Genomic DNA, 55,991 nt, shown 5'->3' with positions numbered 1-55,991 from the left:
GAAGACAGGAGGTGGAGTAAGAAGGAATCGTCTTAGCGGGTGCAGCGCGAGGCGACCGCGGTGAACAGCACTTACAAAAGGTCGTCATATTGCCTGCTCGTGACATTCGACGACTGCCGAAAGGCCTTACTTCAATTTCTGCATCCACTTCTCCATGATCCGGGAGTCGCCTTCAGACCCCGTCTTGCATTCCAATGCAATAGCCGACGCAAATCATGTGCGATGGCCCTGCCGTTTGCGCGGCCAGGCAAATATCACGCGGCGTTTGAGCCGAATTCCGGCACGGCGTCCTTCAGCACGGTTTTGATGGTGGCAGGATCGTGCCGCTCGATGGCCTGCTCGAGTGCAGCGATCCATTTCTTGAGCGCCTGCATCGGCGGCTCGTTGGGTTTCGCGGCCATAATGCCGGCAACGCCGATATCGACCGGCGGCTCTTCGCTCGCAAACAGGATCTCGTTCAGCCGCTCGCCGGGACGCATTCCGGTGAAAACGATCTCGATGTCGTGGCCCGGCTGCAGGCCGGACAAGCGGATCATCCGCTCGGCCAGATCGACGATCTTCACCGGTTGGCCCATGTTGAGCACATAGACCGAGACCGTCGACCGCTGTGCCGCCAGCGCGTGCGTGGCCGCCGTGATCACGAGATCGCAGGCCTCGCGAATGGTCATGAAATACCTGACCATTTCGGGATGCGTCACGGTCACCGGCCCGCCCGCCTCGATCTGCGCCTTGAATTTCGGCACCACCGAGCCGTTGGAGGCCAGCACATTGCCGAAGCGCACCGAGATCAGCCGCATCCGGTGCGAACCTGCGCTCTGCGCAAGATCGTGATCCAGCGCCTGGCAATACATCTCGGCAAAGCGTTTGGTCAGCCCTAGCATCGAGACCGGCTCGATCGCCTTATCGGTCGAGATCATCACCATCGCTTCGGCGCCCGCGGCGAGCGCAGCATCCGCAACGTTGATTGACCCGAAAATGTTGGTCTTGACGCCCTCGCTCCAGTCGCGCTCGAGGATCGGTACGTGTTTCAACGCCGCCGCATGGAACACCAGGTCCGGCTTGAACTCGATCATCAACTGGCGCACGCGCTCGCGATCGCGAATGTCCGCAATCCGCCCGTCCACGACCGCCTCGGTCTGCTGTGCGGCAAGCGCCTCGGTAATGCCGTAAAGCGCAGGCTCGGAGTTTTCCAGCACCAGCAGGCGCGACGCCCCGAACGTCACGACGCGGTGACAGATTTCCGAACCGATCGAACCGCCGCCGCCGGTGACGATCACCGCCTTTCCCTTCACCAGCGCCTCGAGCCGGGCATAGTCGATGGCCGAGCTCGGCCGCAACAACAGGTCCTCGACCGCCACCGGCGCGAGCCGCGGCGCGTCCCCGCTCTCCAGCGAGGGCAGACGGCTCACAATCAGCCGCAGCCGCTTGGCGCGCATCAGGAAGGTCTCGGGGCGGGCTTCGGCCTCTAGGGCCGAGGGCATCATGACCGCGCGTGCAATCGGTTTGTTGCGCCGGGCGAAGTCGGCCACGACCTCCTCGATATCATCCATGCCGCCGAGCACCGGCACGTTGCGGATCAACTGGCCGCGATCGGCAATCGAGGGGGAGAGAATGCCGATCGGCCAGATCCGTTTGATTGCGCCGCTTTCGATGCCGCGCAGGACGATTTCCGCATCGGCCGCGCGGCCGACCAGCAGCGTCGGTGAAGCGTCCTCGGTCATGGCGTGATGGCGCACCCGCGTGTAGCGGAAGTAGCGGTAGGCAAAGCGCAACGCGCTCAGGAATGAGACCTCGAGGAACCAATAGAGGATGATGGTCACCTTGCCGAGGAAGAAGGTGCCATGCATGTTGGGCGCGACCAGGACGTAGTCCATCACCAACAGAGCGATGGCCAGTACCGTGGCGACGCGCAGGATGTTGAGCGCATCCGGCAGCGAGATGAAGCGCCACTTCGTGGTCGTCAGGTTGAAGAGGTAACAAACGACGACGCCGAGTGCCAAAAAATACGGCAGGATGCGCAGCAGCAGCGGCAGGCGCTCGAAAAACAACTCGCCGCCCTCGAAGCGCAGATAAAACGCGGCAAAGAGCGCGAGCGCGCTTGCCCCCACATCATGGAGGGCGATCCAGAGATTGCGCAAGGTGAGATGCGACAGACGCGTCATTCACGGACCAGTGGCGGGAAAGCGAAGAGCTCTGCGACGGCGCTCCCGTGCTGCTGATAGCCCATCCCGTGCGCGCTGGAAAGCCGCGCGGGCTTCACGAAACACTGCTTGTACCGGCCTTTTCAGGCGCGCGCGCCTTCAACACCATGCCGCCGGCGACGCCAACACCCACCACGTACATCCATCCTTCGTGGAAATCGAAGATATGAGAGTTGAACAGTGAGGTGAAGATGTTCTGCACCACCACGAGAAGCCCGATCCAGTTCGCCACGCCCTCGCCGCGGAACAGAAGCAGGTGCAACAGCCACATCGCGTAGAGGACGACGATGCCGATCACGCCCCATTGCACCGCGACGTATAAGGTTTGATTATGTGGATTACTGACGACTTGCGCGGCCGCAAGGCCCGCAGGTCCGGTCGCGGCCGCCTCGAAAAGCCCACGCGTCGAGCCCGTGCCGTGGCCCATGACCGGTGCCTCAGCAAAGAACTTCAGCGACTTGCGATAGTATTCGAGGCGTTCGCCCATCGAAGTGGGCGTGCCTTGCTCCATGTAGAGCTGGTAGTCGCGCCTGAAGCTGTCGATGGTTGCCTTCAGTTGCGGCGAGGCAAACCAGGCGAGGACAGCGGCCGCGGCCGCCGCACACAGGATCATCAGCGTGGTGCGCCAGCGTAAGTGCAGGACGCCAAATACAGCAACCATGATTGGGATCGTCACCAGCGCCGTGCGCGAGACAATGACAAAGGCCATGTTCGCGATGAAGCTCAATGCGAGAACGCAGAGCAGCAGCGCCGGCACGGTCTTCTTCGCGCGCAACAACATAACGACTGGATAGGCCAGGGCCACCGCGCAAAGCGCGAACTCCTGGCTCTGGTCGATATAGTTCTTCACGAAAATTCCGCGCGAGGCGACGTCCTTGGCCTTGAGCGTCAGGTCGGGAAACACCGCGACGGTCCAGGACGCCATCACCATGACGGTGCAGGACACCAGGAAGGCGATGAAAACCCACAAACCGCGCTCTGAGCGCTCGAAATGATAGAGCAGGAAGGGAAGCACGAGGAGTTTTGCCGTCGGGCCGACGGCGTAAAGCCGCGCCCCCCAAGCGGCGTCCGACCACAACGTTCCCAGCAGCGCCAGCAGGAACAGGGTGATCGGGACCCAGCTGATCGGCCGCTGCACCGTCCGCACGAACGCGCCGGCGTCGAAGAACGGCAACATCGCAATGACAATTACAACGCCGAAAATTCCAACCAGCGACGTCGACCATGGCAACGACAGCGCCAGCAGGATCACGAGGATGTCGACCGTCCTGATCCAGGCTGCCGGATCGCGCAGCCTCGCCTGCAGAGACATTTTCGGATGTTCGGCAATCACCGTCACGCCAGCTCTCCCTTCGCGCGATTGACGAGCGAGGTGGTGGAAAAACCTGGCACGATATCGACCAGCATTACCGTTCCGCCAGCCGCTTCGACGATCTCGTGCCCGACCACCTGCTCGCGGGTATAGTCGCCCCCCTTCACGAGCACGTTGGGCTTGATCTGACTGATCAGCCGAAGTGGCGTGTCCTCGCTAAAGATCGCAACGAGATCAACGGCCTCGAGCGCCGCCAGCACTTCCGCACGGGCCTGCTCACTCTGCAGCGGGCGTCCATCACCCTTCAGGCGGCGTACCGATGCGTCGCTGTTGAGGCCCACGATCAGCCGGTCACAGGCGGCCCGCGCTTCCGTTAGCACCCTGACATGGCCGGGATGCAGTACATCGAAACAGCCATTGGTAAAGCCGATCCGCAAGCCCTGTTTGCGCCATTCCTTAAGCTGCGCAGCGAGCTCGGCCTCCGAGGCGATAAGCTTCTCCTCCGCCGCCAGAAAGGCGTGCGGCAGGATCTTCCGCCGCAACTCAGTGGCGGTCACGCTCGCTGTCCCCTGCTTGCTGACCGCGACGGCCGCGGCGGCATTGGCCATCCGCAAGGCGGTCTCCCAATCCGCCCCCGTCGCCAGCACGGCCGCAAGCACCGCAGCCACCGTATCGCCGGCGCCGGAGACGTCACGAACCCTGACCGGATGCGCCGGCACATGGATGGTCTCGCCCTGGCGCGGCACCAAGGTCATGCCGTGCTCGCTCTGCGTCACCAGGATCGCTTCGCAATCGGCAAGCTGCATCACGTCCCTTGCGGCCAGAGCGATGCTTTCCGCGCTATCCGCCCGGCTGCGGGTGGCTTCCGCAAATTCCTTGCGATTGGGCGTGAGCAGCGTCGCGCCGCGGTAGATCGCGAAATTTGTGCTCTTGGGATCGACGATCACACGTTTACCCAAGTTCCGCGCCGCATCGATGACGTTGCGGATCACGCGCGCGGTGAGAACGCCCTTGGCATAGTCCGAGAGCAGAACGATATCGGCGCGCGCAACGAGCGGCAGCACCGCATCGATCAGTTTCTGCTCGGTTGCGGCGGCGGCGGGCGCCGCCAGTTCCCAGTCGGCACGCAGCATATGGGTGGAAAAATGCTCGGAGACGAAGCGCGCCTTGCGCGTGGTCGGCCGCGCCGGATCAGCGATCAAGACGCTTTCGATGCGCTCCTCCCGGTCAAGCGCTGCCTTCAGTTGCGTCCCCGTCTCATCCTCGCCGATCAGGCCGACGAAAATGCAAGACGCGCCAAGGCTCGCGATGTTGCGCGCGACATTGCCGGCGCCCCCGATATTGGTTTCGCTGCGCTGGACGGCGATCACGGGCGCCGGCGCTTCCGGCGAGATGCGCGATACCTCGCCATAGACGAATTCGTCGAGCATGAGGTCGCCGATGCAGAGCACCGTCTGGCGCGCGATCGCATGCGACAAGGCGTCAAAGTCGAACATCGGGCTCCGTCATGTCTTAGTTTCAGCGGAAACGGTCGGCGGCATCGAGATAGCCCTTCACGTAAAGGCCAACCGCCTCTTCCAGCGCGGTGAAGCCGCCGTTATAGCCGGTCGCACGCAGCCGATCGACCTCGCTCTGCGTGAAGTACTGGTAACTGCCGCGGATCTGCTCGGGCATGTCGATATAGTGGATATTGGGCTCAAGCCCGAGCGCGGCGTAGGCCGACAGCATCAGATCCTTGAAGCTGCGCGCACGCCCGGTACCGACGTTGAATAGGCCGGAAACGGAAGGCGTGGCGAGCAGCCACATCACCACCCGCACCACGTCATCGACATAGATGAAATCGCGCCGCTGGTCGCCGTCAGCGATCCCGTCGCGATGCGATTTGAACAGCTGCACGGGCCGGCCGGCCTTGATGTCGTCAAAACGGCGCGCCAGCACGCTTGCCATCGCCCCCTTGTGATATTCGTTGGGGCCGAAGACGTTGAAGAATTTCAAGCCGACCCATTGCGGCGGCAGCTTCTCGCCTTTCTCCGCGCGCGCCACGACCGCCATGTCGAACAGATGCTTGCTCCAGCCATAGAGGTTCATCGGACGCAGCCGCTTCAGCGCGGCGAGCGAGGGGTCGTCGCGAAAGCCTTGCGCGCCGTCGCCATAGGTCGCGGCGGAGGAGGCATAGATGAACGGCGTCGCGCTCGCGGTGCAGCAGTCCAAGAGCCGCATCGAGAGATTGAAATTGGTCTGGATCACGAGATCACCGTCGACGGCGGTGGTCTCCGAAATCGCGCCGAGATGGATCACCGCATCGAGCCGCCGACCCTTCAGCCACGCGTCGAGCTCGGAGGGCGGCACGAAATAGGCGAGCTGGCGCTTGGCCAGATTGCGCCATTTCCCGTCATGGCCGAGCAGATCGCAAACCGCGACATCCGTGCGGCCGGCGTCGTTGAGTGCTGCTACGACATTTGATCCGATAAAACCGGCGCCGCCGGTCACCAGCAACATTCCATCCCCTGCCTTGACTACGCGGCGAAAGCTTTGCCCCAGTCTCGTCCCGCAGGCAACGTGAGCCTTCAGCGCATGAACCAAAAACTGCAAACCGGGGGTTCCCCGGTGGATTTGTCGCCAACACCGCAGGGCTTGCGCTTTACAACCTGGTGACGGCAAGACTCTGTCCGAGCTTCGGCTTTACCTCGCTCCGCCGAACGGCTACCGAGGCCTTGGATTGTGGCACCTTAAAGAATGAATTTTTATTCACCAGATGCGGAATTGCAGGTGGACCGGGACGACAGCAGCCCGATTCTGATCATTCCCTACATGTGGATCGGCGACTTCGTGCGCGGCCATAGCGTGGTGCGGGTCTTGAAGGAGCGCTGGCCCAACCGGCCGGTGGATATGTTGACCACCTCGCTTTGCGCGCCGCTGCTCGACTACATGCCCGGCGTGCGGCAGGGCGTTGTCTGGAACCTGCCCCGCGGCCGGCTTGCGTTGGCCCAGCAATGGGCCCTGGCGCGCCTTCTGAGGGCGCGGAGCTATCGAACCGTCCTCATCATGCCCCGCACCTGGAAATCGGCCCTGGCGCCCGCGCTGGCAGGCATTCCGGAGCGGGTCGGCTTTGTTGGGGAGGCACGCTTTGGGGTGCTCAACCGCTGGCGCTGGGGCGAAAGGGCCCTGCCCCGCATGATCGACCAACAAGCCGTGCTCGCGCTGCCCGAGGGCGCGCCGCAGCCCTCGGAATGGCCGCTTCCACAGCTTGAGCTTCCCGCCGACGAGGTCGTGCGATGGCGAGAAAAGCACGGTCTGAGCGACGGACCAGCCATCGCACTCGCCCCCGGCTCCGTGGGCTCGGGAAAACGCTGGACCTATTACCCGGAGGCCGCGCGGCTCCTCGCCGCGCACGGGCTCGACGTCTGGGTGGTCGGCGGCCCCGGCGAAAAGGCTGTCGCGGCCGAGATCGTGGCCGCCGGCGGACCAGGAGTTCGTGATCTGACCGGAACAGATTTGCGTAACGGCATCTTGGCCCTGGCGGCGGCGAGCGTCGCGATTTCCAACGATTCCGGCCTGATGCATGTGGCCGCGGCCTTAGGTACACCGACGATGGGCATTTTCGGCCCGACTGATCCCTATCTCTGGGGACCGCTGAACGGGCTCGCGGCCACCATCCAGACCAAGACGGTCGTACCCTGCCAGCCCTGTCACCGGCCGGTCTGCCGGCTGAAACATCATCGCTGCATGCGCGATATCCCTGCCGAGGATGTGGCAGCGATTGCCGAGCAGGTTGTGGCCGAGGTTACGGCCAAGCACACGCGTTGAGATCTGTCCTGCTTGCGCAGCCGCCACGCCACCGGTACCAAGGCGCAACGCCAATTATGGGTACGCCTTGAACGAACGAGCGAAAGATCTGACCGGCATCGGCCAGGCGAGGTTGAGGCCCGCAGCCTTCCTCGACCGCGATGGCGTGATCAATCACGACGACGGCTATATGGGCACGAAGGAGCGGATCCGCTGGATGCCGAACGCGGCCAAAGCGATCCGACGCCTCAACGATGCCGGCTATTTCGTGTTCTTCTTCACCAACCAATCGGGCGTGGCGCGCGGCTTTTTCACCGAAGACGACGTAAAAGTCTTGCACGCCTGGATGTGTAGCGAACTGGCCGCGCAGGGCGCGCAAATCGACGATATCCGCTATTGCCCGCATCACCCCGAAGGTAGTGTCGCCGGCTATCTCGAAGCGCATCCCTGGCGCAAGCCCGCGCCCGGCATGATCCATGATCTGATGGAGCACTGGCCGGTGCGGCACGAGGGCAGTTTTGTGATCGGCGATCGGCCGACCGACATCGAAGCAGCGCAAGCCGCCGGCCTGCCGGGCTTCTTATTCGCGGGCGGCGATCTCGATGCTTTCGTCGCCGACGTGATCGCTCAAACGAGCGTCCGATAAACGCTGGCGATAAGGTCTGCCTCAACGTCGAGACTGAATTTTTGTAAGACGCGCTGCCGCGCGCGCAGCCCCATCGACGTCGCGGATGCAGGATCACGCATCAAGGGCTCCAGCGCCGCCACCAGCGCATCCACATCACCCGGCGGCGTCAGTACACCAGTCATGCCATCCTCGACCACGAGCTGGGCGGCGCCGGCGCGCGAGGCGACCAGCGCCGCGCCCGCCGCCATCGCCTCGATCAGCGTCAATCCAAAGCCTTCGTTGCGCGAGGTGAAGGCGTAGATCGTGAGGCGCTGATACCAGCGCTGCACCTGCCCGATCGGTAATTCGCCCAAGATGACGATGCGCGACTGCAACCCCGCCGCGTCGATGCGCCGTTTCAGGTCATTGGCGAACACCGTCTGCTCCGGCGTGATCGCGCCAACCAGCACGGCGGTGAAATCGGGATAGCGCGGCAACAGCCGGCACATCGCATCAACAAAAATGTCGCTGCCCTTCTGCGCCCGCACCCGGCCGAAGCAGCCGATCGCATAACGCCCGGCCAGTCCGCTCTCCGCGAACGCCGCGGCACGATCCTGCGGCGGCGCATAGATGTCGGTGTCGACGCCATGGGGAATGACGGTCGCCTTGCGCTTCAGATAGGACGCGGAGATATCGCTTGTCGCGATGATCGCGTCCATCTGCGAGATCAGCCAGCGCGTGATCCAGGTGTGATGGCGCTGCGCGGCCGAGGTGAACACGAGCTTTACGCGCCAGCCGAGCGCGCGCAGCAAGACGCCTGCGATCATCTCGTTGTTGCGCCGCGCATGCCAGATCAACGGCCGCTCGCGGCCCCAGAGCTTGAGAAGATCAAGGCCGTCGAGCGGTGCGATGCCGTCGGGACGATTGGAACCGAACCATGCGGCGCGCAGGCGCTTGGCGAGTTTCGGCGCCACCATCCTGTTGGTGGCCGTCACGCCGGAATAGCGCCTATGCAGGTTCGGCACGATGAGTTCGAGATCGGCCAGATCGTTCTTACTCGGCACACAACACTCCGTTTTCGGCTCGCTCTCCTATACGCAACATTAAGCATAGAGGCCAGTTCGCCCCTTTCCGAAACCCCCTCTTCACTGCGATCCGGCTAGCATCCGCGCGCTTTTGGACGATGGGTTTACGGGTTGAGCTAATGACCGTGCTTGTTACCGGCGGGGCCGGCTATGTCGGAAGTCACACCGTTCGCGCGCTGCATGAAGCGAACGAAAACGTGGTCGTGATCGACAATCTCTCCACCGGGTTTTCCGCGCATCTGCCGGAGGGCGTTCCGCTGTTCATTGGAGACGCTGGCGACGAAAACCTCGTCGAGGGCGTGATCGCCCAGCACGAGGTCGATGCCATTATGCATTTCGCGGGCTCCATCGTGGTGCCGGAATCGATGCGCGATCCGCTGCTGTATTATCGCAACAACACCATGACCACGCGCAGCTTGCTCAATGCCGCGGTCAAGCGCGGCATCAAGCGCTTCATCTTCTCATCCACCGCGGCCGTCTATGGCGATCCGGAACAGGTGCCCGTACCCGAGCATGCGCGAACGCGACCCTTGTCGCCTTACGGCTCCTCGAAGCTGATGACCGAGATCATCCTGCATGACGTCGCCTCCGCTTACGACATGAACTATGTCGTGCTGCGTTATTTCAATGTCGCAGGCGCCGATCCGCTGGCGCGCATCGGCCTTGCGACCGTCGGCGCCACGCATCTGCTCAAGATCGCGGTGGAGGCGGCAACTGGACAGCGCCCCAAGATCGACGTATTCGGCACCGATTATCCGACGCCGGATGGAAGCTGCATCCGCGATTTCGTCCATGTCAGCGATCTGGCGCAGGCGCATCGCGCCGCACTCTCTTATCTGCGCGCCGGCGGCGCCTCGGTGACCCTCAATTGCGGCTATGGCCGCGGCTATTCTGTGCTGGAGACCATCGAGGCGGTGCGGCGCGTCTCGGAGCGCAATTTTGCAGTTTCCTATGCGCCGCGAAGGGCCGGCGACGTCATGACCATGGTCGCCGATAGCAGCCGCATCCGCGCCACGCTCGATTGGACGCCGCAATACGACAATATCGAAACCATCGCGGCGCACGCGCTCGCCTGGGAAGAAAGGCTGTTGCGCGAGGCTAGCGGCAACATCCAAGAGGTGGCCTCGGCGTAGAATCACGGCCTGTGCAAGCCCTTAATTGGGCTTGAAAAAGGCGCGTCCAGCGGGCAAGGAAGCCTTGCCGCTAAGCCCCCGTGGGCAGAGTATGCCCTGGCGCGGCCGATTGGGACGTGGATGGCCGAATTTCCGAAGAAAATCACTGACGATCCCTATGGCGCGGCGATTCTGATTCGCCGCCTCGTCATGGAACAGGGGCTGACCTATTGGCGACGCTATCTGATCGCATTTACGCTGATGGCGATCGCGGCCGGCGCCACCGCCGCTGCCACCTATGTCCTCGGCCAGGTGATTAACAAGGCCTATGTGGACAAGAACGTACCGGGGATTGCAATTCTCTCCGGCGTGACGGTCCTGTTGCTGTTCATCAAGGGCGTGGCGACCTACGGCCACACCGTGATCCTGTCCAAGATTAGCAACGCGATCCTCGCCAACAACCAGCGGCGGCTGTTTGCCAAGCTGATGAGCGAGAGCATCGCCTTCTTCTCCGAGCGCCATTCGTCGGAGTTCCTGGCGCGCCTGACGGCCGGCGCCCGATCGATCGCCGACGTCCTGAACATGTTGATCAATTCGGTCGGTCGCGACTTCCTGCTCTTGATCTCCATGGTCGGCGTGATGGTGATGCAGGATCCGCTGCTGTCCTTGATCGGCCTTGTGGCCGTGCCGCCGGCGATGCTGATGCTGCGCAAGCTGGTGAAGCGGATCAAGGGCCTTGCCCACAGCCAGTTCACCGGCACCGCCGACATCCTGGAGACCATGCAGGAGTCGCTGCAGGGCATCCGCACCGTGAAGGCGTTCACGCTGGAAGAAACCATGCAGCGGCGCATCGACGAGAACATCGCAATCGTCGAGCGCAACGCCAACAAAATGGCGCGGGTTTCCAACCGCTCCAACCCGCTGATGGAGATGCTCGGCGGCTTCGCGGTGGCCGGCTGCCTGCTCTATGGCGGCTACAGCGTGGTCGCGCTTGGCGCCACCCCTGGGCAGTTCTTCTCCTTCATGACTGCCTTTCTGATGGCGACCGAGCCCGCCAAGCGCCTGGCGCGGCTCAACATCGATCTGAACAGCCAGCTTGTCGGCGCGCGGATGCTGCTCGAAGTCGTTGACAGCCCCGCGAGCGAGCTTGCCGATGACGACAAGCCGGCCCTCGAGCTCACGAACGCCCGCATCGAATTGCGCGACGTCAGCTTCGCCTATCGCGCGAACGAACTCGTGCTCGACCGCATGAGCTTCATCGCCGAACCCGGCAAGATGACCGCCCTGGTCGGCCCCTCCGGCGGCGGCAAGTCGACAGTGCTGGCACTGCTGTTGCGCTTCTATGAGCCGAGCACGGGCGACATCCTGATCGACGGCCAATCGATCTCCAAGGTCTCGCGGCGCTCGCTGCGGCAGCAGACCGCCTATGTCGGCCAGGACGTCTATCTCTTCCGCGACACCATTCGCGCCAACATCGCCTTCGGCAAGGAAGGCGCGACGCAGAGCGAGATCACCGAGGCGGCGAAGGCGGCCTGCGCGCATGATTTCATCATGAGCTTCCCGCTCGGCTACGACACCCCGGTCGGCGAGCACGGCACACAGCTCTCCGGCGGCCAGCGCCAGCGCATCGCGGTGGCGCGCGCCCTGCTTAAGAACGCACCCATAATCCTGCTGGACGAAGCGACCGCGGCGCTCGACTCCGAGTCCGAAAAGCAGGTGCAGGAGGCGATCGAGCATCTCTGCCGGAACCGCACCACCATCGTCATCGCCCACCGCCTGCACACGATCATGCACGCCGACACCATTCTGGTGGTCGAGGCCGGCGAGATCGTCGAGCGCGGCCGCCATGACGACCTGTTGCGTCGCGGTGGGCGCTACGCCTCCTTCTTCCGCTTGCAGCAACGTGATACAGCCACTCTGGCACCGCTCAGCGCAACCGCGTAAATCACAGGCTTCCTTCCCAAACCCGCCGAGACCCTTTCATGAACGATAGCGCCTTCGTCATCCCGGCCCCGCCGCAAGCCTCGCTGCCCGTCGTGGGCGAGGGAAAGTCCTTTCCCGTGCGCCGCATCTGGTGCGTCGGACGCAACTATGTCGAGCACATCCGCGAGATGGGCAACGACGAGCGCGATCCGCCGTTCTTCTTCGCCAAGCATGCCGACATGCTGGAGCACGACGGCGCCACCATCCCCTATCCGCCGCTGACCAAGGACCTGCATCACGAGGTCGAACTGATCGTGGCGATGAAAAGCGGGGGCCTGAACATCCCCACCGATAAGGCGCTCGACCACGTCTATGGATATGCGGTCGGCATCGACCTGACCCGCCGCGACCTGCAGCTCGCCGCGCGCAAGAAGGAGCGGCCCTGGGAAATCGGCAAGTCCTTCGACCATTCCGCCCCCTGCTCGGCGCTTCAGCCGGCCGCGAAGATCGGTCATCCCTCCAAGGGCAAGATCTGGCTGTCGGTCAACGGTACCGAACGGCAGAAGGGCGACCTCTCCGAGCTGATCTGGAGCGTGCCGGAAATCATCTGGAAGCTGTCGCAGCAGGTGGAGATCGGGGCTGGCGACATCATCATGACCGGCACCCCGGCCGGCGTCGCCGCGCTTCAGCCCGGCGACAGGATCGAATGCGGCGTCGACGGCGTCGGCACGCTGAAGGTGTCGATCGGCGAGCCGGCTTGACCTGATTAAAAGGGGCGCGTGTTTCCCTTTCCCGGCCTGCAGAGAGAGGGTTCAGGTATGGAAGACTCTCCGAGCACTGAGCTCGCGGAGAGTCTACCTCACCCGCATCGCATCTGACGATGCGACGCGACTCTGCCTACAGGCGGGAGAGCTGCGGATGGGAGCTACCTGAACGCGGACACCACGATGAGCCCAACCACGGCAACCATCAGCATCCACTTTCCCGCGTAATAGACCTTGCGGTTCCACTGTTTGATGCGGCGGCTGGCAAGGTGGATCTCGTAGAGCCCGCCGAACACCTTGTTGAGCACGCCGACATGCTCGCCCTCGACGTTCTGGGTGGCGGAAGCCTTGACGACGTGGTGGCTGACCCAGCGGTTGATAGAGGTCAGGAAGCCATACTTCATCGGACGCTCGACATCGCAGAACAGAATGATGCGATTCTGGTCGGTCGCATTCTCGGCGTGGTGGATGAAGGTCTCATCGAACATGAAGGCCTCCCCATCGCGCCAGACGCAGGGTACGCCGTCGACGATGATCCGGCATTTGTCCGAGTTAGGGGTGACCAGCCCCAGGTGATAGCGCAAGGACCCTGCGAAGGGATCGCGATGCGCACCCAGCTTGCCGCCGGGCGGCAGCATCGCAAACATGGCGCCGTGCACGCTCGGGATAGAATTAAGCAGTTCGACCGTCTTCGGACAGAGCTGACGCGCCGAGGGAAGAAAGTCGTCATACCATTTGAGATAAAAGCGTTTCCAGCCGCTCTTGAAGAACGAATAAAAGCCCCAGTCGTTGTTCTTGGCCGCGGCCCGGATGAAGCCCTCGTCGAACAGCCGCACCGCCTCCTCGCGGATCGTCTCCCAATTGTCCGTCAGCTTTGAAAGCTCGGGAAAGTTATCGACCGGAATCACCGGCTCGTTCGGCACGGCCGAGCCCGCATACATCAGCACATTGTAGGGGGCGAGATATGTCGAATGATCGCCTAACTGCCGGGCAAAGCGCAGCCGCTCCTTGCCACGAAAATGCACGTAAATGGTTGAGGCAGCGAGAATGTAAACGCCAATGAGCTGTGGCGCGAGAAGCTGTTTCAGCATGGTCCGTCCCTGCGATCGGCCCCAATTCCCCAATTGCCCGATCATCTCTTTCCGTGAAAGCCGACTCGTGCGGAGCGGCTTACCGGCGAGAACGCCTCCATTACCATAGGGGGGAGACGGATTTCCAGAGACCGAGATCAGGATCGCTTGAACCAGACGGGCGCGCAAAACTGCACGGTCCTGTGCCGAATCCGGCCAGATTTCGTACTGATTCGCATCCTCAGCTACGCGCGAGCGCCTGAAGACCTTTAAAGGTCAGGCGTTTGGGGTCCTTCACGCCTGACAGATAAAGCCGGCGAATAAAGGCGATCGCGGCGTCACGGTCGCAATCGGTCAACACCACCACGGCGTCCACCGCAATTCTCTGGGCTTCCATGGGCTTCCTCATCACTCGAGCAGCCACCCGGCTCCGGAAGCATTAGAGCTTGTCGGTTAATCTCGCGTTAACCGTGCGCCGGGCCTGCTGGATTCAGCTTGAGATCCGAATATGCGAAACGCCGCGTCGCCGCGCTGTGCTGCGTCAAATAGGTCGACGAGCTTGGCACGCTCCGCTGCCCTGACCTTGAGCGGGCCTGCGACGCCGAAGCCACGGCGGGTCGCTTGGAAGTCGATCACGGTGTCGGGCGCAACATTGGCGACATTGGCGTCCGGGCCGAACTCTTCGACCAGGAACTTCTTCATCGCCGCGACATCCAAGGTACGAAGGTCGGCGATGCATGGTCCGGGCAACTCGATCATCGCCCGCCATGTCGACACCGCGGGCGAACGCCTCTCCCGGAAGATCGAAATCTATCGATTCCCGGACGTGAACCAGCACGGCCGGTACGTGGTGGACCACCGCATGCCGCTCAATTCCGGCCGGGATAGTCCGCCCTATCTCTGCGTCACTGCCGAGGACGGCCACAAGGCAAGCCCGATCTGCGTGCTGCCAGGATAGTGCACCGCCTGGTTGGATTATTATTTTACCGCTGCCCGTTTAGAAGAGTTCCGGCTCTGGAACCATCTACATACCCTTGCGGTTGTTTGGCAGACCACATCCCATCCTGCCCAGCACCGTGGTCCGGTACGGCCCCGCTTTCGGAAGCCATCTTTAGGAGCGGGCCGTGCCTCTGGTCACGAAGTGCGTCACTTTCGGTAGCCGGGAGCCAAGAGATATGCCGCTCTATCGCGCGTACCTGATTGAGAACGGACACGTTTGGACGGCCTTCGACCTATGTTGCAGCGACGATGACGACGCAAAGAAGCAAATCGAAGGCCTTTTGGATGAACGGGACATCGAACTGTGGCAGCGAGATCGCAGGGTCGCAGTGCTTCGCGCGCAACGTCGGACGTTGACATAACAGGTCGGTCGGCTTGGCTTAAACGCGCCGCCCGAACGTGGCGAATGCCGCCGCAGCTACCGCACCGAAACCGCGCTCGTTTCCCTCGCGAGGTCGGGGTCAGCCTTATGTCTCGCTGCTTACGCCACGCCGCCTTCAACTTCTTGCGGTTGCCATTGCTCGCGAGGGCCATTGGTTCACTGGTACGGCCGTCATCATCGCTGCGTATGGCGCAAGTCTGCTGCTGGCGGACGGGCTTTTCAGGAAGGTCAAAGCGAAGCTCCCAAAGCTGCATTGGTTTGCAAGGCTCCGGTCGTCGCTCATCGTCGGCTCGATACAGGCCGATGATCCCGCGTCGGAGCGCAAACTAACGAAGCTGGATCGCGCAATGGGTCAAAATCGAAACGGGCTAACCGAAACTGACATCCTTCCACCCGGTGTTTTTTCTACCGTAAAATCGACCTGTTTTTGCGCTGTCGCGTCCTCTACAGTCGTAGACAATTCCCCACTGCAAGTCACAACTCGCTTGTCTTTGCTTTTTGAGTTTGTGCTTATTTCGTCACTCAACCTATATAACGCTCCCTGTCTCGCCGTCTCCCATATTGCTGATTTTTCAGCTTCTGTGCCCGCATTATTGACTCTCGCCTTAACCGAGTTCGAATTCTTGGCCGCGTAGTTGAGAAGCGCATTGTTGCTGTTCTCAGAAATGATCTTAACAACTGAATTGCGCGTATCCGCCGAGTCGCACTCAGGCTGCGTCGCGCCACAACCGTTCAGTAACAGCCAAACAGGAAGACTCCATAAAACGGTGGGTCGCTCCCGAAAACGCCTCATCGAATGCTCACGATGACCTTTTGGCCCTGATACGGCGTCGATCAATTCGGGCCTGGTAGTGTTGATCAGGAGCTAGCTAGAAGCGCGCCGACCCAACACGGAAAAAGTGTTTTCAACTTCGACCGGTAAGGCGCTTAAAATTGAGACTTGTGAGCGTGACCGCGGCTTCAGCTTGCACCTGCCTATCTCGACTGGCCAACATTCGGTGCCTTCCCTAGGTCCCGCGCCATGTCGAGGTGATGCCGCAGCGTAGGCAAGGTCTTGCCCGCAAAGTCCTTAAGTTCCGGATTGTCCCCGCCTTTGGCGTACCGTTCGAATAGCGATACCGCATCCTTATGCGCGCTCACCTGATCGGAGTCGAAATCCGAGCTGAAGTCCTTGCCGTTCGCACTCTTTAGCTTATCCAGCTTGCTCTGGTGCGAGGCGTCGAGCGTGGCCGGAATCTCGGCATTAACTTTCCCGCTGTTGACAAGACTCTTGATGTCATTGGTCGTCTTGGTGTGGTCCGCGATCATCTGCTCGGCGAAGCTCTTCTCCTGTGCGGTCCCCTTCTCTTGAGCGAGCTTGCTCGATTGCAGCTCGAACATATCACTTATCGCCGCTTCCCTGATGAAATCCGCCGTGCTCGGGGCAATGCCGAGCGTCGAATTGACACCCGTCTTCTCGCCGATCGACTGCGCCAGCGCAGGCGCTGCAAAGAGGACGCAAGCCAGTGCGATGAGTGAGCGTTTCATAATGAATTTCCTCAAACTTACCCTCAGGATCAAAGTTCAACTTGGCAGGGAGAGTGTGGTTCCTGGCGCAAAGGACCACATCATCGCACATCGCCGCCCGTGAGCGATGCCGCATGAACATTGGTCAGGAAAGCTGACGCTGCGACATCCTTGGCCATGACATCCTTGGCCATTCGGGGATAGGAGGATGAGAACGCTCTTAAGGCGCAGACGCCCAGCTTGGGACTTGTGCCCGCCGGGAACGCGCCGTCGATGCCACACGATGGGGATGCCGATCAGGGCTCTGATGCCGACTTGCTCGACGGTCCTCGACCGAGATCCTGCCTTTGGCCGCCGTTTCAAGGATCTTCGAGGCGGCACCGGACCGCGCTACGCAAGCGATCTGACGGATCCAGAGTGGGCACTGATTGCTGAAGATGCCGCGCCGGCCGCTGGGACCGAGACATTCGGTGTCGAGCGCATGTTTGCAAGATTCGGCAAATGCCGACGCAGAAACTTTGAGGCCTCCGCCCCCACCGAGTTCGCTTGGCTTCTCGTCGCCGATCTCAGGCTGTTGACTCGCCGCCTCGCCAGGTCCTGAAAAATGCTGCACGCCTTTTGACTCGGACACTTAAGGAGGCGGATCAGCCTTCCCTCGCGGCTCGGCTTGGTTGGATGGCGGCGCTTTCGGCCATCCGCTCCAGCGATTTCAGGTGAGCCAGTCCCGCCACCACCAGTTTATGTTCGTCGGTCTCGCCCGCGGCGACCTGGCCGAAGATGTGCTCGGTCAGCGCCTTGCGTGCCTGGACGAGCTCGGCGTGGTCACGCTCCTTGAACGTTTCATACACCACCATCGCCCGCTCAACAGCGGACGGGGCTACGGTCGTTTCGATCTCGTCGATCATCATCGGGCTCAACGTTACGTGCCGGTCTGCTGTGGCTGTTCAGCGAAATTTCGAGCGCTCTCCGCGCGCCGTAAGCGGCCGCCCTCCTGATAGCCGCACTGCGGACACCTCAATCGGATCTCGACTTGCGGCGCGGTCGCCTTCGGCAGCTTGGCCGCCATGGGCCAGGCGCCGCAGCGGGGACACTTCTCGAGTAAGTTCTCGGTTTCGATCACGCTCAGTCTCCATGGAGTCGGGCTGCGCTTCGCGACGGTATCAAGGTGGTGTTATCTTTGACCGGAAGGCTGCTGCCCCGAGTTTTTGTTGGCTTGGGCCTTGTTCGCTTCGTGATGGCCGATCGCGCAGCCCGCCGCAGCACCGAGCTTGCCGTGGCCGGCCATATGCCCGGCAGCGCCGCCGACGAGCGCGCCCTTGATGCATCCCTTGGCTTCCGCTGCGCCGCATGAGGCGAGCGCGATGGTGGCAACGCAGGCGGACGCGAATATCCATTTCATGACCGATCTCCAGCAGAATGTCGGTAAGTCAATTCGCTTCGGAGACGGTCCGTTCCGCTGGAAGCACACTTTAGCCCGCCCTCTGGGACGCTCTTCGAGCTCGATAAGGCGATAGGGCCGACGGATCCGATCCCTGCCGGCCACGAGCTCCGCACCCGAGACGCGAAGCCGCCAGCCAACCTAGCTGCCGAACTGCGTAGCTTTCGAATGGCGCCGTGATCCGGCCACGAACGTTGGTGGTCGGGCACGGCGGGGAACAGGACGCGAACGCGTATCGGACTGATGCGAGAGGATCCGACGTTGCCGTGATCTCACCGGTTCGACGCAGTTCATTGAAGACAAAGGCGGTTTCCAGGCAGGTGTCCGCCAAGCGGACGTCTTCAGAGAGCGTGCACAAACGCGCAAGAATAAGGTGATTCCGCCGTCCGTACTCCGGTGATCATCCGATATGCGGCCGGGTCATAAAGGTCATAAGCTTATGCTTCTCGGATCGTCGACCTGGCGCGAAGTCCGTACGCGCTCAAGACAGATGCTACTGCAATCTTCGGAGTGTCGAGCTCGCGCTGATAGAGAGTGACAATGTCAACCTATGATCAAAACTCAACATCTTCTGGAGCGGTGGATAGCCGCGCTATCCCGATAGACGCCGGCCTTCGCGACTACATGCTCCGCATCTACAGCTATATGGGTGCGGGCGTCGGTCTGACTGCGCTGGTCGCGTGGCTGACGTATCAGGTGACTGACCCCGCGTTGCTGCAGAAACCGCTGATGTGGGTGTTTGTTTTCGCACCCCTGGTCCTGGTATTCATTATTAGTGCGCGCATCAATACTTTGTCAGTGACCACAGCGCGCTGGCTCTTTTTCGTCTATGCAGCCTTGGTCGGCGTGTCCCTCTCCACATTGTTTCACATCTATACCAGCTCCTCGATCACGCGCGTCTTCTTCATCGCAGCATCAACATTCGGAGCACTCAGCGTCTTCGGCTATACGACCCGCCGTGATCTGAGCGGACTCGGTACGTTCCTGTTTATGGGCTTGATCGGGATCATCATCGCAACTCTGGTCAACCTCTTCGTGCGTTCGAGCGGGCTTGACTGGTTGATCTCGATCATTGGCGTTGGGGTCTTTGCAGGCCTCACGGCCTACGATACGCAGCGACTCAAGGCCATGTACGATATCCGGCATGATGAAACTGCCGGCGGTCGTAAGGCGATCATTGGGGCGTTGTCACTCTATCTCAACTTCCTCAACCTGTTCTTGATGATGCTGCGGCTGATGGGCGGACGACGCTAGACGCGGTCACTCATCAGCCTGGCGGTCCGGCCGCTGCGCCGGCCGGCGCGGCTGCCACACGGGGCGTCGCGCAGGATTTTCTCCGTCGTCTCGTCGAGCGACATCTTCACTACGATGCCGCCGGCGTCCTTGACGTGCTAGATGCGAGATCAATTGATCCTCGCGGTGCTCGCCGCGCCGATGCCGTCCCATAGCTGGCCAGCCCGCAAGGGCCTCCATCCGTGCGGCGCGGCGACTTCTCGCGGGCTGTGCGATTCAATGCTCGAGCTTGCATGGGTGGCAAGCGATGCGATCAATTGAAAAAGAGTTACAACAGGGTACCAGCGTAATTGCGGCGACACGTCCGGGCCGCACGGCGGCAGCATCCAGTCCGGCTCGCGCCTGCGTTCACCAGTAACCGTCGATCTCCAATCACCCACAATCTGGATATTCGTTCGATCCCTTTCGATGAGAAAGGCGTACCTCGGTATAATTCTTGCGCAGCGCTCCGCTGCCTAATTGTCTTCTCGATAGCACCGCGAATCTTCTCCCACCGTTGCACGAAATATCGGTCCATCGGGGCGAGGCGCCGTGCGTTGGGGGAATGACGAGAATGCGTTGGCCCTTCAATTCCGTGCATGGCCTCTTGCCCACCACCTAATCGCCTCGTTGGTTCGCTTCCCGCTGCGCTTGGTCCAACTTGGGCTTGGGATAAAATGGGATCACGCTAGTGGAGTCTGTCCACGCGGCGCGGCGTAACTGCAAAACTTGCTTCGTGCCGACAACACCATACGATCGATTCTGCGGCACATGGCTTTGTAGCAATAACATGCTGCTGCCTCGAGCCGCGGGGTGTCAATCTCGATCAGACCCCGCCGATTGGATCGGATGGCCCGCCGGGAGGACGTCGTGATCGAGGTGGTCGCGAAGCTGGAGCACCCGCCGCGCCATGCTTGAACCGGGTGCAATGACCCAACGCAGTATGCTGGGGGGACTTCTGCCCAGAGAGAGAGAGTGTGTGTGTCAGGTCTGCTCAGGCCCTTGCGGCAGAACTGCAGGCCTATCGAGCGAACAGCCGGAAGTACGGCGGCCGCAGATTGTTGTCCGGCTGCGCGGGCAGATCAACCACGCTCCCTAAGATGGCGCTATCACGGGGGAACGTGCCAGCGTATGGCCGCTTATAGCCGGTGCGTCGTGCCGGATCGCAATGATCCGTCGTGTGTCGATCATTTAATGGCCAGCGAGCAACGGATCTAATGAGCAGTGCCCTCCGTAGCACCCTCAGCCGTGGCATGCCCGGCTTCTGCGAGTTCAGACCGCGCCTCCGCCATCACGTCGGTCGCTTGCTCGCTTAATTCGGCGACAGCGACTCGTCCCTGCTCGTAGGCGATGACGCCGGCCTTGATGAGCGATTTCGCAATGGGCCGCAACATGGGGATGATGACCGGAGCGATTACGGCCACCCCGATCACAAGACCAATGCCAGTAACGATATTGCCGCCTTTGAATGCGTCTTCCAGAATAGCCATCGTACGCTCCTCTGCTCCAGTTCGCTGAATAGCGTTGGGCCGCAATCACGAACCGATTGAAAAGGAAACAGGTTGGAACATTAGCCGAGACGGCTTCAGCCCGCCTTGCGCTTCGATCTTTTGGTTCTCTTCGCGGACTTGGAGGCCCGTGGGGCCGTCGGCTCCCCGGTAGGTCCAGCCTCGGCTACTACATCGCTGGTCCGCTCCTTCCGTTCCGCGAGCGCAGCTGTTCCCCGGCCGCGGGTGATAACTCCTGCTTTGGCAGAAGATCTCGCCAAAGGACGCAATAGCGACATGATCATAGGAGCAATGACGCCCGCGCCGATCGCCACTCCAAGGCTTGTCGCGATATTGCCGCCTTTAAATACGTCTTCCAGAGCACTCATCGAACGCTCCTTCTGGCTTCATCTTATAGGCTCCTTTCACTGCCGTCCACGTGCCGTCTGTCGAGCGTCGGCAGGTACCTATGCGGCAGCGCCTCTGTTCCTTGTCGCATGCCTTTAATGCTGGGCTGAATGGTAAGGCGGTACGCGACGAGCTTGTCACCGTGCTGCCTCTCCATTAAGTCCCGCAGGCCAAGCAGGACATCCCTCTTTCTCATCCGCGATCTCCACGGCCGTTGCGGTCGGAGATCGTCTTTAGCACAGACCAGCTTCGGGAGAGGCTCAAAATGAGGAAACAATTGCGACGTTTGCGAAAGCGCTCTGTGACCAGTGACCTTCGGTCGGGCGATATCATACTGGCAGGCTCTACGACTCCTGCACGGCCGGAGTGGACTTTGCGATTTCGATAGCTTGCGCGCAGCAGCGTCAGGATCGGCGAATGGGCACCATGGCGACAAATTTCATGGTGTGGCGTTATCTGGTTCGTCGGCCGCGCGCAACCTATGTGGAGCATAACGCCGCTGGATAGCGAAATCGGATATTGAGTGGCACTTCGCCGATGGGCACAGGGCCTGACTGACGCGCACTGCGCAACGATAATTTACTTCATTACCTCATCACTGCAGCCGAGGGGTTGAAGCTCACTGCGGTGCGGTCATGATTTCGAGTACATGGCCATCAGGGTCGCGAACATAGTCGCCGTTCCAGTCGTTGAGCTTACTGTCATCGAGGCTCCACGGTGCGCTGCCATGGGCGAGCTTCGCTTCGCGAATGCGGCCGATGATGGCATCGAACTCGACATCGCTGACGTGGAAGACGTAGTGGTGGCTCTCGAATTCCTCGTCGTCGTCGAAAAGGAGCGTGTGTCGTTGATAAGCAGCGGCGCGAAACGGCCTTTCGGATCGGCATGGAGGTCAAAAATGCGCGCGAAAATTGCGCCGCTGCCGTCTTGTCGCGGGCAGGGACGATGGTGTGTTGAGTGCGATCGTCATCGGAAGACCTCTCGCTAACGACTGCCGCACACCTATCGGCATGCTCAAGACAAACCAGACATAGGCCTTGCAGGTGTACGTGAAGGGGCTTCACCGGACTGCGGGATGCCGTCACGGACTAAAGAGTGGATTGGGTCACGAACTGAAAGGCTCAGACGGAGCATTGGCGGTCGGCTTCGCGGCCGAAACCGGACCTGCCAAACGGTGTTTGCGCGCTGGACAGGTTTACCACCCAGCGGTCGCCGTCGCGGCGCCTCGAATTCCAGTGCTGCCTTGCGGGCGTTCTTGTCGGTCGATCTTGGAAGGCGCAGCGCGCTTCGGCTTCGCGCGAAGCTTCTCCGGTCTCCGCTTGCCGCCGAGCAAGTGCGAGGGCAGCTCGGTGTGCTCCCTGAACGGCCCAGTCGATCCGACGGGACGCGGAGAACGATGCCAGGGTGGGCCATCGCTGCGGAGACGACATCGGGATCGTCCGTCTCCTTCGCAACACCTTCGTGAAAGAGGCTTGCCTTGGGCGCCCCAGGCATCCAAGGCGGCCTTCATCGACGGCGCCGCGACCGCCTGATCGAAGAAGCCTAGCGACGTCACGTAGGTTTTCAATTTCCGCGGCATGAGCCAGGCGCTCGAGAAGCTTTGGGCCGCTCAGCGTAGCGTTCGCTGGTGGCTCCCGTCTATCGTCTGTATTTCTCGAGCACCCGCACCCACAGCCGGACGGCGGTGCTTTTTGACCTTGAGCCACGGACGTTCGCGCGCCCGCCCTGCAGGGGGCCGGCGCTTTAAAGGACAGGCGCCGCGGGATCGTGCCATCTGTTGAGGCAGACACGCAGTTGGTTTTGGGGGAGGAAGGCCTCTCAAATGGATCGTGGCGAAGAGCCACCAAGGCCAGGCCGTACCGAAGCTCCACCGATCAATCCAAAGAAGCTCGCCTCAAGATCGGCGCGCATTCCCTGAAATAGAGTTCCGTTCTCGCCGTTCTTGCCGTTGGCGGCGCCTTTCCCGCGCGTAGTCTCCCTCTCGAAGTAAGATATTAGTGACGATTCCATTCACTGGGCTGCACACCTGAGCGGAATGCGATCTCAACATTGACGATCCAGATACAAGAGAAATCACGACTGAAGCGAACCGCCAAAGCTTGCAAAGGATCAGACTGGGCTGCGACTGAATTGAGACCGTGATCCCCGTTGCCCTCCGCCCGCAGCAGCACGAGAGAATAGCCTTGGTGCCGTCGTCCGCGATGCAAAATTCCATCGAGGTGTTCATACGCTGGGTGGAAGCCGAGCGTCGCGCGCGGAGTCACACAGATCTGGTCGTGAGGAACCGAAGCTGGGACAATGGTGCAGACCGAGAGACAGAAACCGTCGATGATCACGGTTTCGCCGGTAGTGCGCAAGCTGTACGAATTTTTCGAGGTAGGTATCGATGCGGCCTCCGTGATCACCCGAGATACAGACGACCGCATGGCTCGCTCCCACGTTCATCAGCAACAGACCCGGCGCGAGCAAACCTGTTACGAATTTCACATCCCTGCCCTCCTGCGAGCCGTGCGTCGTCTGGACAGGCCGGACCTTCAAAAGGCATGCAACGGTCGCACCCTACGTTCAGGGGCGTCAGCGTCGGCATCGGGCAATCTGAAAAAAGTTCACTTCATCCCTTGGCAGACGCAAAGGGCCGGCAAAACGCGATCAATGACCCCACACGTCAAATTGAAAGGTTCGATCAGGCGTTTGGAGGATAGGTGCTAAACCTAAGTATCCTCCTCTCAAACGAATGTAAGGGACTAATGAACGCCTGTGCAATGGTACAGTCCGCCTCTCTGTGATTGGTTGTAGCTCGACGACATCATGCCGTTCGAACTGGGATCGTGGAGGCGAAATGCTGAGCAAAGAATATTTGGACACAGCACGGACTATACTCCGGGCGGCCCAATCGATGACCGACCAACACGTTGCGAGCCAGCTTAAGACGCTTGCTGAGGACTATGAGCGGCTGGCCGAGAAGGCCGCGCGCGCCGACGCGAAGGTACTGGCTCGGTCGGCTGCAAGCGAATCTGAGGACCGGGTGGAATAACAGCACCGCGAAACGTATCTGCAGGTGCAGCATGAGGCGGCGTTGGTTTGGGATCGGCTTTACCCCTCCTGTCCCTACCCCGCGACCATAGCACTAATTTCTGCGTCCGTGCGCCAGTCTGTTCGCGTTTGCCCGCACGATTGGATCAGGACATGTAACGCTCGTTTATGTGCACACAAAATCGGCCGCGTTAAGTCGTCCGCAACACCTCTCAGGCGGCGGAGGAACCATGACATGAACGTCATTATCCAGAAGCTTAATGGCTTGTGGCACCTCATCGTCGGGTCCTGTCAGATCCGAACTCCGTTCTTGGAGACTCAGGATCGGGCGCTGGTCGTTGCGTACGCCCGCCGGGTCTACCCGGGCGCCAAGATCATCGAACGCGGCTAACGGCTAACCGCGTGGTGCGGACGCCGACCGTCGCTCGTGAACGTCCGTTTACGAGGCCGGAGCCGATCCCATTCGCTCAAACCTGCTGAGGGACCGAGTGTGGCCTATCAAGGCTATACCCGGGAAAACCCGACTCCTCTTACGCGTGATCGATGCGTTCGCGTTTGGCGAAGATCTACCGCCCTCGGAAGTTCCGCCGAGAACCCCTACGCGCGTTGGTTTTCATCGAAGAATTTGGCTCCGACGCTCTCGAGGGCGCACGCCTTGGGCTGCGATCAGAAGCCCTGCTGTTACCAATACCCCCAGGGCCGCCAACCGTACCCGTAAGGCCTATAGAAGCGGGCGGCCCCGGGTTCCTGGATTGCTTGCCAAGGGCCGTAATCGTAATAGGGACCATAGCCGAGATATGCCGGATAGTAGCTGGGGTCTGAATAGTCGCCGCCGTAATAAGGACCGCCATAGTATCCGTAAGCGCTGCTCGCAATCGCGCCGCCGATGATGGCGCCAGCCAACGCTCCCGCTCCCCAACCCCAACCTCCTCCAAAACCTCTGTATCCCGAACCGCCGCCGCGCCAGCGGACCCTAATCGAGCTGTCCGCAACCATCGATTTCATCGCAATCACGTTGGTCGGCAATGGAGCTGCATGGAGCGAAGCGACATTGCAGGCCATCAACACTCCGGCGAATGCGCATACGAAAGCCAATCTGAAACCAGGCATGTTTCCCTCCGTCTTTTGGTGCCTTCGACACGGATGCTTCACGGATTCGGAGCATGATCAGTGGCCGCGGCGCTCCCAGCAGAGCAGCCACTCTGGCATCACGTCGAGCGCATGACACAGTCTTATCAGCTCGGTCGGGTACAGCGGCGCGCGACCGCGCTCCCAGCGCACGATCTGCGCCTCACAGTAGCCCGTCAGTGTGGCAAGCTCGCTGCGATCCATGTGGGCGTTGGCCATCGCGCGCGTCAGGCGCTCGCCAATCCGAAGCTGCTTGGCGACGTAGTTCTCCCTGGGCATCGCCGCGCCTTCCTTTCGCACTGTAGACTACACCTAAGTGTTGCGCGGTGCAGCTATTTCCCGCGCCAGCAGGCCCGCGCCACTGGATCCGGCTTGGCGGCGATCAACGGGAAGATGACGTCCGCCTGTCCGATGACGAGCCCAGGTTCATCTGCGCGGCTTACGGCCACCGCGAGGCTGATATGAGCCCGGATGAATCATATCCTGAGGTTCAGCGCAGGTCTTTGGCTGCTTCACCAAGGGACTCCTTTCTGTCGCCCGCCCGCTAGCACAGGCTCAGAAGTGAAATTTCTGTGAACCCTACCTGCGGCAACTATGCCGGGCGAACGGCCCAGCAGTGAGCGGCCGGCGACCTTTTCTTGCAACTGCCGGCGCGTGAGTCCGGTTCTGCTGCGACTCCCAACATTCCGTGCCGTTGGCATATGGTTATCTCATCACCACGGCGGAGGCCATCGCACGCCGGTATCGCGCCATCGTACCGAGAGAGAGTCGCATTCAGCAATCGGGATAGTCTGATTCATGGCCGGCGTCCCCGCGATGAGAATGGGCGCCGAAGTCGAGCGACAAAACGGCGAGCTTTGGCAGCAAGCGACCCACAAAGGTCGGCCGTCTCTAATGCTGCCGCGCAAAGTGGGTCGCTCTGCCGCGAGTGGGTGTTGCATGGCAACCCGAGCCGTCCCATACATCGACCAGCGCTTCGGCCAGAACGTCGATCAGCGCATCGTCGTGATAGCGCGTGGGTGTGATGCGCAGCCGCTCAGTCCCGCGGGGACCTGTCGCATAATTGATCGCCTGGATGTAGATGCTCTGGTCAGTGAGCAGAACGTCGCTCGCTTCCCTGCACTGCTGCGGGTCAGCACGCAAACTCTGATGGACATCCTGGAGGAGCCACAGCGCCAGCGCACGGCGGGCACTTATCGGCACCTTGCCAAGTTGATGGCTGAACTTGGCTGGACTGCAGTTCGCGTGCGGGATTTCACGCGCGGTCGGCTACAAGGCGACGACGAGATCAGGTGCAGCGGATGCATCCAGTCCTATGCGATCCGGATGCCCTCGGAGACTGTCGCCTCGGATGGCAATTTTCATTCGTCCGGCGCAGTCTGGCAGCCGATCTCTTCGATCGCTTCGGTTACTTTCTCGATCGCAACAGGCTTTGCCATGACGGCGTGTCCTCGAAATAGAAACGGAAGCCAACGTGTGCTGTACTCAGTGATCAACAGGATGGGCCGTCGCCGCCTTTGCACTAGACTCGATCGATGCGATAGCAGCGATGTTGATATCGAGAATGGCTAGGTCGTATTCGGCTGTGACCGCATAATCGCTACCTACCAGCCTCGGCTCACGCGATGCCCGAGTTCTTGAAGCATGCCTGACATAGCTTCCCGAAGCTCCAGATCGTCTTCGACCAACAAAATGGATGATCACCGAACGGATCTACCGCAGCGAAAAACGAAAAAACGCCTGTGCAGCCCCGAGAAGCATCTCTCAGCGAGGCTCGCATCTAAAATTTCAGCAAGAATAAGTGGGCATGCAAACGAGGCTGGAAGATACTCATCCAGCGAGGCCGGCGCGCAGTTCAACCGGCGGGTGCGCAATGCTCACGGCCATCGGCGTTATCAGGCAGTAATGCTGCCGCAGTTCGTGTATCTCCGGCCGCAGTTCGTGCATCTCCGGTGCTTAGGCGTCCCATAACTCTTGCGCTGCCTCTTGAACCGACCGCCAATTTTTATGGCCAGCGCTGCCTCAAAGCGGGCTTGCCTAACAGGCTCTTGATAGCGAAGTGGGGTCGGTGATGAAACAGAAAAATCGAATTAAAGATCGGATTAGCGAACGCGAATATCAGGACTGTCTCAAGAGATTGCTTAAGAGTGCCTTCAACGCTCAAGTGCAGCCGCTGATGTCACTTAAGACCGCAACCAAAAAACGGCGAGCGCGGAAAAAGGCCGCCAAAAATTCCGAATTCACAAAATCAAACACGACGCCTTCCGGCTGATGGTACTCTCGGCCGCGCTCTCCTCGCAGGTTGAGATCGATAAGTGGGCTGATAACGCCCACGTTGGTCGAACGTCTGACGGGGGGCCAGGTCGGAAGTGTCCGAGACCGAGATCGCCGCCCTCGTTCAATAGCCGACTGGCCCCGCCTGGCATGTCTAATGCTCATCTTACGATCCGATATTTCCTCGCCCGCTTCTTGCACGCCCCGGCACGTCATCGCCCGGATACAGCGCTCGCATGGCCCCGATCCTCGGCAGCATTGTATCGCCGCCATGCTCAGCCACCAGCATCGGCGCCTCGATCGCCGCGTGCCATTCTGGCGCGCCATGCTCGTGCTTCGGCAGCTTGGTGATATCATTGGCGATATCACGGGCGTACCCGCACCCTCACATTGGCCCCGGCTTAAGGCCGAGGTCGCCGGGCCTAAGGAGACTCACGCAGCCCGTTTTTGGGTTGGGCTCGCTGGCCAGTTCCGGTGTTTTACGGGTGCGTCTTTAAACCATGTGATTTTTCTTCCCCCACGCCGCGTCGCTGACGTCGGCTCCAGCCGGGCCCTTCGCTGCTCCAGCCACCGCCGCAGCTCGGAATCGCGCAGGCCAAGCTCCTTGGCCACAAATCCAATCGAGCGCCCGCTCGACGCTACGAGATCAACCGCTTGCCGCTTGTAGTCGTCCGTAAACGGCCGACGTTGACGTCCTTCCATCCGACACCTCCTGGCTCTTCGAGCCTACAGGTGTCCATCGTTTCGGAGGAGGTTGACTTATTGCAACCGTGATTAGTCTACATAGATAGGTGCCGCGTGCCATTCGGCGCCCATCAAAACAGCGAATGCACCCATGCGTCATGGAGCACAAAGACGAACTAAGAAAATACATAGACGATCTGGATAGTAGAGCGTATTGCTTCGTGACGGGCCTGCCTGACGAAAAAAGCGTTCGCTGCTTCTGCTTCTATGATAATAGGCGGGCAGCGTAGATTCGCGGCGAGGCTAGGACCGCCTTCGGTTCCAACAAGGTCCTACTCACGCGCAGAGTACCGTATCAGAACGATTGCACTGAGGATAAGAGAGTGCGCAAAGCCAAAAAGAAGAGATCAGCACCCAAGCCGTTCACCGCCGCTGACGTCAAGCTGCTGAAACAACATTCGAAATCGCGAACGCCGGTATCGAAGATCTCAAAACAGATGAAACGATCTGTCGGCTCTCTGAGACAGAAGGCATTGAAGCTTGGAATTGGTCTCGGGCATCAGCGATGATCGTGGCTCTTTAGTGCCCGGTGGTATCTTCCAATCAGCCGCCGCAAGAGCTCCACCATCCCGCTCCTATTAAAATCGATGATGGCCTCCTGGTGCTTCATGCCCTTGCCGCCTTTCACGGGACCCAGGTTCCTCAAAAGGCAGTAATGACCATCGCTCATCCGCGCTAAATTGACAGTCCTTGAGGATCTTCAAGGACGCATTGATTCGACTTGGTGCGAGCGGCCCTTGATCACCCTCGCCGTTCATTAAAGCCGCGAAGGTGTTTTTGCTGCAACCGAGGAATTGGGGCCGACTGTCCTATGTTGCCTCCGGTAGGACCGCAAAGAACACGGACGATTGGGGTTGACCTGACAGCTCAAAACACTGAGATATTATGAAATACAACATCATAGCTAAACTGGCGTCTAGCCTAGGCTGGCATTCCTATCTGGCCGTCCATCATCGAGCGGGTTCCTCCGGCCCAAGTGAGATCAAGATTTCTCCGCTTTTGGACCTCGATACCGCGGTAACCGTCGGCAAGAACACTAAGCGGAGGCTCACGCAATGCCGACGAAGGACGGCTTTGATCCGAACCACACTCTGCCTCTTTTTCTCTGTGATCATACTGATGAACACGAGCAACGGGGCACGTCGCGATACTTCAAGGCGAGTATTTTCGCTGTAGCGGCAACGGCGACTGCTGTAGCGATCACCCTATTGCTGGGAAATCCGGCGAGGGTCTTTGCAGACGTCATGGCTTCGCTAACTGACAGTTCGCTCTCACAGCCCGGCACCAATCAAGCAACACCGACAATTCAAAATAGCGCTGACGCTCAAGTCGTTCATTCAAAGGACGATGCTCAGGTTTCTGCGCCGGCTGCAAGCGAGGTACCAACCCATGACGAAATTGCTGCCGCCCCTCAGCCACCCGGCCAGAATCAGACGGGAAGTGATCAGTCATCATCTGAAGCGCTGTTTAGCCAATTCCAGGCTTGGGCGGCCAAGCAAGATACACAGGAACAGAAGCCCGCACAGCCACTAGAGTCCCCACGAGCCCCTCCAGCGCAGGTCGTGGAAAATAACCGTTTGCCTGAGCAGCCCACGCAAAAGCACCGAAAGTCCGCGCAAAATGCGCGGCACGTTCAGAAGCACCGAGCAAGCGTCCATCGCGAGCAAAATGCACGGGTAGAGGCCCGGCCCGCACAAGATGCAGGCGCACAGGAACCGCCCGCTCAGAATGCCCAGGCACCTTCGGTTTTTCAAGGCCTCGGTTGGCATCAATAGACCGAGCCGGCAGCCTGGCGCGCTTGGGCGCGTATGACAGCAGCCGTGTCGACAAAGGAAGATGAGCGGCTGAAGGTCTCGCCGGCCCATCACAGTTTTGATTCATCTTCCGTGTTCGCGGAGCCTTGAACCGATCCCCGCGTTGCCGGCCTCCGTTGTTTAGGGCTGGTCTTGGCAGAAGCTTCCCCTCTCGCGCCACACGGCCGGTGCGTGTCTTGCGCGACGATTCAGTGATATCCCCTCGCACGGCTTTACAAGAACGGACCGATCGATCTCGTTATCCCGATTTTATGGAGCTGAGAACGTATTGGCGCAGAAGTTCAAATTCGAAATCGATAAGATTGAGTTTTCGACGTTTTGCCGCTGTTGATCGAGTGCCAGATCCCTAGGATCGCTGCACGAGTGAGTGAGCCGGAGGCCAACGATGGTCCTGCGTACCGCACGCAGTGAACATCTTCTAAACTATTGATTTTCCTTGCCGTGACGTGCGTTTCCACCACGTTTTGTTGGCAGTCGCTTCACCCAATTCGTTGCGATTTCGTTGCGGCGTTCTCCTTAAAGCAGGAGGGCTGGAGTGGGTGGCCCGTTGGTGTTGTGGCGAAACGTCCGGTTCTGGAAGGCAGAACGCACTAGCCGTAATCCACTGCCGGCCTGTGCATCCGGCGCAAGCACCGTGAACGCGCAGGCAATCAGTAAGTATTCGACGCGCACTTTGGCGTCAGGCATCCTCAAGCGTATCAGAGGCTGCTTTGACGCGTCTCTCAAATTCGGCTTAAAGAATAACACGAATCTTCTCCGCATCTTCCTGCGCAGCCTTCAGTGCATCTGCTATCGCGGTCAGTCGTTCCCAATAGCCATTCCACAAATCCGACCCGACGATTTCAGCCATTTGTCCGGGTGCTATGACGGGCTTCTCAGTTTCCTCAGCGAACGCTATTAGTCGCGCATCCGTTCCTGGAGCGTTCCACGTTCCGAATGGGGCTCGTAGCGCGACGAAGAGCTGCGGCTTCTAATGCTCGCTTACTCACGGCGAGGCTCGTTGTGTTTGGCTGCTGGACTCCTGATACGTCCCTTCCCGCCACAGACCTTGCACGGGGGCGGATAGATTCTGCGACCAGGCCGGGCTGGCTGTATCACGGGCGGAAATCCGGTGCCATTGCAGGCGTGGCATTTTACTTCAAGAGCAACGCGCCTTTTCTTCTTCATGGAGGGAATCCGTTCTAAGTGCGACGAGAACGTCGCAATTTTGCGCTATTACGCCTCTTGCGCTGTGCGGCGGCTTCAGCCTTTCTGACGCACTCACGCAATTCCAATAGCTCGCGATATTCTGCTTCAAGCGGGTCCGGATAAGTCTGCGCGCTTGGCGTTCGAGAATTGGTGCCACGACGGGATGGGTCGCCAGTCATGAGAACAACGCCTGCTTTGAGGCAAGGACGACAGCGGCAAAAGAAAGCTGAACGACGCTGTTGTCGTTGCGAACTCGACTAAAATGCCGAGCAAGCTATCCGCTCGCCGCAATGGCGCAAGGAAAGTCGCGCGTTAAGCTTGATACCTGTGCCAAAGGTTAAATCTGGAACGCTCTTCGGCGGCTCGATAGGCGATAACGGCTGGCGGATCCGATCGCCGGCCGGCCACGAGCTCCGCGTCCGGCGCGACGCCGCCAACCAGATCGCCCAGCTGCCGAACTGCGAATATGGACAGCCTTCGCATGGCGCGGTGATCCGGCCCCTGACGTTGGTGGCCGCGCGCGGCGGCGAACAGGACGCTGATGCGCATCGGCGCCTGATGCCGGCTGTCGCCCACGGCGCGCAACAACGCCAGAAGAAGCATCGGAGGCCCAGCGAGATCCTCAACCATTCAGCGTCAGGCGAAGGCGGCGAGCAATCTTGCTGCGCTGCAAAGACGTGCCCGTGCGCCGGATCAGGTCTATGGCTTCCCACCAACGGATCTGAATGCACTTATGAAGCCGCTAGCGTTTGAAGCCGCTAGCCTTGCCGGTGATCGTAACCACTGATGAGGAGCACTGTGTTTGGATCCGCGCACCGTGGCATGAGGCGCTTCAACGGCCTTATCAGGTGCCCAAGATCGCCGCGAAGGAAGGCGAAGGTCACCGCGTAGAGCATCGCAATTTGGCGGCACGTCCGCTGTTGGAAGCGACACTCACCTAGCTCGCACACCGCAGTCCCGGAAGTAACCCGAGTCTGTAAGGCGTGGGCGGATCAAAATTCGACGCAAGCGGGTGCCAATTCAGCTTGCCGACCCCCTCGAGCAAGCCGTCCATATCGCGGATGCCGGTATCGTCCAGCTCTTGCGGTTGTCGTCCTCACGATCGCAGTCATCCGCTTCAAAGTCGTGGCCGAACCCCTCCCGGCTGATCTGCTGGGAGCAGGATTTTTTCCGGATCGGTCATTCGATCGAAGCTGCCGAGCGATTGCTCGCTGTCACTACCGCCCTCAAATGGCAGCTGTCGTCGTCCTCGAGCTCGGTCATTTCGGATGGCTCTCAAGAAGGCCGGCGTTGAATGAGAATGCCAGCGGCGGAGCTGTGCGGCTGGCCAGGCGAGGGAAGCAACCGAAACAACCAGACCCCCTCTAGTTCTCGGTTTTTACCAACGGTTGTGAGCACTTTGTAACTCAGGGACGCGACATTAAAGCCATCGCGGCTGCGGAACGCCGACAGGCCAGATCGGGTTGAATGGAGTAGTTCAATTTAGAGGAGGTTTTGATGGCAATGGAAGAGCGGGAAACAGTAAACCTGATCGGCAGCGACAAGGTCGAAGGGACTGCCGTGTACGGCGCCGACAATCAGAAGATCGGCTCCATTGAGCGAGTGATGATCGACAAGATCAGCGGCAAGGTCTCTTATGCCGTATTGAACTTCGGCGGGTTCTTTGGCCTCGGAGGAGACCACTATCCACTGCCTTGGCAATCTTTGAAGTACGACACCAGTCTCGGCGGCTACGTTACCGGGCTGACTGAGAGCCAACTTCAGGGAGCTCCCAAGTATAGCAACGACAGCGACTGGAATTGGTCAGATCCCGCAAGAGCACGCGCCGTCGATGACTACTATGGTGTTCCATTGGTGTAAGATCCAGCGGCCTCGGCATCCAATGCCCGGGCCGCTTCGTTTCCAATTGCAATGGGCAAGATTGACGCAGCGCAGTGCCGCCGCGAGGCAGAGGAATGTCGCCAACAGGCACAGAAGGCGATCAATCCCATTGATCGGGAGACTTGGTTAAGGCTCGCCAACGAATGGGATCAGTTGGCGCATCAAGGGAAGAGCGGACGACCTGATCAGGACAGGAACTAGCATTCCAGGCGCAGGGTTGGTGCACGGGCAGCTACGGGAGGATTCGATGATGACGACGGATGCCGCTGACATGACGGAAGCCTCGGGTCTCACGAACGACACCGCACGCATCGAGCACGCCTCGGAAGCGATCAGGGGTATGACTCACGAAATCAAGGACAACTCCCTCCCGCCGCACTCCGAACGGGCCCCGCAGCGCTTCTCCGATCGCTTGCGCCAAATGACGATTGAAGCTCCGCTCCAGTCGCTAGCGGTCGCGTTCTTGCTGGGCGTGCTGGTAGCGCGAAGGCGGTGATTGGTCGCCACCTCGTAGGAACTCGCGCTCGGCCACATACCCCGGCGGGGAGTTAGAACCTGCGGGACCGCCCCTGCGGTTACACAAGCCCATCCGGAGCCACACTAACTCTTCGGTTCGCAGGTAGAGGGAAGGTGCTGTCCTAATTAGGACACTCGCTCGCATAATTTAGGACACATCGATTCGCGACAACGTGCGCGTTTGGTGAGCCATTGGGGAACTCGGCTCGCCGATAAGGGGTGGCATGGTGGATAACGTAGAGCGATCATTCGCCGCTGCGGCGGCGATGAGTTTTGTTGTGCTGGTAGTCGGGATTGTGCTGCTCGCGATAGCTTAGATGCTATGGGCTGCGCGGCGAGGCAATGGCACCATCTCGCGGCAACAAAGCGATGGAGCACCCCACGGCGAAGCAGAACGATCTGAGCAGATGCAAGACGCGACAGTGATCGCCGTGATCGAAATAGGCCAGTCGAGTTGGCTGGTGGCCAGTATTGTGCCGGGACTTGAACGCAATCCGTTGAAGAAGCTCAGGCCGGACCCCGATGCGCTGCTGCAGCTTCAGCATCGTTGGCAGAAGGAAGCGGTGCAGGCTGGACGCGCGATCAAAACGGATCGTCGTCGCCTATGAAGCCGGCCGCGATGGCTTCTGGTTAGCACGCTGGCTGCGCGCGAGAGCGATCGAGGCCTACGTGATCCACCCGTCGAGCGCCCCGGTGTCGCGCGAGCAACCGGCGGGCGAAGAAAGATCGGCTCGACGCTGAGCTGCTCAAACGTTCCTTTCTCGGCTGGCTGCGCCGCGAACCGAAGCATTGCAGCATGGCGGCGATCCCCACCCTCGCGGACGAGGATGCGAAGCGGCCAGGCCGCGAGCGCCAGAGCTTGGTCGGGGAACGCACCCGCCCGGACACGGCCCGATCAGAACGCCCGGCGGATTAGTCCGTTTTGCGGGCGATTTTTCATGTCCGCGGCTAGAAACGAGAGCACGGGACCAAAGCCCCGCGACCTGTTCTGTCACCGGTCCAGCCGCCGAACACCTGAGCGATTGGCACGGCCGTTGCTCAAATCCGGTTGCTGGGGATTTCAGCGTCCCAGTTTGAGACAGGCGCCGCCGGGACAGCACATTTCGAGCCCGGCGGCGTATTTTTTTGGGATCGTCAGCGGCCCAACCAGCGGCCATGGCTCGCCAGCCGCTGCCGGTTGCGCTTCCCATATGATCGGCGCCGCCGCTTCACGCATCGGTCTTCGTGATGGTTGCCGTATTGAACCTTCGTGCTCTGCGCTCGTTGCTCATCCGCTGCGGTCCCTTGAGAGCGCCACCGATCAGCCAATCAAAGTTGACGCGGTATTTATCGAGGAAGTTGGCGAACTCCTCGGTGGGACACAGCTTGATCTCGGGCAACTCCGATAGCGGTATCTGCCACTCAGTGGGCTAGGCAATGTAGCGGGCGGCGGATGCTTTTGGACCTACTCGCGCCGCCCGCCCATAAGCGCCCGTGAGCGGTTTTCCGGCGCGCCGCCAAGCGGCACCAAGGCTGTCGCGGCGCCGACGTCAGGCCGGATTGGCAGGATACGCAAGCACGCATGAAAAAGGCCGCCAACTGAGGCGGCCTTACTCGTTGTGCGGGAGATCCGGTGATATCAGCCACTCGGCTAAATTGGTAATTTCCTTATGTGGGCCTTTCCTGAGCAGACTGTCTCGCTTGTGCCCCGGTGGAAAGGATTTGGCTTCATCGCGCAACTGCTGTGCTTTCAGGTCTAGCCGAGCCTTTAGCGAAGCTTTTTGAATGAACCGCTGCCGCGTCATAACACAATTCCATTGATGGAAACTGGTCCATGATTGACTCCGTTCACAGCGCATTGGTTCAAAGGTACAAAGATATTGGCGCTTGATCGGATTAGCATTTTCGCCGCTGGCGCCTATATCTCAACCATAATTGATGAGTATTCCTATCCATGTCCTGGTTTATCGAATTCGACGAGCCGATCGAGCTCGGCAAAGGCAAGCCGCTGTGCACGCTGCGTGATGCTGCCAACTATATCACCGCGCTGCCCCGAGCCGTTGCAGAGCTTGAACATTGGCAGACTGCAATTGCGTGCCTCATCGCCGCGGCCGAGAAGCGCGGAATCGTGATGAGGGCGCGGATCGCGATGATGCAGGCGCCGCAGGCTGGAAAGCCACAACCAGCGCCGCCGCCGCGATCCTGATGCCCGCGAAGAGCGGCGGCGCGTGTTCCATGGCGACGTGCGGGTCGACTCGATCGGCGGCCGCCCGGCGGGCCAGTGGACGCGGATCAATGGAGCTGGGCCGTTTCGCATAGTCCAGCTTGATCAAGATGCGTTCCAATCACAATGAGCGGGGAGCGAAATGGCTGAAAGAATCGATGTCGAGGTTACCGGTAAATCGCAGTTCGAAGTCGCCTACGAGATGGCGAAATTCATTCTCATCAATATGGAAGGTCGGCAGGTGAAAAGCATAAAGCGGCAAGAGCTCCTGCATTTAGTAGCTGACTGCGTCGAGGCCTTGCGCGGCATCAGGGTCAAGGAGATCATCAGCTAGCCGCCTGCAGTCGCCGCGGAAGAAGCCCGCGAAGAAATACCGGATCGTCGACTGATCACGAACACGTCAGGTGCACCGCTGACTACTTGCCGCCTTGCATCCGTCAGCAATGCGCCCGAATCATCGTCGCAATTAACGGTCCGTCAGATGCCGCGCTGGTCTCTGGCTAACCGCTCCACCGCTACCCACGGCCCCCAGCCCCAGCGGTGGAGCGGGAAGCTGCCATCATGGAAAGATCGCCCGGCACGAATTTTGCGGGTGCCTGTAAACCGCGTGGCCCAGTCATTGTCGCCGGCCTCCTATCAATTGCGATTTCGATGAGTAGCGTGGTCGAACGGCGTCTAGCGATCTTGAAGAAATTCGTGGGCCAAAACATTGGCGCCCCTCAGCTTTCTGATTGTTCGCGTCGGTCCCGCAGCCAGCGCCGAACCCTGGACGAAAGTGAGCCATCGAACGGCAGCAGGTTGGACGCGGCAACTGTGGAAAGCTTGTCCGCGATTTTCAGGAGCGTCAATCGCCAGCCGAGAATGGCTAGCTCATCGAAGACCATTCGAAACGCGCGCGGGGTCCCGATTGTTGGATGAGCCGTTGTATCGCCCAAGCGGGATCGAAATCTCGATCGGTAACTCTCGTCGAGATTAGTTGGGAAGATGGTTTCCCCCACCGCCCGATATAGTTCGCTTTTGAGCGGTCAATTGCAATCTAAGGTTTTCGCGCCCTGCCAGTGGCGGCCACGCGCGGCCGCGGCGCCGCTCGCGCACTCTCAAGCGGAGCCAACATTTCGTGTACAAGCTGCAACGCATAAGGCCGCAGAAAGGCCCTGAGCGCGCCCAAATTGGTTGAGGTCTCGTTAAGAACTGAGGGGCAGGCTTCTCGCCACGGGAACGCAGCGCTGCCCAACTAGCCCCCCTGCCCCGGGCAGCGCGAGCGATGGCCGGCGGCGTGAGGTCCGCCGGCCATTCCCTCGTGTCGCGTGAAGTCAGACTGCGGTAAGGGCAACCTATGACGGCAGCCGAAATGCCCCGCTTTCTCATCAGGGCAGGAAGCGCAAACCAATTGTGATGATCGGGGATTGCGTTCGAGGTGGTCCAGCTGTAGTGCGCAATCGCAAGCTCGTTGGCTTGTCTCGCGAAGTTGCAGAGCGAGCCCTTGCAGACTCGCTCGCCGCTAAGCCTGTACCAAATTCGCCGTGGCTCAATGCGCCGCCCAATTGGCAAATCCTATGCGGCGCGCAAATCGATTACAGCAACGAGCGTGAGGCCAACACCGTCGCCCGAACGTTGATCGGAAAGAGCACGAACGTAGTCGTCCGGATATTTTCCGACGGCCAAGTGCTGCGCGAAATGGAGGCCCACGACCTGCGCGCTTGACTCTCGGAGTAGCGTTCCCCCTTGGCGGAGACTAAAGTTCTAGCCGCTTGCGAAGCCGCTGGAACGCGGCGCATTGTGGTGCATAGGCGCCAAACACCCGAGACAGGCTTTACGGTACTATCGCTACCTCGAAGTCCGCTGCCTGGGCTGCTATGGAAGCCCCTAAGAGCAATCGTTATGGAAGCGACTGATCTCGTCGGCTGATCGCGCGCCACGTTGCGGCAACTGCTGAAAGTGCGACCCGGAGCACGATCACTAGGAGCGTGATCTGGAGCCAGATCATGCCACCTATCTCTCGAAAGACGAATTCGATGCGCGGTTCCCAGGGGGCGGGGATTGCGTCGCCAATGTCCTCAATGCCGCGTTGAAGCAGGCGCTGTGCGCTGTGTGCCAGTCAGGATTAGGACCCACGCTAGGATCACCGTGAACGTGCGAAACGAGTGCGCCTTCACATGATAGCGCCAGCTAGGCTGACGATTGGCGTCGCGAAAAGCCATCGGTTTGTGCAGCAGGGCAAAAATGCCAGTCGCTAACCGAACGAGGCAACGCGATCACAAGTTCCCCTACCAGTAAATCGAAGGGCAAGCGGATTGAACCACATGAGGTTCTGTCGCCAGTGCCGAGCTATGTCCTCAGGCCGCCCGCTTCTTCGTTCGAGGTGCCTTCGCCTTCTTCGGCTTAGCGGGCGCCGCTTCGCTACCAAGGTTGCCGAGGGAGGCTTGCAGTATCTCGCGCTGGGCTGAGAGCCAGTGAACCTCGGCGTTGCCATCGGTACAGCCGCTTTCGATCCAAAGCTGATAGGCACGCTCGCGGATGGACTGTTCCAGATTGCTCATTTCAACATCCCCTCGTTTACCCGGCCCGATCAAGGCTCCGATGATGGCCGCAAATCGCTTAACGGTTGATTAACTAAGCGGGTCGGCGCAGACATCGTAGCGGTTCGGCGGCTCTCTACAATCGGTAGCGCCTTGCCGCCGTGCTCCGTTCGCCCATCATGACCCGCATAGGGACAAAATCACGCGATAGGCTCTAACGTTCGTCGTCGGCATGGCGGCCGAACGGGCCACTGCGGCCCGCCGAGAGGCCGACAAGACGCCTGTGATGCTTGGAACAAGCGGATGCTCGCCTTCGAAGGCCCGCGCAGCCGTCCCCTACGGTCGGCGATGCACTCAACGCTGGCTACGGCTACCTTGAGGTTCGCTGTCTTGGCTGCGATATCGATCAGACAGTGGCGCTTGACGACGTTCGCCGGCCAAAGACGACGGAGCGCTATATGCGCTCTAAAGACTGCTCAGAGGGACGCCGATATCCCTACAAAGGGCAGCCACTTGATTGCGCTTCGGCCTAACAAGATTTCGGGAAGGGATCCGTCATCGACCTGATGGCCGGGGGAACGGTGATTGGGTTTTCGGGAAAGAGACAAATGAGGCGTGTACTCTATCCAACATTTGCGATCCAACGTTTGCGCTGGCGGCGGTATTCGCGATCCCTGTGACGGCACAAAATGATCAGGCCGAGCAATACAACCGAGGAAGCGGCGATTGCAACCGCCATCCCGGTGCGACAGAGGACGAGCGCGCACTACGGTTGGAGATTGAAAGGCTGTTCGATGTCAGGAAGTATACCCGACTTTGGCTTGCTTCATGAAGCGTTTGACCAAGCGCTTCCGCCCAATCAGCCTCCTGATTTCGCCCAGCAGCTTCGCTTTCTCAAGCACAACGAGATCGCCGCAGCCCTCGCACGGAAATTCCGGTTCGTCGTGAAGCCATGGTGTCGCTTTCTGATGCTCAAGATCGGAACCAGCACTGAAAGGATTCACGTCAGCAGCGCCGTAAATTGCCAGCGGGCCGCCCGACAGCGCGCAATGAGGACAGTAGCGGTCAGCGGCTTCGCTGAGTTGCCGTCCAAACTCTTTCCGAAGGGCTTCTCCTTCCCATGTCGTGCCATCACTCTTGATGAGCTTTCTTGCGCGCGCGATAGCATGGCTTTCCGCGGCGTCGTCGCCGAGACGGATCGTCACCTCCAAATGGAAGGGGCATACCGCTATGGCGTGGGTCGTTTCGAGCGCGTAGTGCACGGCGGAGCTCAGATCATCGGCGTAGCTGTTTACGGACATGTCGGCCTCCTCAGACCGAACGGGGCTTGGAGTACCTAGGAGCCCGCGCCCCGTAACCTCAACGGCCTTCGACAGACACGTTGTTCGGCTACGCTGCTTTACTAGCGCGACACGCCGAACGTATTCTTGACGTAGCGCAAAGGAACTCCAAATTGCGCGCTCAAGCACGCGGCTGAATTCTCGCAAAAGGCGTGCCCGGTCTGCGGCAAGCCGATGAAGGCTGTTCCGTCCTCGCCGGAGCCGGTTGCGATCTGATGAAATCTCCCAGCGTTCGCGGCTGGATCAACGGCCCGCTGAGGCCACCTGAGAAATAGTAGCAGAACATTACCTGAGTCATGGTGCTACGGCCGCCAGACCGATGCTGCGCCGTGATCAGGATCACGGTCCGCTGCCCCGCTACCGGCGAATACGTTCAGCACTGGATCGATGGAGACCCGGCAGGGCTCGACTGCTTTGTCGCGGTGAACTGTCCGACTTGCGGCAAGATCCATTTCATCAATCGGATCACGCACAAACTGTTGGGCCACGAAAACGAGCGCTCAAATCTCGCGGCTGTTGCTGCTATCCGTCAGCCTTTTGAAATTACTATTCGATCACCGCGGCAGCCGTTGGCCGATTTGAACGCTCCAGATCGTGATGCGCCGCGCTGGACAAGGAAGACAAAGCGGCCGAGCCATAAACAACTTGCGGCGGCTTTAGGCGTATGGTGGCACGTCAACCAGCGTGCCGATCAACCGCAACAAGGCTTGGTGCTCGGGTCCTTTCACCTCGCTCCGCAAGAACTCGCCCAGCTCAATGTGCGACAATCGACCACCGGAAGGCGCATTTGGCTGATGGATGATGAACGCATTGCCGGTGGTCGGCTCGCGCCCAAGGAACCAAGCATCACCGTTTGGGCTACGATACAGTTCTCGTCTCTCGGGCATCGGAAGCTCCTGATCTGTAGCAGGTATATAGGAACGGAACGCTCGCGCGAGTTGGCGCCGTAGGTTTAGCGGACGAGCACAAACATGGCCTCAGCCCTCTGTGCGCAAGCACGAGGATCCAGCAGTGACGCTGTCCCCTTCAGGGCGAAAGCGGCCTCGGTTCCCGCGTTCGCGTTCCAGGTCCAAGCTGTGTGAACATTTAATCACGAGGGCGTCGTTGCTAATCACGAGGGGCGTTGTTGCGTGGAACCGTCGTTCGCCGTTCAAGGACGACGCATTGTCGCAGATAGCCAAAGGCTTCATGCCGCTGTTCCACAAGCGCTCGCGACAGATAGCCAAAAGCGACGCGTCTCGATCTCCATTTCAGGGCGTGCACTTGACGGCGCTGCTCAGAGTTGCAGCTTAGAAAAAGTGTGGGAAGGCGTGCCATGTTGGTTCACGGCTTCACCGGAACGAACGCCCCATGCGCAACCGGATAGACATTGATCACGCTCACGCGTGGGCAATCTGCCGAGAAGTGGGCCTAAGAGAAGAACTCGAGCTAGCCGCAAGTCTGAGAAAGCAGATCAACCGGCCCCGCGAATTGACCGCACGGTATCGGGAGAAGCGACGGGGTCAACCCGTGCCGATTGCGGGGTGTTCCGACCAGTTCCGCGGAACGCCTCCGCGTCTGAGTCGTTCAGCTGGGTAGTCGGTGCGCAATTCGCCGACGAGGAGCACACCCCAGCGCCAGCGAAGACATCATCCCCTGCGGCGTTGTGGCTGCTCCTTCTGAGCTGGAGCGATACTAATGATCTCCTTTATCTCCCGAAAGGGAGGGAGGTTGTTTTTTGGCGGCGGGGCTTAGCACAAGCGGCACGCTCCCCACGATAGGCAGCAGCCCGCGCAAGCCGCGCAACCCCAGCAGCCCGCGCAACCCACACAGGCAACGAAACCCAAACCAACGAACCCGCAGCCACCGCAACCTCTGCAACCACCGCAGCCTCGGCATCCACCGCAGCCTCGGCATCCACCGCAGCCTCGGCATCCACCGCAGCCTCCACATCCACCGCATCCTCGGGCGACCTGCACGCCACTGCCAACGTTCTCCCTATCGAAGAGATGGAACGTCGCGAGACTGACGTCGGCCATTTCCTCTTCGCCGAGAACGAAGCGATGATTGAGCGCGGTATTGTCCGATCGCGGTACATCAGCAATGGGCACCGTAGATGCAGATGCGCTCCCCATCAGCGAAAGACCCAGTCCGGCGGCACCCAGTGCCCTCGCGCTGGCGGCTTTGGTTGTGCGCTTCTGCTTCGAAGTTTGCTTCACTCTTGGCATGGTCGCATCTCCATACCTGCAAGAAAGTGTCTTCATACTTCAGCAACCAAGTTCTACGCTGGCCGCATGCACGGCGCAAGGTACACGCCGGTTCTCATCGCGAGCAATCGGCTTACGAGATCAGGCATGAACGCCTCGATCCTCTCGCGCGTCGCGTTGTCGATCCATTCGATTTGGTCAACAGAGGCGATCTGCTCGTGCAGCTCGCGATGTAGTCCGCCGTCATGCTCGCGCCATCGGGCGGAGCGGTGTTCGCTTTGGCTTGATGCGCTTCATGGCCGTCAACCGAACTTTTCAAGAGATCGTTCTGGTAAGAGCGCGTTGAACGTCAGCTATTCTCGCAGCAGCGGCCGAAAAGCCGAGTTTAAGGAAGGTCAGAGTCGGGCACACTTTCAGACATTCGCCTTGCAAATGCTGTTACTAACGCTTGCGTCGCTCATCCGTCCGTTCGCTAAAGATAGGCAAGCCGTTTTGACGCATTAGCCGCCCGTTTGCTTTGAACCTTCAGTTGGCCATCCCGACTCACGTCTAGGACAACGACCGGAACAATGGGAGCATACGTCTCAGATCCACATTGCACAATCGGGAGGAAATGCCATGAGATCTAGTTACAGGCTCGCAATGGTATTGCTCGCAGGCGTCGCAATTGGAGCTATCGCGGTCGAGGGCCTCCATGCTCAAGGAGCTAAGCTGAAGGCTTACTCTGTGGCCGAGATCGAAATCCTCGATGCTTCGGCCCAAGCCGCATACCTGCCTGCTGCCCGGAAGGCGATAGAAGCAGCCCATGGTCGCGCCTTGCGCACCGCGGCAGGAAGGGTTGTCCAGATCGAGGGGGGGGCCAGCCCCCAAGAACGTCGGGATCGTCGAATGGGATAGCTTGGATGAGGCTGTGGCATTCTACAAGTCGAAAGCTTGGACGGACCTTACGCCCGAGCGTGATAAGGCGGTCAAGTCCGTACGGAGGTACGTCGTCGAAGTCGAAAAGTAGCCGCGTCCATCCCACCGCGGCGTGCGGTGCCGGCCAAAGCGCGGCCGTGCATCGGGGCTCCATCGCCCTGAGCGCGGCAGACTGATGTAGTTTTTTCGGAGCGAGCTGCCAACGAAACGTGCCGACGTTCCTTGAATAAGCGGCAGCGTTGGTGCCGTCGCCACCAGGCGCGACAGCACTGTGAAACTCAATTTTCTCTTTCAGCAGCGAGGCAATGCGTCCGCGAACCACTTGCGGCGCTCAACCCAACAACGGAGAGGACCAATGATCCGAACGCTCATGATTAGTGCGGTATCGGCGACGGCTCTCGTGCTCTCAGCCACCGCGTTCGCGCAGCAAGGGGGCACGGCCCAGGAGGCTCGGGCCATGCTCGACAAGGCGGTCGCCGCTGTAAAGGCGGACGAGACCCTGGCCCTAATAATGTTCACCAAGGGAGAGGGCGGCTTTAAGGACCGCGACCTCTATCCATTCTGCTTCAGAGTAGCGGACCGAAAGGCCCTCGCCACGCCACTGGCTGTCCATGCTGGCACGGACGTCACGACCCTCAAGGACGCCACCGGTAAGATATATGGCCAGGAACTGTACGCTGCGGCGCAGAAGCCGGAAGGTCAAATCACCGAGGTCAGCTACGAGTTCCCTAGGCCGGGCACCACCACGCCGCCCGTTCCGAAGGTGAGCTTCGTCACCAGGGTCGGCGATCTGGGCTGCGGTGTCGGTTATTACAAATAGGCCCCAACAATCTCGCGGGGTGATAATGTCGCCGTTTGCCGACAATGACCCCGCTTGGCCTCGGCTCGGCGGGTTTTTCTATCGACGTCACCGTCCTCATCGAGACCGTCACCATTAACCAATCCTAATATGAAGGCCTGGCTTGCGGCGCAGGGCGCCGCCGTGCTTCCCAGCTCGCGGATTTCATAGCAGCAGGAACCGAAATGCGGGCCAAAAATAGTCAGGTGCAAGGCGGACTGACGCCGGCCAATGACGGCTTCGGGTCCCGAGCCGTAATACTCGCGGTCAGCAAATCACGTCAGCTCTGTCTTCGGAAGGAGACCTGAGCGCAGCCCGCCAATATCGACGCGATGGGCACACAACCGGAATTGCGATGATCGGCAGGTACTGGCGCAAAGCTCCCGTTAGAAAGTTCAGCCTCTGCCACGCACAAATCCTAAAACGACAGGGAGCGAATGGGATGTGCTGTATGCCATCCGTCCGTGCGCCACGCCCAAACGATTGGGCGCGATTTTGACGTCAGTTATCATGGGCGCGCGGACCGGCCGAGTTGGAAAACGGCATATGTCGGACCTGAGGAATGACGCCCCTGAGCAGCTCGACGTGTTGCCGAAAATTTCCGGGTCCGACTCGTAGGAGAATCCTATGATATCCACGCCACGCGAAAGGCTCATCATGAGCCCCTTCTGGACAGGTTCTCAAAAGCTATATTCCGACTGGAACCGTCGCTGTCTTATCCTTGGCCCCCATGGCTGCAGGCTTCGGCGACGCCCATCCACCTTGAGCCTGACCAAATTCGTCTAGCAGGTCGGGCAGCTGGCTCGGCTTGCCCCTCCGCAAACCGGAAAGTGGTGACGAGGTTCTGGCCGCCGGTCCATCCGAATTCGCGTGGCACTCGGCGAAACGACTCCAGGAACGCCAGCCGACGACGCCCCAGCCTTCTCGCTCGGCGCGCACACTCATAGGCACTGCGAAGGTCAGCTGCTGACTCGGTTTGATCTTGATCAAGTTCAGCAGTGTCGCCGCCACGATCATCATCAGGACGCCAGCAACGCTGAGCGCGATCTGCATCGCCAGCCCTTCCGAGACATCGAGCAGCGCCAGGACGCTGGCGAGCGTAAGCAGGACCCCGAGGCAGTAGATCGGCAAGGAGTTCTTGCCACAGAGAATCGCACCGCGCATCACCGTCGCCGTCAGCCCTCGCCGATTGGGAGGCACGAGCCATACCGCCAAAACCGCAAGGGCCAAAAAATGCAGCAGCCGCAATGGGTCGAGATTTGATTTATCCATGGGATAAAACAGGTTCAGCAGCGCCTGTGGGACTATTCCGTCCAACAGTGTGATCCTCCAGCTCAATGCGATGATCAGGCTGAACACCAGATAGAGAACGGCAGGCACAAGCGCCAGGCGTGACGTCACCCATGGCCGCACTCTCTCGCCTTCGATCATCCACCACGCGCCAAGTACAACGAGCAGCTGCCAGGCTAGGGGATTGAAGGCCCAGTGGCCGCTCGGCCACGCCGGTACCGTCCAGCCGAATACATGCACCAGGGCATAAAGCGCCAGCGAGGCGCCGAGCATCACGTTCGGCCCTCGCAGCAGCAGCCACAGCAACGGCGCGAATAAGAGATGAAGAAGCACGAAGATCGGCAATACGTCGGTATTTACCGGACAGTATTGCAGGATTGCCGCGTGCACGAGCGCCGCGCCTGGCTGGTCGAACAGAATACGGGTATTGCTCTCGTCAGCAAGACGGTCCCCGCCTGCGAGGTAAACCAATATCGCACAGGAGAGCGTGAGCAGCAGAAATGCGGCGTAAATATCCCAGCTTCGCCGCAGCGTCCGCCTGATCACGCCGGTCCAGCCGTCGCAGCGCCACACCTTGCCGTAGGCCAGTGCGCAGGTCACACCCGAGACGAACATGAACACTTCCGCGGCATCGCTGAAGCCGTAGTTCCGCAGCGTCAACCAACTTCCGATGTTGTTGGGAACATGGTCGAGAAAGATGCACCAGAGCGCGATCCCGCGGCAGGCATCAATTCGCAGATCGCGGCTGGAACCTTTCAGCTCCGGCAGCGCGCTTACAAATGGCCTCGGGGTGGCAGTTCGATCATGCATCTGGTTGCCCCGTCCGGCGTGCGAGCAGTCTTCAAGAGGAACGATCAAGAGGGACGCAAGCCGAACTCTCTACGGCTATGAAAAGCACGCGATAACCGCGAGAGCAAAATCGGCGCTGAAATCCGGTGCAAGCGTGATGAGAAGCCCGCCAGCGGTAGCAGCGCCGACAATAGCTGCAGCAATTTTTGGCATCATCATTTTTGCAATCCCCTAACCTGTTGGGAAAGGCAATGCCGAGAAAAAATCCGCGGAATCACAACAACGCCGCCGTTTAGAGCTAATTCACGCCGAACGCGGCCATGACCGCAATTGCGACAACGATCGTAAGGTGGCGCTTGGCAGAAGCTCTTAGCGCTGACGCTGTTCGTGGAGGAGCATCGTTCAACCGGCACGGCTTGTAAATCAGCCCGAAGTCCACACTGAGAGATCCCTTGGTCCTATGATCAAGGTACCGCACAGCTCTCGGGTTCAATCTGACGCTCAGGCCACGTTATAGGCATGTCACCATTGCGCATAGGCCAAGTGGGAGGCCGACTCGCACGGACCCTCGTGGTCCGCGCTCGCCTTTCTCGCTGTTGTACTGTGTGGACACAACGCCCTTCGGCTCCCATCTTGAGTGCCCGACAGTCCACCTGCTCGGGTCAGGGATGGCGGATGGGCGGTTCGGGAGCCAATCCTCGGCCACCTTCGTGTCGCCAAAGACCCGAAGGCGGGTGTATGATTTCTAAATTGGATCTCCGTGCAGGATGACGGAGAGCTTTTCATGAAGGTCCTGGTTGTCGACGATCACGCATTGATTCGCGAGGCCTTGCACTCTGTTCTGAAGCGACTGAACCGAGAAGCAGTCATCTTTGAAGCTTCGAACAGCCATCAGGCAATGTGCATCGTCGAGGAACATCCGGACATCAGCCTCATTCTGCTTGATATCAATTTGCCCGATCGAGATGGCTTTTCTGTTCTCCGCGAACTGCGCGAGCGCCATGCGACCATTGCTGTCGTCATCCTCTCGTCATCGGATGATCAAGACACAGTCAAGCGCGCTTTCAAGCTTGGCGCTCTGGGTTTCATCCCGAAAACTACCGAACGTGAGGTTATACTTAACGCTATCAAGTTGGTGTTCTCCGGCGGCGTTTACATTCCCTCACAAATGTTGGAGGAAACGAGGAGTCCTCGGCTTACAGATAAGCCAGCGGCGCGCGACTCTCTCAGGGGTATCGGGTTGACCGATCGGCAGATTGAGGTGCTTGCGCTCCTGATGAAGGGAAGAAGCAACAAGGTCATTGCCAAGACGCTCAATATGGCAGTACCGACAGTGAAGAACCACATCACGGTCGTTCTCAAGGCGCTCGGGGTAACGAGCCGTACCGAGGCGATAATAAAGGTAGGAAAAATGGGCTGGGAGTTGCCGCCAAAACCTGACTCATAAGATTGCTCCGGCGTCTCTCCTATCCTCCATGATCCCTAAAGAGTTCGTGCATAACAGCGCGGAGCCGCATTGGATCAACAGGCTTGTGCAGCAAAATGTATCCTCTCTCGTTAGCGTCACGTAATGGTTCAGCTGACGTATCGCCGCTGATCAGAATAGCTGGAATTGAGGAACCAAACGCCGCATTGATTTGTTCAATTGCGCGGATTCCGGTCTTTCCGCTCGCAAGATGATAGTCCGAGATTATAAGATCGGGGCGTTGTTGGCGCTGAGCAACTCGCATAAGTGCAGCTTCGTCGGATCCGGTGCTAAGGACGGAGTATCCCCATTTGCCGAGCAAGCCGCCCGTTCCCTCCTGCACAATTTGAGCATCGGCAATAACAAGAACTACCTTGCCTTCGACCGCAAAAGCGCCTGGGAGAGGTGAGACAACGGGCGCTGTGGACGTGACGCCCTCGTCGACTATCGGAACCAGGATCGCGAACCGCGAACCTCGGCCCACGGTCGAAGTTAAGTCGATTTGATGGTTGAGAAGTAGGCGAAGCCTGTCGACAATGGCCAGGCCAAGTCCCAGGCCGCCGTGCCGGTTCCGTTCGGGGGCAGGAACTTGGAAGAACTCGCCGAAGATATTCTGCTTCTGATTGTCAGGAATGCCGGGGCCTGTATCCCATACTTCGATACGCAACATTTCACCGCGCCGACGACATCCCACGATGATCCCGCCCCGCAACGTATAGCGCACAGCATTGGATACCAGGTTGAGCAGTATACGTTCGAGCAGCATAGCGTCGCTCCGCACCCAGGCGTCACTTCGCCTGACGTGTAGACGCAGTCCTTTTTTTCGCGTTGCCTGATCAAACGTGGTCTCTATTTTTTGCAACAGGCGCGCGATCGGGAATTCGGCAATTCTGGGGGTAAGAATCCCAGCATCAAGCTTTGAGATATCCAGGAGCGAATTGAACATTTCATCCATTTCTTTGCGCGTCGCATCTATCTGCTCGATCGTCTTTGTCCTTTCCCTCGATTTGAGCGGCGTGCGCAGCTGTGCAACGAACAAGCCTAGTGCATGTAGCGGCTGCCGCAAATCATGGCTTGCCATAGCAAGGAAGCGCGATTTTGCTGCGTTGGCGAGCTCCAGTTCTTGCGTGCGCTCTGCTACCTTCCGCTCGAGTTCGACCTGCGCGCGGCGCAGACTTTCCTCCGCTTTCTTGCGTATCTCGACATCGGCGCTCAGCAATAAGCTTGGAACGGTAATACTGATCAAGAACATCAACACAAGCAGGAATGAAGCGTTGAGATCCGCGGTCGTGAAAGGGCCGCCACCTGCGAGGGTCCCCCAGATCGTGATGCCCGCAAGCATCAGCGCAACGGTTGCGGTGTCGCGTGGACCGAGGCGCAGCGCGGCCCACAACATTGGCAAGATCGCAAGGAAACCCAGTGGATCTCGGCTCGGGGTTTGTTCCACCAGGGGACTGAAAGCAATGAGTCCGACAGCCGCTGCGGTAGCGAGGACGCCGACCGTCTCCAGAAATCCATTGCGGTTGAAAGCAGGATAGTGGCTTGATCCCCAAAGCACAATGACAGGGGCAATAACCAGCGCGCCGGTCACATCTCCCAGCCACCATGTGACCCAGGCGTCCGCAAAATTCGTTTGTTTGATGTACCCGGCCGCTGCCAGGCTGCTCAGCCCAATGCTCGCGCTGATGGGGGTGGCGATCACGACGCAAATCAGAGCAAACTTTGCAACGGAATTTGGCGTTGAAAATGTGTTACAGCCGCCCGACCAGCGATTGATGAGATAAGCGCCAACAACCGCTTCAAGAGAGTTGCCGGTTGCAATCGCAATTGCGGTGGCAACCGAGCCGGCTGTCGTCGCATTCGCGATCATTGCTGCCGCGAAAATTGCGGGCCAAATCCGATATCCCCACAACAGGACCCCCGCCAGCGCGACACCCGTCGGCGGCCAAATTGGCGTTGCGCTGGGATGAATAGAGGCCAGGGCAAGGCCGCCTTTTGCCGAGGCGAGATAGATCGCTCCAATTGCGACCAGACCCCCGGCATAGCTAATGGTTCGGCAGAGACTTACCTCCGGAATCAAAAATCGTGGGTCGGACATCGTCAACACTTGGACTAGGCAATATGGTCGTCCCCCATGACTGACTTTTTGATCTCTTGATAAAGGTCAATGATCGTTACTCCGCCACAGAGGCTTATGTGATTAGATGTGCTTCGCGAACAAACGAGCCTTTGCGATCGGACGCGTGCCGGGCCGGAACTTCGATGAGCGATGGTGGACCGCACCAGCAGCACGGCGATTACCGCAGACCGCGCTGAAAGATGTCAGGGTGGGGCTGACTAATACGTTGAGGACCGCGCCAGCTCGGTTCCAAAAAATTTCTCAAGTCATACAAGAGACGACCTGCTCGAAAACAAAGCATGAGCCGGTGAATAGCAAATTCAATTCACGACTTTGTAAGCGCAAGTGCGGTTAGCACAACCATCACTCCGCGCTTCTCAACGACACAAGCTCCGCGCTTCGGCACTACCCATTTTCGATCTTATTTAGTTACCTTTCATTCCCCCGCCGGCTATCATTTGACGTAGCAAATCGTGTCAGTTCGCATGAAACGAGGGGTAAGAAAATCGGCTTGTGACTCCGGTCGCGACAGCGACGCGGCAACTATTGCGTCCGCTGCTACGACGAGAGCTGGGCGAGGTATTTAGCCGCAATTCTATTAGGGCCTTAGCGCGGCTTATCGGAGCGGCAGCTCTTGCTGCAAACCGAACTGCCGCAGTAGGGGCGACCTCGTTGCGCGACAGCCGCGCTACCATGCGTGACTACAATGTGCCGGACGAGGTGCAGCAGTACATGGGGGCGGTCCTTGCCACATCGACGCTGGCGGCAAGATTTGCGGAGCTTCAGGACAATCATCTCAAGATAGGTCTTCAACCGGCGACCTGGTCAATTCGCCAGCTTTTTGGCGCAAAGCGGACCAACTCAGCACAGACAACTTCAGCAACGGCTCATGAGCGTCTATTTGGCCGCGCTTTCGCCGAGTCCGGTTTGCTCCCGGGAGCCAACGCTACCCAGCGAGCTGCCATGATGGGGTATGCTATGGGTCACCCAAAAGGCTTGAAGATCGCGCTCGCCCGCTGTTTAACTTAACGCCTCGCCCAAGCGCGTCTTGCGAACGATCTAATTATGCTGCGCGGAGGATCCGATTTGAGGACTCGGCCTGATGTATCCCGGCTAAGACGTCTCACACTGTCTCATCCGACTCGGCTGACCCTACAGAGACACCGCGCCGAATCGGCCATGCGGTGCGCCGAGCCAGCTCCGGCACATCTGTCAATGACAAGGCGATTGGCGTTTCCCTGCCTCGGGATCCTCAGTGTCTGGAATGGGACAGTAGTCATGAGACGCCCGAAGCGGTGAGAAACTCTAAGGGCCGCCAATATACTTTTTACGCGCGACGAGTTCGTCAGCTAGCAGCTGAACATGCCGTCGCGCTAGGATTGAATTTTTTGGCGACCCTGAACTGCGCCGGCAGAGCAAACCCACCGCGGTCACCTTTGTGGATTTCGGAGCATGGATGGTTAGCTGGCAGATATCCGGCTCCTCTGCACAACCCTATAATTGCTCGTCTCTTCACACACAACGCCAAAAGCTACGGCCGAAGGCTACGATGCCGAAGGCTACGGTGCCGAAGGCGTAGGCGAGCGCAATGATATCATTAAGTGGCTGCACAAGAGCTGGAAGGATGGCACGACACGCGCACCAATCATCTGGGCGCTCGAAGCCAAAGCCCATGGCGCACCCATCATAAGCCGTCTGATCGCGCGCGGGCTCATGGCGCAGAATATTGCCAGGGGTTGATCGCGCTCGTCGAGATGATTGCACGGCGAGTTTGACCGCCTCGTCCGTCAAAGCGATGGCGCGGCGATGATCGCGGCGAACTCGTAGCCTCGCTCGCTCATGGTTTAACGTAAGTCCAACCCTGCTCTTCCAGCTCCATGACGCGGACGACACCGGACTTGACCACTTGCGCCTGTGGAATGATCGGTATGTCCTTGTTCTCCGCCTTGTGCATGTTCTCCTGGGTGTTGCCACAGGCTTTGAACGAGACCTCGGGCGTGCTGAGCGCCATCGTCTCGATCCGAGCCTTCACCGGCGAGGTGTCGTCGCGCAGCATGTGCAGGCCAGGCCCGAACGCGATCACCTCGATTTTCACCTTCTCGCCGAACTCCCTGTAGTGTTGCGTCACGTTGGTCGCGTTATTAAGCGCGAGGTTCATCGCCGCCGGATCGTTGGTATTCACCTGCAGGATCAGACGGTGCAACTTGGGTTTCTGTTCAGAAGGCTTGTCGAGGCGCGCAAAGGCCAACCGGTTCCGCCTGTGCGCGGTTGTGTGCGGCTTCGCAGATATGTGCGGCTTATCCGTGACGGTTGGTGGGCTCATTGCCGGTGTCCAATAATGGTACTGCGCCACGGATGACGACATCGCCAGCAGGAGCGCGGTGGCGCCGATCGTCGCTGCCTTCGCAATATGCCCGAACATGCTCATGATCCGTTTCCTGTCGAAGAAAGTCTTCCACTGAGCGTCAGTTATTCGGCTTCGCGATGGCGTGCGGCCATTTGCATGGCGCGGCAATCTTGGCGCGCACCGTCTCCAGCCCAAACAGAGGGAAAATTCCGTCCTGAGCGGCTCCCACGCGGGGCGAGAGGTGCACAGCGAATTCGCCATCGCGCGGAAGCGATTGTATCATGGCAACCGCATCGACCTTGAGCGAGACTCCGGCGCCAAATGCCGGCACGGCAGCGGCGATCTGCGCAGGCGGACCGCCATTGATGCGATAGAAAACGGCATAATCATCGCCACGACCCGAGACGGCAGGCCCTGCGACCGCAAGTTCAGTGCGCCCTCCGCGGCAACGAATTGAGAGCTGCATCGCGCTCCCGCCTGGAACCTCGCGCGATGGTATTGTCGCGGTGGCGATCGGCGTGAAATCCACGGGCGACATTGTCTGGCTGATGATCCAGCGGTCCTCCTTGGGTGTCGGAGCGGCCCGAGGGGCGATGGCACGCGACAGACTGTCCAGGCATTCCAGCCGGTCCGCGCCTTCCATCAGCGAGCAGGCGCGAAGCCGTGCCATCGGATCGTCGAGCCCCTGTGCCAGCGCAATCCCGCCCACCGCTGCGAATGCAGCCGAGACGGAGACGACGGCGCGTTTCATTGCGAGGCCTGCGTTGCGTGCGCGTGGACATCGAGCCAGGCCTGCGCGGCGGGGAAGCGCGCAAGACCTGGAACCGTCGCAGCAAGATTGATCGACTTCCATTTCGGATCGAAACCCGGCGCCTGCAGCTCATCGATCCGCGAGAAAAGATGGTCGACAAAACGCGCGACGCGCTCGAAGCGGTTCGTATTCGCCGGCCAATTGAAGGCAACCAGCGCGGTCGGTACGGCAATCGTCGCCACGCGCTCGCCCTCCTTGATCAGAGCGGGGTAATCGGTCGCGTCGAGCGACGCCGGAAGATAGTAATCCTCAAGCCTGCTCTCGTAGGGGACGGCCAAAAACTTGAAGCCCGGGTCCCAATGCCTGCGCACGAACGCATCGACCGGCTTCGACGTAATGAACACGACCGCTGCCATTTCGCCCTTGCGCATCTGCTCCAGCGCGACCTGGTGCGGGATAAAGGTCTGCTGCACATCAAGGCCGAGCCGGCTGAAGATCAACGGCCCCGAATAGGCTGCAGCGGTGCCCTGAGTGTTGAAATTCACTTTCTTGCCGGTGAGATCGTTCAAACTCTGGATCTCCGGCCGGACGAAAACATGCAGCTCAGAGGGAAATAGATTGAGCACGTAGGCCAGCCGCCGCTGGATATCCGGCACCTGGCTTTTGTATTCGTCGAGCACGTCGGCATTGATGATCGCCGCGTCGATGCCGCGCAGATAGAGCAGTGAATTCACATTTTCCGTGGGGCCACGTGTCACGATCGGCAGCACATGCAGATTGTCTCCGTCATCGACCACGCGGGACATCTCTGCGGCAAGACGGATAGGCGCGCCCTCGATGAGACCTCCGGCAAGACCGACTGTCCAGGCGTTCATCGCCACTTGCGGCGTCGGCTGCGGCGCTTGATGCCGCATCAGGTGGACGTGCTGCGTCCAGGGCTTTTTGGTCTTCGCCTCCACCCAGGACGGATGAAGGAGGAGCAGCAACGAAGCGAATGCCGCGAGCAAGAGCGGCGGCCGTAATCTAGGAAACCTGTTCATCATCAACTCCAATCCGGGCGAGTTTCCTTCGCGATCCCGCGATGCGGCTATCCGGCCTGGCACCTAACGACGCAGCGCGTCGAGCCGTTGTTTCGCCTCCCCGATTCCGCCGGCTTGAGCTTTCGCGTACAGATCCCGTGCCTTGGCTGTGTCGCCGCGCGTCCCATATGCGCCCCATTTGCGAAGAACGAGAGGGTCATACGTCTCCGCGAGCGTAAAGCTCGCCAGAGCACTGCCCGTCTCGGCAGCGCGCTCGAGCACAAGTCGCGCCGAGCCGATATCGCCCTGACCGAGCAGCACGCTCGCGCGCGCCACCAGGCTTGCGACCTCCGCAGCCCCCTCAGGATTGGGCTGGACATTGCCGCGAGCCGCTGCGACGGTTGCATCGTTCGCAGCAGCTGGCTTGGTCGCTTCCGGCCCACCTTGCGCAGCCTGACTGGCGGTTGCGACCCTAGATGCCGTGGGCCCATCTTTCGTCCTACGCTCGGACGCAAGCTCCCGCTCAAGCTGCGCTGCCCTGTCGCGCGCCTTCTGCAAGGATTTGCCCAGCTCCATCGCGCCGCTCTTGGCCGCCTGCTTCAGCTCGGCAACTTCGGCACTCGCCTTGGCCGCGAGCGCCGCCTGCGTCTCGACATTGCGGCGGGCCGCCGCAAGATCCTGCTCCAGCCGAACTGCCCGCTTCCCTTCCTGTTGCAGGGACTTTTTCAGCTTCGCCGCGTCGCTTTCCGCGCGCTGCTTGGCCTCGATAGCGTCGTCGTTTGCCTTGGCCGCCAGCCTCGACTGCCTCTCGACATCACGCCGCGCAGCCGCGAGAGCCTGCTGCAGCCGTGCTTCGCGCTCCCACTCCTGCACCAGCGCCGTTCGCAGCTCCGCCGCGCTGTCCTGCTTGAAGCCTGTCACCTGATCGCCGGCCTTACGCGCTTGAGCCTCGTACGCGTAGATCGCGGTGTGCACCATCGAGAGGTCCTGCGCCAGCGCCTCCGCTCTGTCGTGCTCCTTCTGCAGGGACTGTTTCAACTCCGCGGAGTCATTCTTCACGACCTGCTTCAACCGGGTGGCATCCTCGTGCGCCTCGGCCGCTCGCGCCGTCTGCGTCTCGACATCGCGCCGCGACGCCGCAAGATCCTGCTCGAGCCGCACTGCCCGCTGCTGCTCCTGTTGCAGGGATTTTTTCAGCTTCGCCGCGTCGCTTTCCCCGGCCTGCTTGGGGTCGGTCGACTGCTCGCTGGCCCTACGAGTCTGAGCCTCGCACGCATATATTTGGGTACGCGCCGTCGAGAGGTCCCGCGCCAGCGCCTCGGTCTTGTCGTGCTCCTTCTGCAGCAATTTTCTCAACTCAGCTGGACCATTTTCCGCGGCCTGCCTCAGCTGGCTGACCTCGTCGTTAGCTTTGGTGGCCAGCGCCGCCTGTGTCTCGATATCGCGCCGGGCCGCCGCAAGATCTTGCTCCAGCCGCACTGCCCGCTCCTGCTCCTGTTGCAAGGAATTTTTCAGCTCCGCCGCGTCGCTTTCCGCGGCCTGCTTGAGCTGAGCGGCATCGTCGTTCGCCTTCGCCGCCAACGCCGTTTGTGTCGCGACATCGCCCCGCGACGCCGCAAGATCCTGCTCCAGCCGCGCTGCCCTGTCGCGCTCCCGCTGCAAGGATTTGCGCAGCTCCGCAGCGTCCCCCTCGGCCGCCTGCTCGCTGGCCTTAGTCTGGGCCTCGTACGCATATATTTGGGTACGCGCCATCGAGAGATCCTGCGCCAGCGTCTCGGCCCTGTCGTGCTCCTTCTGCAGCGATTGTCTCAACTCCGCTGGGCCACTTTCCGCGGCCTGCCTCAGCTGGCTGACCTCGTCGTTAGCTTTGGTAGCCAGCGCCGCCTGGGTCTCGACATCGCGCCGGGCCGCCGCAAGATCTTGCTCCAGTCGCACTGCCCGCCCCTGCTCCTGTTGCAGGGATTTTTTCAGCTTCGCCGCGTCGCTTTCCGCGGCCTGCTTGAGCTGAGCGGCATCGTCGTTCGCCTTCGCCAACGCCGTCTGTGTCTCGATTTCGCGCCGGGCCACCGCAAGATCTTCCTCCAGCCGCGCTGCCCGCTCCTGCTCCTGTTGCAGGGACTTGTTCAGCTTCGCCGCGTCGCCTTCCGCGGCCTGCTTGAGCTGAGCCGCATCGTCGTTCGCCTTCGTGGCTAACGCCGCCTGTGTCTCGATGTCGCGCCGAGCCGCCGCAAGATCTTCCTCCAGCCGCGCTGCCCGCTCCTGCTCCTGTTGCAGGGA

Annotated in this window: 55 protein-coding genes and 4 pseudogenes (1 of these 59 running past the window's edge); 28 read left to right on the top strand and 31 right to left on the bottom strand. The window is 60.1% G+C overall.

All coding sequences use genetic code 11. The features are described 5' to 3' along the window. Window positions 1-36, top strand: the 3' portion of a protein-coding gene (rfbD, locus tag F758_RS0134395) for a dTDP-4-dehydrorhamnose reductase (protein ID WP_024512116.1). The gene continues 873 nt to the left of window position 1, outside the view; 36 of the gene's 909 nt are visible here — the last part of the coding sequence; the start codon falls outside the window, past its left edge; it ends in the stop codon at window positions 34-36. A gap of 218 nt (window positions 37-254) precedes the next feature. Here rfbD and F758_RS0134390 read toward each other — a convergent pair whose 3' ends face one another. The 4 genes from F758_RS0134390 to rfaD form a co-directional block, all read right to left on the bottom strand. Beyond that, window positions 255-2,162: an SDR family NAD(P)-dependent oxidoreductase gene (locus F758_RS0134390; protein WP_024512115.1), complete on the bottom strand. Its 1,908-nt coding sequence runs from the start codon at window positions 2,160-2,162 to the stop codon at window positions 255-257. 94 nt (window positions 2,163-2,256) lie between these two features. Continuing rightward, window positions 2,257-3,540, bottom strand: coding sequence for an O-antigen ligase family protein (locus tag F758_RS0134385; protein ID WP_024512114.1), 1,284 nt, complete (start codon window positions 3,538-3,540; stop codon window positions 2,257-2,259). Further along, window positions 3,537-5,009: a D-glycero-beta-D-manno-heptose-7-phosphate kinase gene (rfaE1, locus tag F758_RS0134380; RefSeq protein ID WP_024512113.1), complete on the bottom strand. Its 1,473-nt coding sequence runs from the start codon at window positions 5,007-5,009 to the stop codon at window positions 3,537-3,539. The genes F758_RS0134385 and rfaE1 overlap by 4 nt, the downstream gene beginning before the upstream one ends. Window positions 5,010-5,031: 22 nt before the next feature. After that, complete coding sequence (rfaD, locus tag F758_RS0134375) at window positions 5,032-6,012, bottom strand: ADP-glyceromanno-heptose 6-epimerase (RefSeq protein ID WP_024512112.1); 981 nt, start codon at window positions 6,010-6,012, stop codon at window positions 5,032-5,034. Window positions 6,013-6,249: 237 nt separating this feature from the next. Between rfaD and waaF the strand changes: the two genes are divergently transcribed. Further along, entirely contained in the window at window positions 6,250-7,320 is a 1,071-nt protein-coding gene (gene waaF, locus F758_RS0134370; protein ID WP_024512111.1) for a lipopolysaccharide heptosyltransferase II, read from the top strand. Window positions 7,321-7,387: 67 nt separating this feature from the next. Then, window positions 7,388-7,945, top strand: coding sequence for a D-glycero-alpha-D-manno-heptose-1,7-bisphosphate 7-phosphatase (locus F758_RS0134365; RefSeq protein WP_502689200.1), 558 nt, complete (start codon window positions 7,388-7,390; stop codon window positions 7,943-7,945). On the opposite strand, the gene F758_RS0134360 is transcribed toward F758_RS0134365, so the two are convergent. Beyond that, window positions 7,927-8,970 carry a glycosyltransferase family 4 protein gene (locus tag F758_RS0134360; RefSeq protein ID WP_024512109.1) on the bottom strand — a complete coding sequence of 348 codons (1,044 nt, stop codon included), beginning with the start codon at window positions 8,968-8,970 and terminating at the stop codon, window positions 7,927-7,929. The genes F758_RS0134365 and F758_RS0134360 overlap by 19 nt on opposite strands. A gap of 140 nt (window positions 8,971-9,110) precedes the next feature. On the opposite strand from F758_RS0134360, the gene galE reads away from it, so the two are divergent. The 3 genes from galE to F758_RS0134345 all read left to right on the top strand — a co-directional run bounded on the left by galE (window position 9,111) and on the right by F758_RS0134345 (window position 12,787). Beyond that, window positions 9,111-10,124 carry a UDP-glucose 4-epimerase GalE gene (gene galE / locus F758_RS0134355; RefSeq protein WP_024512108.1) on the top strand — a complete coding sequence of 338 codons (1,014 nt, stop codon included), beginning with the start codon at window positions 9,111-9,113 and terminating at the stop codon, window positions 10,122-10,124. Window positions 10,125-10,244: 120 nt separating this feature from the next. After that, a complete protein-coding gene (locus F758_RS0134350) occupies window positions 10,245-12,047 on the top strand; it encodes an ABC transporter ATP-binding protein (RefSeq protein WP_024512107.1) in 1,803 nt (600 codons plus the stop codon). A gap of 38 nt (window positions 12,048-12,085) precedes the next feature. Then, entirely contained in the window at window positions 12,086-12,787 is a 702-nt protein-coding gene (locus F758_RS0134345) for a fumarylacetoacetate hydrolase family protein (RefSeq protein WP_024512106.1), read from the top strand. Between the two features lie 164 nt (window positions 12,788-12,951). On the opposite strand, the gene F758_RS0134340 is transcribed toward F758_RS0134345, so the two are convergent. The 3 genes from F758_RS0134340 to F758_RS0134330 all read right to left on the bottom strand — a co-directional run bounded on the left by F758_RS0134340 (window position 12,952) and on the right by F758_RS0134330 (window position 14,562). Beyond that, window positions 12,952-13,881 carry an aspartyl/asparaginyl beta-hydroxylase domain-containing protein gene (locus F758_RS0134340; protein ID WP_024512105.1) on the bottom strand — a complete coding sequence of 310 codons (930 nt, stop codon included), beginning with the start codon at window positions 13,879-13,881 and terminating at the stop codon, window positions 12,952-12,954. Between the two features lie 220 nt (window positions 13,882-14,101). Then, entirely contained in the window at window positions 14,102-14,257 is a 156-nt protein-coding gene (locus F758_RS51125) for a hypothetical protein (RefSeq protein ID WP_198026634.1), read from the bottom strand. 56 nt (window positions 14,258-14,313) lie between these two features. Further along, window positions 14,314-14,562 (bottom strand): hypothetical protein, encoded by a 249-nt coding sequence (locus F758_RS0134330; protein WP_157450298.1) that lies wholly within the window; start codon window positions 14,560-14,562, stop codon window positions 14,314-14,316. Between the two features lie 31 nt (window positions 14,563-14,593). Here F758_RS0134330 and F758_RS0134325 point away from each other — a divergent pair, with 31 nt between their 5' ends. Beyond that, window positions 14,594-14,818: a hypothetical protein gene (locus F758_RS0134325; protein ID WP_024512103.1), complete on the top strand. Its 225-nt coding sequence runs from the start codon at window positions 14,594-14,596 to the stop codon at window positions 14,816-14,818. 440 nt (window positions 14,819-15,258) lie between these two features. Continuing rightward, the gene (locus F758_RS50150; protein ID WP_157450297.1) at window positions 15,259-15,876 is read left to right on the top strand and encodes a hypothetical protein; all 618 of its coding nucleotides are present in this window, start codon (window positions 15,259-15,261) and stop codon (window positions 15,874-15,876) included. A gap of 340 nt (window positions 15,877-16,216) precedes the next feature. Here F758_RS50150 and F758_RS0134315 read toward each other — a convergent pair whose 3' ends face one another. After that, window positions 16,217-16,768 carry a DUF4142 domain-containing protein gene (locus F758_RS0134315; protein ID WP_024512101.1) on the bottom strand — a complete coding sequence of 184 codons (552 nt, stop codon included), beginning with the start codon at window positions 16,766-16,768 and terminating at the stop codon, window positions 16,217-16,219. A gap of 451 nt (window positions 16,769-17,219) precedes the next feature. Between F758_RS0134315 and F758_RS51120 the strand changes: the two are divergent. Next, window positions 17,220-17,348, top strand: a pseudogene (locus F758_RS51120) (IS5/IS1182 family transposase); the annotation flags it as partial. 43 nt (window positions 17,349-17,391) lie between these two features. Here the strand turns inward: F758_RS51120 and F758_RS0134300 are convergent. Genes F758_RS0134300 through F758_RS0134290 form a run of 3 tightly spaced genes read right to left on the bottom strand, consistent with a single transcriptional unit; the run spans window position 17,392 to window position 18,146 of the window. Next, window positions 17,392-17,652, bottom strand: coding sequence for a hypothetical protein (locus F758_RS0134300; protein ID WP_157450296.1), 261 nt, complete (start codon window positions 17,650-17,652; stop codon window positions 17,392-17,394). A gap of 14 nt (window positions 17,653-17,666) precedes the next feature. Further along, window positions 17,667-17,867 carry a hypothetical protein gene (locus F758_RS50145; RefSeq protein WP_157450295.1) on the bottom strand — a complete coding sequence of 67 codons (201 nt, stop codon included), beginning with the start codon at window positions 17,865-17,867 and terminating at the stop codon, window positions 17,667-17,669. 51 nt (window positions 17,868-17,918) lie between these two features. Next, window positions 17,919-18,146, bottom strand: coding sequence for a hypothetical protein (locus F758_RS0134290; protein WP_024512098.1), 228 nt, complete (start codon window positions 18,144-18,146; stop codon window positions 17,919-17,921). 579 nt (window positions 18,147-18,725) lie between these two features. On the opposite strand from F758_RS0134290, the gene F758_RS0134285 reads away from it, so the two are divergent. Further along, window positions 18,726-19,439, top strand: a complete 714-nt coding sequence (locus F758_RS0134285; protein WP_024512097.1) for a Bax inhibitor-1/YccA family protein — start codon at window positions 18,726-18,728, stop codon at window positions 19,437-19,439. A 149-nt stretch (window positions 19,440-19,588) separates the two neighbouring features. Here the strand turns inward: F758_RS0134285 and F758_RS53515 are convergent, their stop codons facing one another. Then, a complete protein-coding gene (locus tag F758_RS53515) occupies window positions 19,589-19,804 on the bottom strand; it encodes an alpha/beta hydrolase (protein WP_157450294.1) in 216 nt (71 codons plus the stop codon). Window positions 19,805-20,671: 867 nt separating this feature from the next. Then, a complete protein-coding gene (locus F758_RS0134270) occupies window positions 20,672-20,947 on the bottom strand; it encodes a DUF5132 domain-containing protein (protein ID WP_024512096.1) in 276 nt (91 codons plus the stop codon). Window positions 20,948-22,001: 1,054 nt separating this feature from the next. On the opposite strand from F758_RS0134270, the gene F758_RS50140 reads away from it, so the two are divergent. Next, a complete protein-coding gene (locus F758_RS50140; RefSeq protein ID WP_024512094.1) occupies window positions 22,002-22,340 on the top strand; it encodes a hypothetical protein in 339 nt (112 codons plus the stop codon). 1,234 nt (window positions 22,341-23,574) lie between these two features. Here F758_RS50140 and F758_RS52260 read toward each other — a convergent pair. Beyond that, window positions 23,575-23,839 (bottom strand): annotated as a pseudogene (locus F758_RS52260) (hypothetical protein); the annotation flags it as partial. A gap of 409 nt (window positions 23,840-24,248) precedes the next feature. Between F758_RS52260 and F758_RS0134250 the strand changes: the two are divergent. Both F758_RS0134250 and F758_RS51115 read left to right on the top strand, forming a co-directional pair. Continuing rightward, window positions 24,249-24,386, top strand: a complete 138-nt coding sequence (locus tag F758_RS0134250) for a hypothetical protein (RefSeq protein ID WP_198026635.1) — start codon at window positions 24,249-24,251, stop codon at window positions 24,384-24,386. 234 nt (window positions 24,387-24,620) lie between these two features. After that, a complete protein-coding gene (locus tag F758_RS51115) occupies window positions 24,621-24,776 on the top strand; it encodes a hypothetical protein (RefSeq protein WP_198026633.1) in 156 nt (51 codons plus the stop codon). 290 nt (window positions 24,777-25,066) lie between these two features. On the opposite strand, the gene F758_RS0134240 is transcribed toward F758_RS51115, so the two are convergent. From F758_RS0134240 to F758_RS52255, 3 genes and pseudogenes are all read right to left on the bottom strand, one after another. After that, window positions 25,067-25,495 carry a hypothetical protein gene (locus F758_RS0134240; RefSeq protein ID WP_024512091.1) on the bottom strand — a complete coding sequence of 143 codons (429 nt, stop codon included), beginning with the start codon at window positions 25,493-25,495 and terminating at the stop codon, window positions 25,067-25,069. A 57-nt stretch (window positions 25,496-25,552) separates the two neighbouring features. Next, window positions 25,553-25,792 carry a helix-turn-helix domain-containing protein gene (locus F758_RS0134235; RefSeq protein WP_157450292.1) on the bottom strand — a complete coding sequence of 80 codons (240 nt, stop codon included), beginning with the start codon at window positions 25,790-25,792 and terminating at the stop codon, window positions 25,553-25,555. A gap of 612 nt (window positions 25,793-26,404) precedes the next feature. Next, window positions 26,405-26,647, bottom strand: a pseudogene (locus F758_RS52255) (hypothetical protein); the annotation flags it as partial. A 937-nt stretch (window positions 26,648-27,584) separates the two neighbouring features. On the opposite strand from F758_RS52255, the gene F758_RS50125 reads away from it, so the two are divergent. Further along, window positions 27,585-27,785 carry a hypothetical protein gene (locus F758_RS50125; RefSeq protein ID WP_157450290.1) on the top strand — a complete coding sequence of 67 codons (201 nt, stop codon included), beginning with the start codon at window positions 27,585-27,587 and terminating at the stop codon, window positions 27,783-27,785. Between the two features lie 434 nt (window positions 27,786-28,219). Here F758_RS50125 and F758_RS53510 read toward each other — a convergent pair whose 3' ends face one another. Continuing rightward, window positions 28,220-28,489, bottom strand: coding sequence for a transposase (locus F758_RS53510; RefSeq protein WP_084305872.1), 270 nt, complete (start codon window positions 28,487-28,489; stop codon window positions 28,220-28,222). A 365-nt stretch (window positions 28,490-28,854) separates the two neighbouring features. Between F758_RS53510 and F758_RS52245 the strand changes: the two genes are divergently transcribed. Together F758_RS52245 and F758_RS50120 are read left to right on the top strand one after the other, a co-directional pair. Then, window positions 28,855-29,040 (top strand): hypothetical protein, encoded by a 186-nt coding sequence (locus tag F758_RS52245; protein ID WP_084305870.1) that lies wholly within the window; start codon window positions 28,855-28,857, stop codon window positions 29,038-29,040. 546 nt (window positions 29,041-29,586) lie between these two features. Further along, window positions 29,587-30,306, top strand: coding sequence for a hypothetical protein (locus tag F758_RS50120; protein ID WP_157450289.1), 720 nt, complete (start codon window positions 29,587-29,589; stop codon window positions 30,304-30,306). A gap of 1,539 nt (window positions 30,307-31,845) precedes the next feature. Here the strand turns inward: F758_RS50120 and F758_RS0134215 are convergent. Then, window positions 31,846-32,136, bottom strand: coding sequence for a hypothetical protein (locus F758_RS0134215; RefSeq protein ID WP_157450288.1), 291 nt, complete (start codon window positions 32,134-32,136; stop codon window positions 31,846-31,848). 894 nt (window positions 32,137-33,030) lie between these two features. On the opposite strand from F758_RS0134215, the gene F758_RS0134200 reads away from it, so the two are divergent. The 3 genes from F758_RS0134200 (at window position 33,031) to F758_RS51110 (ending at window position 34,538) form a co-directional block, all read left to right on the top strand. Next, complete coding sequence (locus F758_RS0134200) at window positions 33,031-33,393, top strand: PRC-barrel domain-containing protein (RefSeq protein WP_024512085.1); 363 nt, start codon at window positions 33,031-33,033, stop codon at window positions 33,391-33,393. A 268-nt stretch (window positions 33,394-33,661) separates the two neighbouring features. Continuing rightward, window positions 33,662-33,910: a hypothetical protein gene (locus F758_RS0134190; protein WP_035724106.1), complete on the top strand. Its 249-nt coding sequence runs from the start codon at window positions 33,662-33,664 to the stop codon at window positions 33,908-33,910. Between the two features lie 427 nt (window positions 33,911-34,337). Further along, window positions 34,338-34,538 carry a hypothetical protein gene (locus F758_RS51110; protein ID WP_198026632.1) on the top strand — a complete coding sequence of 67 codons (201 nt, stop codon included), beginning with the start codon at window positions 34,338-34,340 and terminating at the stop codon, window positions 34,536-34,538. Window positions 34,539-35,138: 600 nt separating this feature from the next. Here the strand turns inward: F758_RS51110 and F758_RS50110 are convergent. Further along, window positions 35,139-35,309 carry a hypothetical protein gene (locus F758_RS50110; RefSeq protein WP_157450287.1) on the bottom strand — a complete coding sequence of 57 codons (171 nt, stop codon included), beginning with the start codon at window positions 35,307-35,309 and terminating at the stop codon, window positions 35,139-35,141. A gap of 554 nt (window positions 35,310-35,863) precedes the next feature. Between F758_RS50110 and F758_RS0134160 the strand changes: the two genes are divergently transcribed. After that, the gene (locus tag F758_RS0134160) at window positions 35,864-36,115 is read left to right on the top strand and encodes a hypothetical protein (protein ID WP_024512081.1); all 252 of its coding nucleotides are present in this window, start codon (window positions 35,864-35,866) and stop codon (window positions 36,113-36,115) included. A gap of 160 nt (window positions 36,116-36,275) precedes the next feature. Further along, window positions 36,276-36,467 carry a hypothetical protein gene (locus F758_RS0134155; protein WP_024512080.1) on the top strand — a complete coding sequence of 64 codons (192 nt, stop codon included), beginning with the start codon at window positions 36,276-36,278 and terminating at the stop codon, window positions 36,465-36,467. Window positions 36,468-36,852: 385 nt separating this feature from the next. Here the strand turns inward: F758_RS0134155 and F758_RS50105 are convergent, their stop codons facing one another. Then, a complete protein-coding gene (locus tag F758_RS50105; RefSeq protein WP_157450286.1) occupies window positions 36,853-37,017 on the bottom strand; it encodes a hypothetical protein in 165 nt (54 codons plus the stop codon). Window positions 37,018-37,564: 547 nt separating this feature from the next. Here F758_RS50105 and F758_RS0134145 point away from each other — a divergent pair. Continuing rightward, a complete protein-coding gene (locus F758_RS0134145) occupies window positions 37,565-37,837 on the top strand; it encodes a hypothetical protein (protein WP_024512079.1) in 273 nt (90 codons plus the stop codon). Window positions 37,838-38,469: 632 nt separating this feature from the next. Here the strand turns inward: F758_RS0134145 and F758_RS0134140 are convergent. After that, window positions 38,470-38,673 carry a DUF2934 domain-containing protein gene (locus tag F758_RS0134140; protein WP_024512078.1) on the bottom strand — a complete coding sequence of 68 codons (204 nt, stop codon included), beginning with the start codon at window positions 38,671-38,673 and terminating at the stop codon, window positions 38,470-38,472. A 167-nt stretch (window positions 38,674-38,840) separates the two neighbouring features. Here F758_RS0134140 and F758_RS52235 point away from each other — a divergent pair. After that, window positions 38,841-39,219, top strand: a pseudogene (locus F758_RS52235) (hypothetical protein). A 230-nt stretch (window positions 39,220-39,449) separates the two neighbouring features. On the opposite strand, the gene F758_RS51105 reads toward F758_RS52235, so the two are convergent. After that, the gene (locus tag F758_RS51105) at window positions 39,450-39,953 is read right to left on the bottom strand and encodes a hypothetical protein (protein WP_024512077.1); all 504 of its coding nucleotides are present in this window, start codon (window positions 39,951-39,953) and stop codon (window positions 39,450-39,452) included. A 368-nt stretch (window positions 39,954-40,321) separates the two neighbouring features. Between F758_RS51105 and F758_RS51100 the strand changes: the two genes are divergently transcribed. Continuing rightward, window positions 40,322-40,942, top strand: a complete 621-nt coding sequence (locus F758_RS51100; RefSeq protein WP_198026631.1) for a hypothetical protein — start codon at window positions 40,322-40,324, stop codon at window positions 40,940-40,942. 2,611 nt (window positions 40,943-43,553) lie between these two features. Continuing rightward, on the top strand, window positions 43,554-43,916 hold the full coding sequence (locus tag F758_RS0134110) for a cache domain-containing protein (RefSeq protein ID WP_245286670.1): 363 nt from the start codon (window positions 43,554-43,556) through the stop codon (window positions 43,914-43,916). Window positions 43,917-44,621: 705 nt separating this feature from the next. Here F758_RS0134110 and F758_RS45190 read toward each other — a convergent pair. Further along, window positions 44,622-46,082, bottom strand: coding sequence for an OpgC domain-containing protein (locus F758_RS45190; protein WP_245286669.1), 1,461 nt, complete (start codon window positions 46,080-46,082; stop codon window positions 44,622-44,624). Between the two features lie 27 nt (window positions 46,083-46,109). After that, entirely contained in the window at window positions 46,110-46,232 is a 123-nt protein-coding gene (locus tag F758_RS52865) for a hypothetical protein (protein WP_283805892.1), read from the bottom strand. A gap of 565 nt (window positions 46,233-46,797) precedes the next feature. Here F758_RS52865 and F758_RS0134090 point away from each other — a divergent pair. Continuing rightward, window positions 46,798-47,460 carry a response regulator gene (locus F758_RS0134090; RefSeq protein WP_024512070.1) on the top strand — a complete coding sequence of 221 codons (663 nt, stop codon included), beginning with the start codon at window positions 46,798-46,800 and terminating at the stop codon, window positions 47,458-47,460. 19 nt (window positions 47,461-47,479) lie between these two features. Here F758_RS0134090 and F758_RS0134085 read toward each other — a convergent pair whose 3' ends face one another. After that, window positions 47,480-49,576, bottom strand: coding sequence for an MASE1 domain-containing protein (locus tag F758_RS0134085; RefSeq protein ID WP_084305866.1), 2,097 nt, complete (start codon window positions 49,574-49,576; stop codon window positions 47,480-47,482). A 714-nt stretch (window positions 49,577-50,290) separates the two neighbouring features. Here F758_RS0134085 and F758_RS0134075 point away from each other — a divergent pair. Both F758_RS0134075 and F758_RS0134070 read left to right on the top strand, forming a co-directional pair. Beyond that, window positions 50,291-50,626, top strand: coding sequence for a hypothetical protein (locus F758_RS0134075; protein ID WP_024512068.1), 336 nt, complete (start codon window positions 50,291-50,293; stop codon window positions 50,624-50,626). A 471-nt stretch (window positions 50,627-51,097) separates the two neighbouring features. Beyond that, window positions 51,098-51,337, top strand: a complete 240-nt coding sequence (locus F758_RS0134070; RefSeq protein WP_024512067.1) for a hypothetical protein — start codon at window positions 51,098-51,100, stop codon at window positions 51,335-51,337. 97 nt (window positions 51,338-51,434) lie between these two features. Here F758_RS0134070 and F758_RS0134065 read toward each other — a convergent pair whose 3' ends face one another. The 4 genes from F758_RS0134065 to F758_RS51095 all read right to left on the bottom strand — a co-directional run. After that, a complete protein-coding gene (locus tag F758_RS0134065; protein ID WP_024512066.1) occupies window positions 51,435-52,025 on the bottom strand; it encodes a DsrE family protein in 591 nt (196 codons plus the stop codon). Window positions 52,026-52,062: 37 nt separating this feature from the next. After that, window positions 52,063-52,695: a hypothetical protein gene (locus tag F758_RS0134060; protein ID WP_024512065.1), complete on the bottom strand. Its 633-nt coding sequence runs from the start codon at window positions 52,693-52,695 to the stop codon at window positions 52,063-52,065. Further along, window positions 52,692-53,735 carry a TAXI family TRAP transporter solute-binding subunit gene (locus F758_RS0134055; protein ID WP_024512064.1) on the bottom strand — a complete coding sequence of 348 codons (1,044 nt, stop codon included), beginning with the start codon at window positions 53,733-53,735 and terminating at the stop codon, window positions 52,692-52,694. The genes F758_RS0134060 and F758_RS0134055 overlap by 4 nt, the downstream gene beginning before the upstream one ends. Window positions 53,736-53,798: 63 nt before the next feature. After that, window positions 53,799-55,991 (bottom strand): coiled-coil domain-containing protein (locus F758_RS51095; RefSeq protein ID WP_024512063.1); only part of this gene is annotated, 2,193 nt, incomplete at its 5' end.

This window comes from Bradyrhizobium sp. ARR65 (assembly GCF_000472385.1).
In the GTDB taxonomy this organism is placed as follows: Bacteria; Pseudomonadota; Alphaproteobacteria; order Rhizobiales; family Xanthobacteraceae; genus Bradyrhizobium.
This window is presented reverse-complemented; position numbering and strand designations above follow the sequence as displayed.

Excerpts from the sequence above, each read along its gene's own strand:
- F758_RS0134290 (WP_024512098.1), bottom strand. The coding sequence starts at position 18,146 with ATGAAATGGATATTCGCGTCCGCCTGCGTTGCCACCATCGCGCTCGCC.
- F758_RS51105 (WP_024512077.1), bottom strand. The coding sequence starts at position 39,953 with ATGTCCGTAAACAGCTACGCCGATGATCTGAGCTCCGCCGTGCACTAC.
- F758_RS0134200 (WP_024512085.1), top strand. The coding sequence starts at position 33,031 with ATGGCAATGGAAGAGCGGGAAACAGTAAACCTGATCGGCAGCGACAAG.
- F758_RS0134315 (WP_024512101.1), bottom strand. The coding sequence starts at position 16,768 with ATGAAACGCTCACTCATCGCACTGGCTTGCGTCCTCTTTGCAGCGCCT.
- F758_RS0134110 (WP_245286670.1), top strand. The coding sequence starts at position 43,554 with ATGCTCGACAAGGCGGTCGCCGCTGTAAAGGCGGACGAGACCCTGGCC.
- F758_RS0134340 (WP_024512105.1), bottom strand. The coding sequence starts at position 13,881 with ATGCTGAAACAGCTTCTCGCGCCACAGCTCATTGGCGTTTACATTCTC.
- F758_RS51110 (WP_198026632.1), top strand. The coding sequence starts at position 34,338 with ATGCAAGACGCGACAGTGATCGCCGTGATCGAAATAGGCCAGTCGAGT.
- F758_RS0134075 (WP_024512068.1), top strand. The coding sequence starts at position 50,291 with ATGCGTGACTACAATGTGCCGGACGAGGTGCAGCAGTACATGGGGGCG.
- F758_RS0134345 (WP_024512106.1), top strand. The coding sequence starts at position 12,086 with ATGAACGATAGCGCCTTCGTCATCCCGGCCCCGCCGCAAGCCTCGCTG.
- F758_RS0134085 (WP_084305866.1), bottom strand. The coding sequence starts at position 49,576 with ATGTCCGACCCACGATTTTTGATTCCGGAGGTAAGTCTCTGCCGAACC.
- F758_RS52865 (WP_283805892.1), bottom strand. The coding sequence starts at position 46,232 with ATGATGATGCCAAAAATTGCTGCAGCTATTGTCGGCGCTGCTACCGCT.
- F758_RS50125 (WP_157450290.1), top strand. The coding sequence starts at position 27,585 with ATGAAACAGAAAAATCGAATTAAAGATCGGATTAGCGAACGCGAATAT.
- F758_RS51115 (WP_198026633.1), top strand. The coding sequence starts at position 24,621 with ATGAACGTCATTATCCAGAAGCTTAATGGCTTGTGGCACCTCATCGTC.
- F758_RS0134190 (WP_035724106.1), top strand. The coding sequence starts at position 33,662 with ATGATGACGACGGATGCCGCTGACATGACGGAAGCCTCGGGTCTCACG.
- F758_RS0134055 (WP_024512064.1), bottom strand. The coding sequence starts at position 53,735 with ATGAACAGGTTTCCTAGATTACGGCCGCCGCTCTTGCTCGCGGCATTC.
- F758_RS50120 (WP_157450289.1), top strand. The coding sequence starts at position 29,587 with ATGCCGACGAAGGACGGCTTTGATCCGAACCACACTCTGCCTCTTTTT.
- rfaE1 (WP_024512113.1), bottom strand. The coding sequence starts at position 5,009 with ATGTTCGACTTTGACGCCTTGTCGCATGCGATCGCGCGCCAGACGGTG.
- F758_RS0134240 (WP_024512091.1), bottom strand. The coding sequence starts at position 25,495 with ATGCCTGGTTTCAGATTGGCTTTCGTATGCGCATTCGCCGGAGTGTTG.
- F758_RS0134270 (WP_024512096.1), bottom strand. The coding sequence starts at position 20,947 with ATGGCTATTCTGGAAGACGCATTCAAAGGCGGCAATATCGTTACTGGC.
- F758_RS0134060 (WP_024512065.1), bottom strand. The coding sequence starts at position 52,695 with ATGAAACGCGCCGTCGTCTCCGTCTCGGCTGCATTCGCAGCGGTGGGC.
- F758_RS0134065 (WP_024512066.1), bottom strand. The coding sequence starts at position 52,025 with ATGAGCATGTTCGGGCATATTGCGAAGGCAGCGACGATCGGCGCCACC.
- F758_RS0134350 (WP_024512107.1), top strand. The coding sequence starts at position 10,245 with ATGGCCGAATTTCCGAAGAAAATCACTGACGATCCCTATGGCGCGGCG.
- F758_RS0134160 (WP_024512081.1), top strand. The coding sequence starts at position 35,864 with ATGTCCTGGTTTATCGAATTCGACGAGCCGATCGAGCTCGGCAAAGGC.
- F758_RS0134215 (WP_157450288.1), bottom strand. The coding sequence starts at position 32,136 with ATGCTTCTTCTGGCGTTGTTGCGCGCCGTGGGCGACAGCCGGCATCAG.
- F758_RS50105 (WP_157450286.1), bottom strand. The coding sequence starts at position 37,017 with ATGGTCTTCGATGAGCTAGCCATTCTCGGCTGGCGATTGACGCTCCTG.
- F758_RS53510 (WP_084305872.1), bottom strand. The coding sequence starts at position 28,489 with ATGGAAGGACGTCAACGTCGGCCGTTTACGGACGACTACAAGCGGCAA.
- F758_RS0134090 (WP_024512070.1), top strand. The coding sequence starts at position 46,798 with ATGAAGGTCCTGGTTGTCGACGATCACGCATTGATTCGCGAGGCCTTG.
- F758_RS0134155 (WP_024512080.1), top strand. The coding sequence starts at position 36,276 with ATGGCTGAAAGAATCGATGTCGAGGTTACCGGTAAATCGCAGTTCGAA.
- rfaD (WP_024512112.1), bottom strand. The coding sequence starts at position 6,012 with ATGTTGCTGGTGACCGGCGGCGCCGGTTTTATCGGATCAAATGTCGTA.
- F758_RS0134285 (WP_024512097.1), top strand. The coding sequence starts at position 18,726 with ATGTCAACCTATGATCAAAACTCAACATCTTCTGGAGCGGTGGATAGC.
- F758_RS0134325 (WP_024512103.1), top strand. The coding sequence starts at position 14,594 with ATGCATGGTCCGGGCAACTCGATCATCGCCCGCCATGTCGACACCGCG.
- F758_RS0134140 (WP_024512078.1), bottom strand. The coding sequence starts at position 38,673 with ATGAGCAATCTGGAACAGTCCATCCGCGAGCGTGCCTATCAGCTTTGG.
- F758_RS0134235 (WP_157450292.1), bottom strand. The coding sequence starts at position 25,792 with ATGCCCAGGGAGAACTACGTCGCCAAGCAGCTTCGGATTGGCGAGCGC.
- F758_RS0134390 (WP_024512115.1), bottom strand. The coding sequence starts at position 2,162 with ATGACGCGTCTGTCGCATCTCACCTTGCGCAATCTCTGGATCGCCCTC.
- F758_RS0134330 (WP_157450298.1), bottom strand. The coding sequence starts at position 14,562 with ATGAAGAAGTTCCTGGTCGAAGAGTTCGGCCCGGACGCCAATGTCGCC.
- F758_RS0134250 (WP_198026635.1), top strand. The coding sequence starts at position 24,249 with ATGACCGACCAACACGTTGCGAGCCAGCTTAAGACGCTTGCTGAGGAC.
- F758_RS0134300 (WP_157450296.1), bottom strand. The coding sequence starts at position 17,652 with ATGATCGACGAGATCGAAACGACCGTAGCCCCGTCCGCTGTTGAGCGG.
- galE (WP_024512108.1), top strand. The coding sequence starts at position 9,111 with ATGACCGTGCTTGTTACCGGCGGGGCCGGCTATGTCGGAAGTCACACC.
- waaF (WP_024512111.1), top strand. The coding sequence starts at position 6,250 with ATGAATTTTTATTCACCAGATGCGGAATTGCAGGTGGACCGGGACGAC.
- F758_RS53515 (WP_157450294.1), bottom strand. The coding sequence starts at position 19,804 with ATGCTGCCGCCGTGCGGCCCGGACGTGTCGCCGCAATTACGCTGGTAC.
- F758_RS51125 (WP_198026634.1), bottom strand. The coding sequence starts at position 14,257 with ATGGAAGCCCAGAGAATTGCGGTGGACGCCGTGGTGGTGTTGACCGAT.
- F758_RS50140 (WP_024512094.1), top strand. The coding sequence starts at position 22,002 with ATGGCCATCAGGGTCGCGAACATAGTCGCCGTTCCAGTCGTTGAGCTT.